Consider the following 52,348-nt stretch of genomic DNA (forward strand, 5'->3'; position numbering starts at 1 on the left):
GGCCAGGAGGGCGCAGCGCCAGGGGCGGGAACCTGGCGGCTGCGCTGGCGGGGTGGGTTTGTGCGGCGATCAGCGCCGTTGCAGGCTGTCCTGCAGGCGCTGGATGCCTTCTTCGAGCATGGCCCGCGGGCAGCCGAAGTTCAGGCGCACGAATTGCCCGCAGTCATCGCCAAACTCCAGCCCGGCGCTGAGGCCGACCTTGGCTTCCTTGAGGAAGTAGCCATGGGGATCGTCCAGCCCCAGCTCGCTGCAATCGAGCCAGGCCAGATACGTGCCCTGGGGCGCGTGCATGCGGATGCCCGGCAGGCGGGTCTGCACCGCGTGCAGCAGGTAGTCGCGGTTGGCTTGCAGGTAGCCGAGCAGCGCCTGCAGCCAGGGGCCGCCGTGGGTCAGGGCGGCCAGGGTCGCCTCCAGGCCCAGGGGGCTGACGCTGTCCACCATGCCGGTGCGGGCGTTGTTGAAGGCCAGGCGGGTGGCCGGGTCCTGGACGATGGCGAAGCAGGTCTTCATCCCGGCGATGTTGTAGGCCTTGCTCGCCGACATCAGGGTGATGGTGCGCCGGGCGATCTCTGGGCTCAGGGACGCGGTGGGAATGTGCCGGCGGCCGTCAAAGCACAGTTCGGCATGGATCTCGTCAGAAATGATCAGTGCGCCCTGATCCAGGCAGGCGTTCGCCACGGCTTGCAGTTCGTCCCGGGGGAAAACCTTGCCCAGCGGGTTGTGCGGGTTGCTCAGGAGCATCGCCCCGGCGCCTTGCAGGGCCTGGCGCAGTGCATCCATGGGGGTGACATAGGTGCCTTGCTCGGTGAGCTGGAACGGCACTTCGACCTTGTCCAGGCCCCAGTTGCCCGGGGCCAGGCGCAGCGGGCGATAGTTGGGGGTCTGCAGCACCACCGATTGCCCGGGTTTGACGAAGGCGTGCAAGGCCATGTTGAAGCCGGGCTCGACCCCGGGGAGGAAGATCAGTTCGTCGGGCTGCACGCGCCAGGCGTACTTGTCCCGGAGGTCGGCGACCACCGCGTCGCGCAATTCGTCGCGGGCCACGCTGTAGCCCAGCAGCGGGTGCTCCAGGCGCTGGCGCAGGGCCTGGAGGATGCCGTCGGCCACGGCGAAGTCCATGTCCGCCACCCACATCGGCAGGACATCTTCGGGGTAGCGGCTCCATTTGGTGCTGCCGGTGCCATGGCGGGGGTGCAGGGTGTCGAAATCGAAGCTCATGAACGGCTCTCGTCGCCTGGGAAAGGTAGCGCAGATTCTAGCGCTTGCGCGGGCATCCGGTAGGGAATAACGGGGTGGGCCGTTGGTCGGCGTGGCGGTCGCAAGCATTTGTGGCGAGCGCGGGGCGGTTTGAACGAGCCCTGACGCCTGTTTATTTAAATAGGGATATTTGGAGTGCCGAATGTTTCGCTTTGGGCGTTTTTTTCGAACCCTGTTTGCGCTGTTTTTTAAGGTATTTCTTAGGTCGGGTTTTTACTCGCTGTTATATGGTGTGGCGGTTGTTGCAGGTCTTGTGTGCCAAGCAAAACAGTGTGGGCTGCGAAAAAAACCAATAAAAAGGAGCAGGGCGATGAAACTTGAAAATGGAATTCGCTACCGTGATTTTTCCGTCCCCTATCTGGTGGATGAAACACTTAGGGAGGGGATTGAGCGCACAGCCTTTCCCATCACGGTGGACGCCAAGTTATCCATCCTCAAGTCCATGGTCGAGGCCGGACTACGGGATTTCGTGGTGGGCTGCGGACCGGAGGAACCACTGGTCTGGGACCGCCTGCATCGGGCACGGCAAGCCGGCGAATTGCCGGCCGATACCCAGGCCACGTTCATCGTCCTGTTGAACTGCTGGGAGACCGCCTTGGCTTATTTCAAGGCCCGGGCCCATCGACGGGAATGGATTGCCGACACCGTCTTCAGCTTCGGCATGATCACCTACAGGCAGAGCGACGGTGAATTCGAGCATGCAATCCGGGCGTTTCGCGAGCTCGGCGCCGTCAAGTTCAAGGCCAGCGTGCTCAACAATTTCCGCAATGGAGTGTGCGAGCAGCGTTATGCCGAGATCTGCCGGCAGATCGACTGGGCCGTCAACCTGGGCGTGGACATCATCCGCATCAACGACTCCGTGGGTTCGCTGCAACCCCATGTGACCCGCTGGCTGTGCTCCAAGCTGGTGGCGGATTACCCCCGCCTGGTGTTCTGCCTGCATGCCCATAACGACAACGGGTTGGCCCTGGCCAATACCATGCAGGCGATTCAATGCGGTTTTCAGATGGTTGAAGGGGCCCTGGCCGGATTTGGCAACCGCTCCGGAATTGCACCGCTGGAGCAAGTTGTGAAGTTGTGTCGGGACAACAATATACAGCTGGGCGCGCAGCCGCTGGATCTGGACAAGTTGATCGGCGCTGCTCGTTACTGTGAGGAAAAGTTGCTGCAGTTGCCCGGTGTCTATCGTCCGGTCAGTGGCAAGTTTGAAACACTTTCCAATTATGGCGTCTTGAATATTCCGGACTTTCTGGAAACTCAGGATGATAAGGCTTACTTCGTCAATTATGTGGGCTTGCATCCGCAGACCATCCGTCAGGCCCTGGCCGATTATTCATCGCTGAGCACCCAGGTGGCCGAGATTGCCGATGAGGAGCTGTGGCCCATCGTCGAGAGTCTGAAAGAGGAAATGCGGGCCTCGATGTCGGACATCGAGGTCCGTTATCAGCACGCGATGGCCGGGGTGATGGAGTTCTATCGCTCCTGCACCTACAGCCCGATGCACCTGGCCCGCTATGCCGAGCGTCAGCTTCTTCAGGAGCAACCGGCCCATGGATAAGGTCTTTACGGTGGTGATGCCGCTGTTTGCGATGATTTTCGCCGGCTACTGGATTGTGCGGCTGGAGGTGATCGGCAAGGAAACGGTCAAGGGCCTGGTGGGGGTGGTGTTCTGGTTGTTCCTGCCGTGCTTCATCTTCATCAAGACCCTCGGCACCCGGGATCATGGCGAGCTGGATTGGGCCTTGCTCGGCGCCTATTACCTGGCCTGCCTGGTGACCTTCATGATCGCCGCCGTGGGCGGGCGGCTGATCTGGGGCGGCAACGCGCGGGTGGCCGGCCTGCGCGGGCTGTCGTCCATCTCCGGGGTGGTGGGGTATATGGGGTTGCCCTTGATGGTCATGGCGTTCGGCGATGAAGCGGCGCTGCCCACGCTGATGATCACCATGGCCGACAACCTGGTGATCCTGGCGGGGGGCGCCCTGATCATGGAACTCACCGAGCCGCGCGAAGCCCGGGCCAAGCCGGATCTGGCCCGTGTGCTGCTGACCACCGGCAAGTCGATCATCAGCAACCCGCTGATTCTGGCGGTGGCCCTGGCGGCGCTGTGCATTGCCTTGCAGTGGCGGTTGCCCGGTCCGCTGCAGATCTTCGCCACGCAGATGACCAACGCCACCGGCCCCTTGGCGCTGGTGGCCCTGGGTGCTGCCTTTGCCGTGCACCGCCAGCAGAACCTGATCAAGGGCGACTCCCTGGCCCTGGCCCTGTTGAAGGTGGTGGTGTTGCCGGTGCTGGTGTTCGTGTCCGCCCGCTATGTGTTCGGCCTCGGCGATTTCCTGGTCAAGATCGCGGTGATCATGGCGGCGCTGCCAGTGGCGGTGAACGTCTTTATCCTGGCCTCGCGCTACAAGACCTACGAGATCGAGGTGTCCAGCAGCATGCTGCTCTCGGCGGTGATGGGCATCGGGGTGATCTCGGGGTTGCTGGTCGTGCTGGATTGAGCTGCGGCGCCCTTGACCCATGAGTTGTCAAAACGCCCCGCCCGGGTGATGCCCTGGCGGGGTTTCTGTTGTTGCTCCGGCGGACTTGCTTGTCCGTCCAGGCGCGCCGCTCGGTGTGCGCATTCCCTTCGTCGATCTCGGGCCGAGTCTGCCGTCTAGGCAGCTTTTCCCTTGCCTGTGCCTCAGAAAAACCTCGTTTCGCAATGCCTCGGGTTGGGCAAACAATAAACCCCTGCATACGCCTGCCCGACTGCCCGGGACGTTGTTGCGATGCACTGCCGATCGATTTGTTCTTCCTACAAAAACAACAGGGAGCAAGCGATGAACCGCCATTCGAGCAAGACCGCGTCCGCTCACTCCGGACCGGTTGCAAACACTCCAAGCGAACGGGGCCAAAGAGCCCGCAACGGTGACGATCCGGCTACCCGGCCTTTGCTGCCAGGTGCCTTGCACCGCTGACCAAGACTCGTAGTGCCTGGTGCAGTACCGCCCGTGAATACGGTCGCTTCCAGGCTCCTGCTGTGCAGGTTCGTGCGGGCGAGCCGGCTTTCTTGAGGATGGGTTTTATGTCCAACACCTTGCGTTGCGGCGTTGCATTGTCGTGGGTTCTGCTGTGCACCGGGGCTTGGGCCCAACCGCAGAACCTCACCGTCATTTCCTTTGGCGGAGCCACCAAACAGGCTCAGGAAAAAGCCTACTTCCAACCCTTCAACCAGAGCGGGGCAGCCCGGGTGGTGGCGGGGGAGTACAACGGTGAACTGTCGAAGATCAAGGCCATGGTCGATGTCGGCAAGACCAGCTGGGATGTGGTCGAAGTGGAGAGCCCGGAGCTGTTGCGCGGCTGTGACGAGGGCTTGTTCGAACCTTTGGACCTGGCCCGCTTTGGTGATCCGGCGCAGTTCGTCCCGGGCACCCTGAGCGAGTGCGGCGTGGCCACCTACGTCTGGTCGATGGTCATGGCCTTTGCCCCGCAGAAGCTGGCCAAGGCGCCCGGGTCCTGGGCCGACTTCTGGAACCTCAAGGACTTCCCCGGCAAGCGCGGTTTGCGCAAGAGCGCCAAGTACACCCTGGAAATCGCCCTGCTGGCGGACGGTGTGGCGCCGGCCCAGTTGTATCAGGTGCTCAACACCCCGCAAGGCGTGGCCCGGGCCTTCGCCAAGCTGGATCAGATCAAGCCCTACATCCAGTGGTGGGAAGCCGGGGCGCAACCTCCGCAATGGCTGGTGGCCGGTGACGTGGTCATGAGCGCGGCCTACAACGGACGCATTGCCATGGCCCAGAAGGAGGGCATGCAGTTGAGTATCCTCTGGCCCCAGAGCCTGTACGATCCGGAGTACTGGGCGGTAGTCAAAGGCTCGCCGAACAAGGCCCTGGCCGAAGATTTCATCCTGTTCGCCAGCCAGCCCCAGGCGCAGAAGGTGTTCTCGCAGAACATTCCCTATGGACCGGTGCATCGTCAGGCACTGCCCCTGTTGCCTGAGGCGGTGCAGCAGCAACTGCCGACCTACGAGGCCAACCTGCAAGGCGCGCGGGCGGTGGATGCGGCGTTCTGGGTCGACCATGGCGAGGAGCTGGAGCAGCGCTTCAACGCCTGGGCGGCCCGTTGAACGCCTCACTGATGCACTGAGGAAAAAAGGGCCTGCACAAGCTGTGCAGGCCCTGGTCCGATTGACGGGATCTGACGGCGTTGGTGCGGCGGCGAGCTGGACACACCCGTCGGCTCAATGGGCGGGGGCTTGAGGGCGCTGGGTCAGCCAGTCGATAAACAACGAAAACAGCTCCGCCTGAGAACTGATGGCCAGCTTGGTATAGAGATTCTTACGGTGCATGCGCACGGTTTCCGGAGAGATTTCCAACACCTTGGCCGTGGATTTCACCGAGTGACCGCGCAGGATCAGGTGGGCGATCTCCCGTTCACGCACCGTCAGTAGCGGAGTGCCGAAGCTCATGAAGGCGGCTTCGATCTGTTGGTTGAGGTCGGCCGGTGCCTGGGCCGGCAGCGAGCCCTGAGTCGCGTGCCGCACCAGTTGCTGCAGGCCGCCGGCAGTGCCGAAACGACGGATCAGTTCGCGCACCAGCGGCTCCACCGCCCGCAGTAGCGCCAAGGGTTCGCTGGCGAAGCGTGCACCACTCAAGCCCTGGAACATGCACAGGGAAATCTTGCTGTGTGGGTCGAGGTCGACGATGTAGTAACTGTCTTCGGCGCCCCCGGTCTTGAGGTAGTAGGTCTTGTAGTACTCGCTGGCGAAAAAGTCGTCCGGGGCGATTTCCGAGAGGTGGTAGAAACCTTCCGCCAGACCGTTTTCCACCGCCAGGCAAAAGGGATCGAGCAGGTAGCCGCGGGAGAAATAGCGGTTGATGATCTCGTCGCGGTACGCGCCGACAATGCCTTGCTCATGCAGCAACTGGGGTGGCAAGCCTTTGCGTTCCAGGCTGATCATCATGGATTCGATGGGGGTCAGGGCATTCAGCGCTGCCGCCAGATGGCTGAGGAAGGCCTCATCGTCCACGCTGTCGAATGCCTTGGCCAAGCCGGCATGCCAGGCCTGCAGGGCATGGAGGGAGAGGGGGGCGTTGGGGGGATTGGCAGATGCGCTCATGCCCGGCAGTTTAACTGCCGGGCGCAGGCCGGGTAAGACCCCGATTCGCAGTGCTGTCGGTGCCCGTTGTCGATTCATCAACCCAGGTACTGGCCGTCACGGCGCAGCTCGGCTGCAGCCTCGAGGATGCATTCGCGCAAGGTATCGACGATTTCGTCGATCTGCGCACGGGTGATGATCAACGGTGGCGACATGACGTTGAGATGGCCGATGGGGCGCACCAGCAAGCCCTTGGCCTGGGCTCGCAGGTGGATGCGTTCGGCAATGTTCAGGGCCTCCGGCAACAGGCTCTTGCTGTGCTTGTCGGCGACGAACTCGACGCAGGCCATCAGCCGCTTGCAGCGTACATTGCCGACCAGGGGCAACTGCGCCAGGGTCTGCAGGCGTTGCTCCATGTAGACCCCCACCTCTTCGACATGGGCCAGCAGGTTTTCCCGCTCGATGATCTCGATGTTCTTCAGCGCCGCGACGCAACTGACCGGGTGCCCACTGTAGGTGAAACCGTGGGTGAAGCAACGGCCCTTGCCCGGCTCGCCGATCACCTGCCAGATGCGTTCGGAGAAAATGCAGGCCCCCAGGGGCAGGTAGCCCGAAGTCAGGCCCTTGGCGGTGGTGATGATGTCCGGCTGCATGCCGAACACGTCCTGGGAGGCGAAAAAGGTGCCCAGGCGACCGAACGAGGTCACCACCTCATCGGCGACATACAGCAGGTCGTAGCGCTGGCAGATTTCCCACATGCGCCGGTGATAACCCTCGGGCGGAATGATCACTCCGCCTGAGCCCATGATGGGTTCGGCGAAGAAGGCGGCCACCTTGTCCGGGCCGATGGTGAGGATCTTGTCCTCGAACTCGGCCACCAGGAAATCGAGGAAATCCGCCTCGCTCATACCGGCCGGGGCGCGGTAGTAGTTGGGGCAGGAGATGTGGTGAAACAGGTCGCTCATGAAGTCGAATTCGGGAGCGCGGTCGGCGGCCTTGTTGCCGATGGACATGGTCAGGAAGGTCGAGCCGTGGTACGCATTGATCCGCGAGATCACATGCTTCTTCTCATGTTTGCCACGACTGTTCTGATAGAACTGCACCAGGCGGTAGGCGGTGTCCACCGCAGTGGAGCCGCCAGTGGTCAGGAACACGTGGTCCAGGTCCCCCGGTGCCAGGCTGGCGAGTTTTTCACAGAGCTGGATGGCGCTGACGTTGGCCATGTCGCAGAACGGATTGGAATAGGCCAACTGCCGTACCTGATCGGCAATCGCTTCAGCCATTTCCTCACGGCCCAGGCCGATGTTGGTGCACCACATGCCGCCGACCGCATCCAGGTAGCGCCGGCCGGCGGTGTCATAGATATAGGCACCGTCACCGGCAGCGATGTTCAGCGAGCCCTGCTCGCGGTGCTCGTCGAACATATGAAAGCCGTGCATGTAATGGGCCTTGTCGGCGGCCACCAGTTGTGGGTCGTCGAACTGTTGAAAAAAGGCTTCGGGTTGGATGGCCATGGGCTTCACCTCGGGTTGAACCATTGGACGCAACGTCCGTGGAATGGGTAGGCATGGATCACTTGCCGATCTTCACCATGTTCCAGGTGCGGGTGATCAGGCGGGTGCTGGCGGGGGACTGGATCTTCTGGGTGAACAGTCGCTCCCGGGTCTGGGCATCGGGGTAGATCGCCGGGTTGTCACGCACCTCGGTAGCGAGCAGCGGGATGGCCTTGAGGTTGGCATTGGCATAGCGGATGTAGTCGCTGACCTCGGCCATCACCTGCGGCTGCAACAGGTACTCGATAAAGGCATGGGCATTGGCCACATTCGGTGCATCGGCGGGAATGTAGAAGTTGTCGAACCAGATCAGCGAACCTTCTTTGGGAATGAAATAGTCGAGCTTGACCGGTGCCCCCGCTTCATTGGCCCGGGCCTGGGCGGTGGCGTAATCGCCGGACCAGGTCGCACTCAGGCACAGGTCGCCATTGGCCAGGCCATTGAGGTAGCTGGTGGAGTCGAACTTGCGGATATAGGGCCGTATGGCCATCAAGGCATCTTGCGCGGCCTTGAGGTCTGCGGGCTCGGCGCTGTTGGGATTGCGCCCCAGCCAGGCCAGCACCAGCGGCAGAATGTCCGTAGGCGAGTCCTGCAGCGTCACTCCGCAATCAGAAAAGCGCGACACCACCTTGGGATCGAACAGCATTGCCAGGGAGCCGATGGGCGCGTCCGGCATCCGCTCACGGATCTTGTCGACGTTATAGGTCACTCCATTGCTGCCCCAGGTATAGGGCGCCGAGTACTGCACCCCGGCGTCGTAGTTCTCCAGGCTTGTCAGCACCTGGGGATCGAGATTCTGCCAACTGGGCAACCACTGCTTGTTCAACGGCTGGAACACCCGCGCCTTGATCAAGGGCGGTACCAGCGCCGCGTTGAGTACCACCAGATCGTAGCCGGAGCGCCCGGGCAGCAACTTGCCCTGTACGGTTTCATAGGAATCGAAGGTGTCGTAGATCACCTTGATGCCGCTGGCCTTCTCGAAGCCGGCGAGGGTGTTCTCGCCGATATAGTCCGACCAGTTGTACAGCCGTAGCGTCTTGCTTGCGGGCTCCTCGGCCTGCACCCAGGCTGCCGCCACTATCAGAACCACGCCAAACACCGCAGGGAATGCTGTACGCATGCTGGAATTCCGCCTTGAGCCTGATGGGAGGAGCCCGGGTCGAGCCGTTGGCGCTACTGTCCGCGAGCGGCCGCACACACGCCATAACCCTATCGGGTAGGTGAGCGAGGAACAGGCAAGGGCGAGCTATCGGACTTGATTTATGCAATCATCCAGCCCCGTCGGTGACTTCGAGGCGTATTGGCCCACCCGGAAACCTGTAGAAACAGCCCGGCAGAAAAAATATCGAATAGGAGTTGCCAGGAATGGAAAACATGTCCATAATTGCGACCATTCCTCAGCGAGGAAACGGAAAAACTCTTTAGAAATCAAAGAGTTGCGAGATGAGGTTGATCTCGAAAACCGTTCTAGTTTGTATGTGTTCAGTGTTGTCATTCAGGCATTGGACATTTGGGGCCGAGTAGCAAAATGGTTATGCAGCGGATTGCAAATCCGCCTACGCCGGTTCGATTCCGACCTCGGCCTCCACCCTTGAAAACCCCGTAGATTAACGTCTACGGGGTTTTTTATTGCCCGCTTGAAAGTGCTGGCGTACCAAAACTTTCCTATTTCGTCGGGCTCGCGATGTCTCGGACGCGAACGTAAATCTTCTTCGTAGTCTCCTGTTTAGAGTGTCCGAGAAACCGGCTTGCATCGCCTAGGTCGAGAATTTTAAGCGCTTACGCAAACATCTCGACACATGCAAAGGCCCTGAAGGCATGAGAGTTTGTGGCTTGGCTGGTGCCGGCAGAGCCAGATGCCTGCGACCCTTATTCAGCCCCCCAAAAAAAACGAAGAAAGGTCGCATTGTGATCACTGTCGGCGGCGGTGCTTTCGGTGTTGGGAGGAGGCCGCAAGCAATAAATTAGTCAGTTTCCTATTTGCACTTCAATGCTGCAGGCGCCGCCCTCCGTGACCGGTGGTGGCAATTTGATTTGGGTTGGGGGATTACGGGAATCCGTCGATTTAGAGAACTCAAATTGTCGTAGGAGTCGGCTAGATCCGTTCTGCCGACTCCTGCTTTCGCAACGGGCTCCGCGCCCACCCTTGACCCTACAACGAGCCGCTCAGGCACAGAACGCGAGGCGCCGTCCTTTGGGTTGGGGAGTCCTCGCCTCTGATGGGTGAACACCGAGCGAAAGGCGCAATTATAGGTGGAAATCGCCCGCAGCCTCCGGCTGGTAAAGCACTTTCCTGATCTCAATACGGCGGGTCCGATCAGAAATCCGCCAGTCGATGGTGTCCCCCTCCTGATAGCCAAGGATGGCGGCGCCTATATCGGAATACACGGAATGCTTCCCTGCGTTGCTGTCCGCGTCTTCCGGGTAGACCAAGGCTACTTCGATCTCTTCGTCGTCCAGTTGCAGCAGGGCCCTGGAGTTCATCGTGACGACATTGCGCGCCACCTGCTGCGGCTTGACGACAATGGCTCGCTCAAGCTCATGTTCGAGTTCAAAAACGGCCGGGCCTTGTTCGAGCGCGATCAGGCTCTCGAGCCTGGCCTTGTCGATTTCGGTGATGTAGATCTCAGTGGAGTCGGCAAGGGTACCTTCGCGCAATAACTGGAGATAGCGCCCCGCCGTCATGGAAAATGATGTCAATGTCGGCGTTTCGCTTTCAAGCAGAAAGCCGCTGCGCTGAAAGGCTTTCAGCGAGCGCGTGTTATCCGGGTGAATCTTGGCGATGAGCTTCTCGGCCCGCATGTCGAGGAAGGCCAGTTTCATGCCTTCGCGGATGGTGCGAGCGCCAAGGTTTCGGCCCCATTTGTCGCTGTCTCCGATGACCAGAACTATCTCGCAATTGGAGCCGGTCTTGATCAGACGGACAAAGCCCACCGGCGCGTCATGCCGGTCATAGGCCATGAAGAATCGGCCGCCCCGGTTGAACAGATGGGTCAGGATCGGCAATTGAGTTCGATCGATGACTTGCTCGATGGAGCGAGAGACATCGCGTGAATCGCTCAGATAGCAGGTAACGCGCTCATCCTCCAACCAATCCATCAACGTCAGCGCGTGCGCCCGAGTAATTTCAGGGCACAGCGAAATGAAAGGCTTGTTCATCTTAACCACACTTATTTGTAAAGGATGGAAGCCCGCCATGGCTATGGTCATTACGGTTTGTCGGCAGCCGGCCATTTTAAGATATACCGCGAGTAATGGCGAACATCCCGGCGAGTTCGAGTAAATCATCGTTTTGCCGAGCACGAGCACGAGCACGAGCACGAACCAGTCAAGCGCTCAAGCCTCGATGAAGCCGACTACATTCAGAATGATCAGCGCTGTATCGTTCTGCCCCTTGATGCGGTACCACACCAGCCAAGACACCTTTCTGGTGCAAGTCGGCAAGAAAATGAAGTTCGGCGAAGAGAGGACTCGTCAGCTCTGGAAGGCCTGCATGGCTTGGATTGACGGTGTTCTGGAGGTTTGTCGAGAGGCCGCGTAGTTCCTTTCAATTATGATCTTTGAGTGGAGTTTTCTATCAAGGGAGGGAAGGGGAATGTCCAGCTCAGGAGGGTCATCAGCCAAGTATCGAAGGCAAACTTTTGGTGCAGCCTCGGTAGGCCGGGCCAAGCCACGAGCGGCAAAGCTCTTGGCTCCGTCACCATCACCCGCGGCGACGTTAGCCGCTATCAGTTCCGCCTGGCTGCGTTTCAGCGCAGCACCGCCGATGTGTGCCTGGAGATGCCCAGCCTGGCCGATCTATTCTTTGAACGTATGTTTCCTCTTGGCTGCAATAAAATCTTGAAAGCTTTTAATAAAGCCTTGTCTTATGTCGGGCAATTTTTTTTAGAATCAGAAAGTAAAGATAGATAGGTGTTGTGTCACCTGTGCCTGCCTCTATCCAGCGCTCTTCAGTTTCAAAGCAAAAAAGAACACAGCGTATGAGAAACGCAAAGTTTTCATCTGATTGACGGTGCTGTTTCTTTACCGCCCAGAGTTCTAGTGCAAGCTTTCTCCGGAGATCTCCATCGCTTTCTATACGCTCTCGCAGGATACTATCTTCGATATATGGAATCAGCACCTTCAACTTAGAATCAGAAATGGTAGCAAGTACACCACCGTCAATCAGACTGAGCAAATAGCGAGCGTACTGACGTGTCATTTCGCCGAAAGACACGCTCGCTTCAAGTAACGCCTCTTCAAGGCAATCAAACTCTTGAACCTCCAGGCTATCAATCATTATACAGCTCCAGCTTTTACTCTCATCGCGCAGCAGCAATCGGCCTAAAGCGGCCTGAGCAGATTCGGGAAGGGGTTCGAATCTCTATTTTCGCGACCCTGGTTGCATTTGGCGAACTGGTTGTTGGCTAGGGAGGTGAGGTTGTGGGGCAAAAATGGAGTAATCCATACGCCAAACTGAATCGCCCCTGCGTATCGTGCAGCTCGGGCAACGTCGATGTTGGTTAGAATGGCGCGTTGAAGTCTATTGCTCGCAAGGGAATCCAATGAGCACTGAAAAGCCAGAGCTTTTGTTCATCCTTCAAAGGTTTCTAGATAATGTTTATGAGAAGGCTTCGAAAAGCCAGAGTGTTTTACTCAAAAGGAATCATGGCCACTACACATACGCGGATGAAATACTCTTCGTCTACGTGACGATCTTCCCTAAAGAGGTTGAGCTTGTTTTTGAGAGCAAGCAGGTAAGTTGCGGAGTTTTTAGTATTGCTTTGGATATGTGCATGTCCAGTGGAGAAGTACTGGCTGGCGACCTGCTGTCTCTGAATGGGAGATGCGAGGAGATCAGCGCGGCATTGGCGTTGCAAGAAGACTGGGTGTTGGCCCTGTTGTTAAAGTGCTTGGGCAACTGAGTCTTTTTTCAGGAGCGTGGACAACGCAGGCGTTCCGGTTTACCGGTTCGCGAGCGCGGAGTTTATGCGGTGACCGCTACTGGCCCAGAGTATGTAAAAACCGCTTCCAAGACCGGCGGAGCATGTTTCAGGAGAGGAGTTGAAAACAGCCTGGAAACTCTTGGTATGGTGCGAGACGGTTTCCTCTTATTAGGACAAAAAAATGATTTCACATGTATTCATCGGAGTGAATGACTTCAATCGAGCACTTGTGTTTTACCAAGGGGTCATGCAGGTGCTCGGACTTGATCTCAAGTTCACAGACCTTGAACGCCCATGGGCGGGCTGGAAACACCCCGACACTGCACGCCCTCTTTTCGTGGTGGGCAAGCCGTTCGACGGCGAGTCTGCGGCGCTAGGCAATGGGCAAATGATTGCTCTGCTGGCACCTAATCGACAGCGCGTAGACAACGCCCATGCCCTGGCGTTGGCATTGGATGGAACATGTGAAGGCGCTCCGGGCTTGCGACCCGAATACCACCCGAATTTTTATGGGGCGTATTTTCGAGACCCTGAAGGAAACAAGCTATGCGTCTGTTGTCACGATCCGGAGTAGGTCAAGTGTGGGATCTATTCTTGGCCTGAAATCGTGAACAAAACATTGTCGAGAACCCCGGCGTCTGGAGCGAGAGGCTCAACGCAATTTCACCAGCGCCAAACTGAATCGGCGAATGGAAGAAATTGAATCGAGCATCAACCGTTACCTGACGGCACTTGATGCTGCCGATCGGCAAGAACCAACAGTCTCCGAGCCCAGCGCCGTGCGGCTGGAAGAGAAAATCGTCAAGTTGAAGACGCAAATGAAAGAGCTTCAAGCAATTGAAGTTCAGCTCAACGAATCGCCGGACCTGAAAGCAGCCGTTCATGACTGACCCCTTTTGAGCATTGGAAGCCCCTAAGAAATCAGTTCCGCAATCAAAATCCTGCCCCGCATACCCCCGGACTTGCCTTACTTGGACAGCGACAACGGCACCCCCCAGATGGGATCTTCCATGCCTTGTTTGCCCAGCGGCGTGATCTGCATGGGCTGGAGCTTGGACAGCAGTTGCCGGTGCTTCTCGCTCAGGTTGCGCTGCTCGATGAGGTGCTGCGAAAAGCTCATGGGTGCCGGCCAGGTGTAGACGGTCAGGTTGTCGAGCGGACACTCGATTTTTTTCGGATCGATCGCTCGGCACTTCGACTTCTGGTACTTGTAGCCAGGGGTCTTTAGATGCATGCGCGGGGCCAGCAGCAATTGCCCGCCCTGGATGGTGAAACTGGCGAGCGCCTTGTCGACCGGCAGGCGCGCCTGGACCTTGATCGCGGGAATGTCGCGAGAGTCGGTCTGTTGGTAATAACCGGCCGGGGAGCCCGCCGTCGTTTGGGTATATTGCTGTTCACCCCAGCTCACGCAGGCACCCGAGGCCCTGACTACAGCGGTACAGACACGCTCGGTCTTGGTCTCGCTGCCATAGGTAGCGTCCTTCCAGACCTCTTCCCTGTAGTACTCGCGATACAGTTCAGGGGACAGGTAGGCGGTCCCGTTGGCGCCACGGCCCGAACCGGGTGGACCGCTGCGGGCGTCGACCTGGTCAAGCAAACCGCGGAGCTGGTAGTCATCGCCGCCGGTCAGCAAGTATTTGCCGGGTGGCAGGATATGCACCTCGAAGGCCTTGAACAGGTAGGTTTCGCCAGGCGGTCTCTGCAGCGCGTTGGTCTGGAACTTGCGGCCGAAGGTCACCTTCGGATCTTTCTCGTATTCCCAGATCACCGTTGGCGTCCATTGCGTCATGGTTAGCGCATCGCTCAGCGACTTGTGCGGCATCACGTCCGCCACCAGCACTACCGCCATGTTTGCCTTGAGTGCTGCGTCCACTTGGTCCAACAGCTGTGCGTAGCGCGGATCGTCCATGCTGCCGTAGGCACCCGAATCGAGATCGGAGACGCAGCCGCAGAGACATAGGGAGAGAAGCAACGCCGTGGGAAGGGCAAAACGCAGTCGGAACAGTCTCATGTATCAGTCCTTGAACTATCTATGTCGGGCCAGCCACTAAGGCGCCAAGGCCACGCCCGTGCAGCGGCCACGAATGGAGAAGTCCTTGATCTGTCTGGCCTTGTCGACAGTCATGGAGAGGGTGCAGCCGCTCGTGTGAGTGACATCGTCCCAGTAGTTGGTGTGGACCATCACGCCGCCCTGCATCTCGCTGGAGCTGCCGACCACTTCCTTTTTCACGTAGGAAGTGTCGCGGTACCACTGCATTTGCACCTCGCTGCGGTCGGGCGAGGGCTGCATGCGTCCGGGCGGGCCGAAGAAGTCGATGGCTTCCTTGGCATCGCGTCCCTTCCATTGCTGGCCGGCCCTGTATTCCGGGAGGGTGGGAATGCAGCCGCTCAGCAAAGGCAACAGCAGGCCGAGGGCAAGTAGGTGCCGGGTCATGACGGCCTCCTTCATTGCGCGCTGTTGCCGAGCATTGCGTCCAGACTCTGCACGGCCTCGCTGTTGGCCTGGATGCCGTACAGTTGCTGGAACATGGCCTGGACGGTCTCGACCATGCGGCCGGCGGCCATTTTGCCCATTGGCAGCATCTGGTTGTTCTCGCGGTTGCCTGCTGCGCAGACGAAGGCGAAGGTGCGCTGCAGCCAGTAGTCTTTCGGGGCGATCCAGCCCTGGGCAGTGGTCACGTCCTTCATGGCGTGGTCGAAGCGGCGCATGGCGCGGGCGCTGTCGAAGCGCACTTTGCGCTCCTTGCACTTGTACTGGATCTCGTAGGCCGCCAGCACGGGCATCGCCGGGTCTTCGAAGATCTGCATGATCATGGCCGACTGCACCCCCTGGGGCTTTTGCAGGATGCCGGCGGCATCGGCGACGAATACCTCGTTGTGGTAACGCTCGCCCTTGCCGTAGACGATCCAGTATTCACCTTGAGGCGTGGCGAGTGCCGTGCCGCTGGTACACAGCAGGATGAGTGATAGCGGCAACCATCTGGCGCGGGGGAATGGAATCGCCATGATATTTCCTTCCTTGATGGGGCTTGTCCGTGGCCGCATGGGACCGTCCAGAAGAAGGAATATAGGTCTGGCCGGCAGTAGCGGTCGATTAGGGCGGATGTGCTAATGGCGCATTGCCGTTATCGATCGGGTCAACGAAACCTGTGAGTGGCGGTCGTCTGCATGATCAGAACCTTGGGCATGCACAGGTGCGGTGTTAAAGTGCCGCCACTGAAAAGGGAGAGCGGGATGCGGGGCCAGATACTGGATATCTCGACAGAGGTCGAATCGTTGCTCCTGCAGCTGGGGGCATCAGGCCGAGGTCTGCATGAAAAACTGAGTTCCATTGAGGGAATGATCAGCCCGCCAATGGCGAAAAAGATCCGCTGGATTGCGAGCGTGCGCAACAAGGCGGTTCATGAGCGTGTTGTCGAGGTGGATCTTGAAGACTTCAGCAAGGGCGGGGTGCAAGTAGTCGCTTATCTGAAGCAGCTTGTTGCTTCGATCACACCTAAGCAGACCAAGCACAAAGAACCGCAAGGTTCGCCTGAGCCAGGCAAGTCCTGGGCCGAGAAGGATGGTTGGGAGAAGACCAAGACGGTCGGTACCTACATGGCGGCCGGCGCAGCTGTGGTCGCTTGGTTGTTCATGTCCTCCAAATGAGTCTTCACGATTGCTTATGGCCCGGTTCTCTTGCCGGGCTTTTTCGTTTCCGGCGGCCTGATGCTGGAAACTGTGGTTCTGGAAAGACGCGGTATTGCTGAGTATTGGGCGTTGTGTCACTGAGTGCTGCGTTGCCTGGCAATCACATCTCAATAGTTGGCATGGTGCTTTTGCCGCAACTTATCAGTTGCCCCGCCGTGACCTGTAGTCCACTTGTTGGTTTTGCCGCGTACCCGGCAAAGAAGCCGACGGACACCAATGCAATGTAGAGGACGGTTTTTCTCAGGGCCATGCTGGCACTCGCTCACTGTTTGATAGGGAAATGTCCAGCACTGATCCTCATTGACGGAAAAGGTTCCAGGTGAACGATGTTGCGCGTGCTTCACTAGGGACGATGCAAGTTTGGCCATTGGCGGTGATTCGGCCCCGGGCTCAACTTGCCACGGGGTGGCAAGTTGCACTATTCAGCAAAGGCTATCGGCTGGAGAGGGTAGGGAAAGGGGTGGAAGGCCCACGTCGCGAATGGCCGCGGCGAGTTTGTCCTGATAGATCGTCAGAATGGAGTAATCCAGCTTTTGGGTGATGTTGGCGCCGTCTGCGCAATTGGCCAGGAGTTCATCCAGGGCGCCGGCCACCAGGTCTGCGGTGACTTGCAGGACATTCAATCCAAAGCGGTTATCGACAATGACCAGATTCGTTAAGTCGTACATACAGCCCCTATGGTCACTGTGCTTATGAGTAGTGGCTATGAGCCATGATTATTTTAACTAAACGGCAGGTGCGCTGTCATCGGGAGAAGATGGGCGGTGTCGCGGGCTGATAGGCGTTTGCGCTTCTGAATTTTCAGCACGCCTGTGGCAGCCCTGTGTACCATTGCTGCCCGCGAAAAAAGCACCAGAGGCAATCTGCATGCTGATATTGAAAAAGGGCGACAACCAGGGCTTGAGGGTAGGGCCGCGCTGGCCGTCCGCAAAGGTGTTGATGGAGCGCGAAGTCTTTGTGCAACTGCTCAAGGTCCAGTCCAGCCTGCCGCGTTCGGTGCAGTTGCTGGTAACCCGGGGCTACGAGCGCAAGAGCAGTTACCTGGGGTTTTTCAGGACGCTGTCACGCTGGCTGGGGATCAGGTTGTTCTGCCTGTGTTATCCAGGGCGTAAAGAGGAGCTGGAGGATATCTTCGGTTCCAATGGCCATGATGTGGATGGCACTCATATCGATGTGTCCATTGTCTTCAATGGCAAGCGCCTGCGCTTTTTGCCACTGGGGGTGTTTACCCCGCCGGCGCGCCAGCAACAGTTGCAAGGGCGGTACTCGGCTGTCGTTGATGAGGTCAAGAACCTGTTGAAGCGTCACGGTTTCGAGATTCATCGCAATCACACGGAAAGCCTGCAGATTCATTGCGACTACAAGGCCTGATAGCCAGGAACCGCCGTCCTGGGCTCGGCTGCCGAGTCCATAGCGCTCATGTCCTGAACGTAATAAGGAAGTTATGTGTTGCGAAGTCTGTTGTTGCTGGTGTTGAGCTTTGTCTTGAGTGGATGCACGGCCCTGATGACTCGCACTACTCCCATGAGTTGCCCCTATATCGGCGTGCGCATGGATTGGGCATTGGCTAAGGAGAACAACGGTGTGCTCTGGCCTTTTCTCGCGTTGGATGCTCCATTCTCCGGCGTGGTGGATACGCTGATGTTTCCCTTCGAGTATCAGTACAGCTGCACGCTTTGATCTTGAGCTGGCCGATGACCTGCCGCTCACTCATGGCGGCCTCTGTGTGTCTGACCTTCGATCACTGACAGAGACGAGCGTCTACAGTTAAGTGTGACCTTGGCTTCCCAAAGAGAACCGACATGCTCAAGTCTCGCTCGTTGATCGCTGTTCTTGCCGGCGTGCTCTTGGCTGGCGCTTCCCCTCTGGCGTTGGCCGACCCCGGAAATGGCAAGGGGCAGGGGCATTCCAAACACAGTTCTCAGGGTGACCAGGGGGGGCATGGCAAGGGGAAGAAGTCAGACGCCGATGACTGGAGTCATGGCCCCAGTGTCGATCGCGGCAGTGTCCTGGGCATATTGGGTGGGCACCGTGACTACTGGAGCCCGGGACCGGCGCTGCCTCCAGGCATTCAGAAAAACCTGGCTCGGGGCAAACCTCTGCCCCCGGGAATTGCCAAGAAGCTGGACCACCGGCTGTTGGGGCAGCTTCCTCGCTATGACGGTTATGAATGGCGGCAGGCCGGAACCGACCTGATTCTAGTGGCTATCGCCAGCGGGATCATCTACGAAGTGCTCAATGACGTCCTCAACTGATTGGCGGGCCTGTTGAGGTTTCAGCCTGTCGTGGCTGAAATCTCAACATCGAGTCCGTCTTCTCGAAGCGTTATTGCCAGCGCTTGAACAGCACGCTGGCATTGACCCCACCAAAGCCGAAACCATTGGACAGTGCGTATTCCATGGCCATTTTGCGTGCCTGGTTGCGCACCAGGTCAAGGCCCTCGGCGGTGCTGTCCGGGTTGTCCAGATTGAGGGTTGCGGGCGCGATCTGGTCACGCAGGGCGAGGATGGCAAAGATCGCCTCGATGCCGCCGGCGGCACCCAGCAGATGCCCGGTGGCGGACTTGGTGGCGCTGATGGCCAGGCCGCTGCCGGTGCCGAATACAGTCCTGATGGCAGCCAGTTCGCCCTTGTCGCCCACTGGCGTGGAGGTGGCATGGGCATTCAGGTGCTGGACCTGAGAGGCTTGCACGCCGGCCTGGCGCAAGGCTTGCTGCATGGCACGCCGGGCGCCGTCGCCATCTTCCGGCCCCGCGGTCATGTGGTAGGCGTCGGCGCTGGTGCCATAGCCCACCAGCTCCGCGATGGGCTGTGCGCCCCGAGCCAGGGCATGTTCCAGCTCTTCGATGACCAGCAGCCCGGCGCCTTCACCCATGACAAAGCCATCCCGTGCCTGATCGAAGGGGCGTGAAGCCCGTTCCGGGGTGTCGTTGTACTCGCTGGACAGCGCGCGGGCTGCGGCGAAGCCTCCCAGGCTGACCCGATGGATCGCCGCCTCAGCTCCACCACAGACGGCGATGTCGATTTCACCGGCGCGGATCATCCGCGCGGCGTCGCCAATGGCCTGGACTCCGGCAGCACAGGCAGTGACTGGCGCTCCCAATGGTCCCTTGAGGCCGTGGCGGATCGAAACGTGACCTGCCGCCATATTGCTCAGGAATGACGGAATGGTGAACGGCGACAGGCGCCGCGGGCCCTTGCTGTCGGTGGTTCGCACGGCATCGGCGATGGCCGGGAAGCCGCCTACACCAGAGGCAATGATGGTGGCTGTACGTTCCTGGGCCTGGGGACTATCGGGTTTCCAGTTGGCCTGGGCCAGGGCTTCTTCGGCCGCCGCCAGGGCGAAGAGGATGAAACGGTCCATCTTGCGCTGTTCCTTGGGGGCCAGCAGCCGATCCGGGTCGAAGCCGGCCTGGGGATCCTCGAGCGCGTCTGGCACCTGGCCGCCAATGGTGGTGGGCAGATCCTGGATAAACTCTTGCGGCAATTGACGGATTCCGGATTGTCCCGCCAGCAGGCGCTGCCAGACCTGCTCGACCCCACAACCCAGTGGAGTGATTGCGCCCATACCGGTGACTACGATGCGTTTACTCATGCGGGTCCTGCTCCTTAGTTGGTTTGCGTGGGGAACAACGAAACGTGGACGATACTATCATCATGAAAGTAACATCCGAATCCACAAATACTGAGGTGCATCGCAGGAGCCAGCCATGCAACGAAAAAGTCTGATCGACGCTGAATGTCCCATTGCCTGCAGCCTGGAGCGGGTCGGCGAATGGTGGAGCATCTTGATCATGCGCGACGCGCTGCATGGCCTGAGGCGCTTCGACGAATTCTCCCGCAGCCTGGAGATCGCCCCGAACATGCTGACCCGACGCTTGAACTCACTGGTGGAGGCGGGGCTGTTGGAGCGCCAGGCCTACAGCGAGCGCCCCTTGCGCTATCAATATGTGCCTACAGCCAAGGGCGAGGATTTCCGTGTCGTACTCATGGCCTTTGTAGCTTGGGGCAATCGCCACTACGCGCCCGAGGGCGAAAGCGTGCAACTGGTCGAGCGTGAGAGCGGACGACCTGTGCAGCCAGTGATGGTGGATGTTGCCGATGGTCATCTGGTGCCGTTGCAGGCGTGCACGGTACAGGCGGGACCTGCTGCCAGCGTCGGCATGCGTCAGCGACTGATGGCTATGGTGGAGTGAGTCCGGTTTGGGGCTGGCTCCGTGGAGCGGCTGCGCTGCCGGGCGGCTCGCTCTGGACGGTGGGCCCCGGGAGAAGGACGGAAGGATTGAGGTTACTGGGGATCAATTTGCCTACCACGTAGCCGCTGTGGCTGATCAGGGCCAGCAACAGCAGTGTGTTATGCAGTTTCGGCAACACCTCCAGCACCCAACTGCCTGAGCCCAGGCTATGGCCGACGGCGGCGCCATAGACAAACACCACCACCATGGTGATCAGCAGCATCTGCAGGCGTGGCAGGTCGACGATGACGCCATTGGTCACGTCCTCGCCGCGAATCAGGTCGGCCAATCGCGCATCCTTCGGGTCACTCTTCATCAGTACCTGGCCTTTGGCTGACGGCAGGGCGACCAGGCTCTGGCTGTCGAGCAACTGCTGGCCGGTGGTTGCCAGAGCGTTGGTGTCTGCAGGCTGCTCGGCCTTGCGGTTCAAGGCCATGGGGGCTGTGACGAAGCTGGCCAGGCTGAAGCCCATCAACGCGATCAGGTTGTAGTCCAGGTCCACCATCAGCGCCGTAGTGGCGTTTCCCCGGACAATGTTGCCGATGTACACCGTATACAGAGTGGCCAGTACCAGCAGTGTCCACAGGGTCATTTGCAGGCGTGACAGCGAATACCGGTTGCGCTCGTCAATCAGCACCCCAAGTACCCGTCCGCGAATTCGCAGACCGGCGAGGACGAACAAGACGAACAGGCCGGCCAGGCAACTGGCCCAGGCGCCCAGGCGTGGCCAATCGAATGCAGGTGCAACTGTCAGGTACGAGGGAGGGGTGGGGTGACTCAGAAGTAGGGCGGCGGGTGCGCCGGTCGCGAGCAACACGGCCAGCGTACGCAGCAGATAGCCATTGGTTTTCATCGTGGCAGGCCCTCTCCTTGTGTGGGCGGCTGTTTTTCCTTGGTCTGCGAGGCCGCTCTTGTCTCCAGGCTGCTTGACGTCGCGGGCGCCCTCCGGCTCATGGCCGCAGGGGCGCCTGCTGTTGGGTATAGCGAATCTTTTTCCTGGCCGTTTGCCGTTGGTCGGGTGTTGTGTAGGGGGGCGGCGGGTGTCAGCGAGCGCCAAGCCCGCGGCGCCAGGCCGGGTGGAAGTGTCGCCAGTGCGCGTCCTGTGCCGCCGCCAGGAGTTCGCGGTCACCCCGGGTATCGCCCCAGGCCCTGAGTCGATATTGGTTCAATGGGCCGTAGACACTTTCCAGGCGCAGTACCTTGTTTTCGCAACGGCAATTGTGGCCGGCGATGCGGCCGGTCAGCACGCCATCGACCACCTCCAGTTCGGTTCCGATCAGGCTGATGCCCAAGCGTGTGGCGAAAGGCTGCAGCACCAGGGCCGGCGACGCCGAGCACAGGGTCACCAGCGCTCCGGAACGCAGTTCCCCGGCTACGGCTTGCAGCCCACTCGGGCGCATCAGTCGGGTCCAGGATTTCAGGCAGAAGGCTTCGGCCTGTTGCTGGAGCCACGCCGCCTCGATGCCCTTGAGAAAGGTGCTGATCAATTGCGCCTTGAGTCGGTCGCGGTCAACGCGACGAGTCAGGTAACCCAGACTGGGTAGCGCCAGCTTGAGTATCCGTTGGTTGAACCCGCGTTGCCCGAAGGCAAACTTCAGAAAGGGCACAAAACTGTCGTGGCGAGTGAGGGTTCCGTCGAAGTCGAATACCGAAAGCACTGGGTTGGCATCGGCGTTGAGTCCAACGGTGTCCGGGGGTAGCGGCTGTGTTTCAGCCTCAGCGCTCAGGGGCGGCAGGGTCTTAGGGGGGGGCGACATAGCTGTTCTCGGTGGTTGCAGCCGCTTGATTCGCGGCCGGTATTGCCAGTAATGGATGCAGTTTACGCGCTCCAGCCTTTAGCCGCGGGCCGGATAGCCGGAGGATCAGAGGCGCAGCATGGGCAAAGGTTTCCAGGGGCGGATCAGCAGTTGCTTGAAAGACAGCTGAACCAGGCGCAGATGAAAGCCTGCATCAGGAAAGGCTGAAAATACCCGGCGGCGATCGTCTCGCGAGAGGCCGAAATTCAACATTCCCAGCGACACATCTATCCAGTCGGCTCGGCGAAAACGTTCCACCAGGCTGCCTGGGGGTGGGGCGGCGGTGATCTTGTGGTGCTGTTCGATCATTGCCAGCACTTCGGCTTTCCACTCGGACCTGTCTATTTCATCCAGGTGGTTTTCAGCCAGGCGCAGCGATGGCGGTAGGTAGTCGAACGTCTTGGCGGTCCAGATGCCCAGGTCGTGGAAGGCGCCAGCTATGGCCAGTTTCTGCAACTGCTGGGCATCGGCATTGATGAGCAGGTTGCAGAAGTTGATGACCCGGTACACGTGGTTGCGATAGCCGGTGAAGTCCTTGCCCAACTCTTGGCGATAGCGTTCCAGCAATTGATTCAGCGGTTCCAATCGTGTCAGCAACATTGCTTTTCCCTTGCAGGACTGGCGCTGGGGCCGGTCATTGATATCCGGGCAGTGGCTCATTGGGTTGCAGAGGTGCTGGCGCGTGCTCTTTCAACCATGGCCACGATGGTGGCGCAGAGTTCTTCCTGGGCTTGTGCGGGAGTGATTTCTCCCAGCGCCGCCGCGTGGGAAACCGCTTCGGCCGCACCCAGCATGGCGCGCAGCCCGGCCCTTGCGATCACGGCTCCGGTAGCGAAGGGTTCCAGAGCATGGCGGCATTTCTCTAGGAATATTGCCTGGTACTCGCGCTTGATGATCTCAAGCTCCGGCGAACTGGCCAGGGCGGCAATCACCCCGGGGATTTCGCGGCCCTGCAGTAGCACGCAGTCGACGTAGGACGTGGCAATGACTGCCGCGCGGGCGGCAAGGGTCGGTTCGCTGGTTTGCAGGGCCTGTTCCATCAGCAGCGTCTGGCGCTGGTCGAAGTCCTGATACAGCGCCGCCAGGAGCACCGCTCGAGTGCCGAAATGGTCGTAGACCACCGGCTTGGTGACGCCGGCCTGTTCCGCCAGATATCCCAGGGTGAGCGCCTCGGTGCCGTGCTCACGGACAATCTGCCAGGCTACGGCCATCAGTTGTTGCAGGCGTTGCTCCCGCGACAGGCGCCGTCGCGGCGATGAAGTGGAATCGGTTTTCTGACTGCTTGACATGGCTATATACCAAAAGTAACTTATCGGCAGTAACTTACTAAAAGTATATAAAGCTCAATCCCCCAGCGCAATCCGTCCGCAGGAGTACTCGCCATGCATGCACTTATTGTTGTCGCCCATCATGATCCCAAGTCTCTCACCCATAGCCTTGCGGCGCAGATTGCCGAGGGGCTGGGGGGCGGTTCCGGGCATTCATTCGAGATTGCCGATCTCTGGGCTGAAGGGTTCGAACCACGCTTCGGTGCTGCCGATATTGCTGTGCATCGTACCCAGGTGCTTCCTCCCGCCGATGTGCTCGCCGAACAGGCACGGATCGACCGCGCCGATGCTCTGGTGCTGGTCTATCCGGTTTATTGGTGGTCCATGCCGGCGCTGCTCAAGGGCTGGATTGATCGCGTGTTCTCCAATGGCTGGGCCTTCGATTTTCGCGCGGACGCCAAGCTGGAGAAGAAGCTAGGGCGTCTGAGCGTGCACCTGATAGGCGTTGCCGGGGCCGACGTTGGCACTTATGAGCGACATGGTTATCTCGGCGCGATGCAGACCCAGATCGACCATGGAATCTTCGACTACTGCGGCGCCAGGGTACTGACCTCGCAACTGATGTTTGACTCGGAGAGCGGCGATGTGGCGCCTTGCCTGGAACGGGCACGAGCGCTAGGGCAGGCACTGTTCAGTACCACCGCAGTCGTCGAGTCGGCGTGAGAAGAGGGCTGGAACCGTTTTCAACGCAGTATCACTTTCGTACAAAGCCTAGCCCCAGCAACACCAGGCAAAGGTGGACAGGCACAGCATCAGGGGCAGGGCGTCGAGAAAGTCATTCATACCCACACATTCCATTCAGGCAAGTGCCGGCAATTTAAGGTGAGCAACGTTGTCTGTCTGTTGCGATTCTGTGAATTTTCAGCGCATTTTCGTTTAACGGTGGACGGACTCTCGCACTGCGGTGATGGGCAATTCAGGCGCATCATCTTGGTGCCTAAAAAGGTGCGAGAAGGCGTGACATGAAACTAAAGTACTCAAAAAAAGTGTGGATATTTAATGACTTAGGTGATTTTATTTGCGTTTTTTTCTTCAAAATATCTTGTTACAGAATGTACTGTTCCGTTACTATAGCTCCGCGTTCACCTACCACGGTTTATGCATTTTTAGCCCCAAGTGTCCATCAGCTACTTGGGCTTTTTTTTGCCTGAAATTTGTCTCCGCCGCCTTTCTCGACGCACCCTTCCTACGCAAGCTTCAGAAGCCGGCCCGGCATTACGGGCGACAATCCCGCAATTCAATGCTCCAGGATGTGCAGTCCTTCTTCAGTCTGTGGAAGCTCGAAGTAACGGCAGATCAGCTCGAATTGTTCCTTGCTGGTACTAAAGGGGTGATCTCCCTGGCTGTTACGTTCCCGCAGTCTTCTCAGGCAGACATCCTCATCGACATTCAACAGGTGCAGTCGATGCTCGACCTGTGCTTGATCTGCCAAGGCTCGCAACCAGGCGCGTTGGGCCAAAGTATTGGCGGGGAAGTCCAGTACGACATTGTTGCCACCACGCAACAGACTGATCAGCAAAGGCTCCAGCGCGTTTTTCAGGCGCTGGGCATGCAGCGCATAGTCAGCAACTGAATGAATAAGGCCCGGATACAACTGCGCCAGCCATTGGTCCTCACAGATCAACACGCTGCCGGGAGCCTGGGCCAGTCGCTTGGCTAGTGTGGATTTACCCGAGGCGATCTTGCCGCACAGCAGGTGTAGAACAGCAGGGGGTGAGTGGCTCATGTTTGTCTCCTGGGGTTTGCGCTTCAGAAGACGGGTGATAAAACCTGCCTCCGAGGCGGGATGATTAGGGGTTGAACGACCGCTAGCCCACCTTGCTGATGCAGGCGGTCATAATCGCGGCGGGGCGGGACTGAAGATTCAGGTTCATAGGTTTGAAACTTACACAACTGACGGAAAAAAGCACAGCGCAGAATAACGCTGGAGAAGCAGGTAGACCCAGGCGATCAGTGCGTGGCCTGGCGCAGAATCTGCGCAGTAGAACTGAGAGGTAGTTAGCATTTGTTGTGTGTTTTTTCGATACAAAGGATCAGGCGCTGACCTATTCTGAATGGGAAAAATCCACAAAATTCCACACAGGCGATAAGCCATGCTCTCCACCAGCGAGCTTTGCCACATCTTGGAGTCCGGCTTTCTCCCGCTTTCCTGCGTCTGCAGCGTGCATCCCAGCGGCTCCCTGACGATCAAGATCTACGATGCCGATTCAGGCCGGGTGGATTTATTGTTAACCGGAGTCTCGACTGCCGAGCTCACCAGTGTGCGCGACATCTCCAACCTGATCGGCGAGTTGCGTACTGAGCTGCGGGCAGGGCGCAGAGGCTTTGCCGGTGGTTTTACCAACTACGCTGGTTAACACACCCCGGTTGTCATTGGTGACAGTTGAACATGTCATTCTGAACGCATAGTTTTGTGGCGTTCGCCCGGTATCTATGACTCTTTACCGGTTCATGGATGGCGAGGTCATGTGTACTGGGCGAACTCCGTTGGCTATCGATGTGCTTATATCCAGCCCAGGGCCTGTAGTATCCCATCGCAGCGTCAGTATCTGGTCAATGAACCGGGACGCGGCATGCCATGACTTTTGACTCTTCGATCTGTCCTTGCGGATTGACTCGATATCAAGGACGACCTCCATGAACATAGGCAATACGCCTCCCGCCAATTACACCTACGCACAACTGTCAAAGGTGCTGGAAAACAACCGCACAGCGACCCAGGTCAAGGGCCCCGAGGCGCCAGTGGAACAGGCGTTTTCGACTCACCTGGAAACCGAGTTGGCCGTCCCCCAGGACGACCCGCACAAACTCAAACTATCGTTGAATTTTCTGGCTGAGGCTTGAGACCTGCCAAGGGCCCGCTTCGCGCTGAACGCATTGCATGGTTTGACTGGCGCCCCTCTCGAATGAACTTGTGGCTGGTGATAAGTCTTTATAAATCAGTTGGTTGGATAAATTCTCCGTGTTAGTCTTGGCGCCGCTTAACAAGTCGACGCGATGTTTGATGAGCCTATCCAGGATGATCAGACCGCCGCTGTAGGCTGCTGATTTACTGTGTTTTTTTACACAGGGCTCAGAGTGAAGGGAGAGGTTTTTTTGCCTGCTTCGACCTTGCTTCACAAGGACTGGATGTATATATTCCACACCCTGCTTTAAGCACTGGCCGGCCTGATGCCGATTGACTGTTCCAGTGCCGCGTGATCGCGCTACCGCCCGAATGGCGAAACTGGTAGACGCATGGGACTTAAAATCCCCCGCTCGTAAGGGCGTGCCGGTTCGATTCCGGCTTCGGGCACCATATATATCAAGGGGTTAGGCTTCTTTCACTGCTCCTTAGACAGAAAGCAAATTGCCGCAATCCTACAATGTTGCCGCAATCTATTTTGTTGGCGAGACCTTCTTACCTATCCGATTGCGAATGTAGTGCTCGGTCATGACGACAGTTGTGTGCCCAAGCTGGTCGCGTGCCTGCAGAATATCTCCGCTAGCTTCGAACTTCTCCATGCCTGCTTTTGCGCGCAGATCCCTCATTTGAAAATCAGCCTTTTTAACCCCGGCCGCCTCTCGAGCAAGGTCGAATCTTCTTCGTAGCATTGCCACCGTCAATGGTGTGCCATCTTCCAAAACGATCAGCCGCGTCGAGCGGAATTGGTGGGAGTCCTTCCTCGCCATTATTCGATCAAGAACTATCTTCAGTTCGCCAGTGATTTCGATGCGGCGCTTTGCCTTGGTCTTTCCTTGTTGAACAGCTAAGCGGCCATCGCGGATATCCACGCCGCACGTAGCGGCAGAAGGTGGTTGCTCGGCCTGCAGCCGGTAGTAGGTGGTGCACCGGCACCTTGGACAGATCATGTCGCTGACGCCCGAGCCGTACTTCTTGGTTGGCACTTTTAGCCGCTCGCTTTCCATGTCCTTGTTCTTGCAGCGGCAGCACTGAACTTTTATGACGGACATGCGTGTCTCCCGCCCGCCATCGCCGGCAGGCTTTCCGATTGTTGAGGGTGTTGTTTCAGATGGTGCTGATTTGCCCTGGCGTTGCGCCTGGCTGTGGTTTGCAGCGTTCGCCCGGCCTAGTCCTTCATTTCAAGTCCAGGGCTCTCGGGTCTGGCGGACTCTTCTGGACCAGTCCTGTCGGAGTGTGACCCGTCCGCTGAGTTTTACGACTCAGCTGGCTTGGGCCGTGACGGTTTTGTTGAACTTAGGTAACTTGGCATTTTCCCTTCACGGATGACAGACTCATGCCAAGAACGAATCGTATTGCAAAAAATGCCCTGAGCATCTCGCTGCTGGGCCTACTAGTCACTAGCACATTGGCCTTGGCAGAAACTCAAAAGGTGACCGATCTGTTAAGCAGTGGCTATGAGATCAAAGCCGCCTACCAGTCGCCAGCAAGAGTCGGCACGGTTCACTTTCTAATCTTGCAAAAAGGCTCGTCTGCGTTCCAATGTATGAGCTACGGCTCCGAATTAAGGCCGAAATTCTTCGACTATTCCAACACCTACTCTTGCGCAAAAGTTCAGGATCTGATTCCGGTCCAGCCTAACCTCGGGCAATGAACCAAAAGTGCATTTACGGTTATGGGTAACGCTGGATTTGGTCTAGGCCGCGCAGGTTCGGCAACGTCATTCATGGCCTTGGTCCCGTGTAGATGTTCCAGGCGAGGTAGAGCAGGGCGGATCATGGCTGCACCTCCAGATCGCGGCGGACTTGGCTGTATTTCTCGACGTGCCCGCAAGGGTTGATCCAGCTGTGAACGACCAGCTGAAGGCTGAGTAGGGTTCGCCGTGCAGGCCGCCGCACCGCTGGCAAATCCGCGGGAGCGTCACGGTGATTGAGGCTTGGACCGCGTGCTGCTACCGGGCCGGGATGGTTACCGTTCTTTCTTCAGGCATGACTTCGTCCTTGGCCGCTATAACGGCTGAATTAAATGTGGGGGAGGGGTTACTGCTGGGGAGGGTTGGGCAGCCGCTGCTAAGGGGAATTAAGGGGGGGTGAAAGAGGGCATGCTTCGACAAGAATCCACCCTGGAACTACTGTGGTTGAAAGCGGCAAGGGTGGCCTCATCATGTTCAATCAATATCCAAATCAAAAATTTGCTCGGCGGTTGTTCTTTTCAGGGGGGCTATTGATGCTGGGCGTAGCGATCGCCGTCCTTGTTAGTACTGATTGGATTGGATTTTTATTGACTGTTGTGGTTTCGAGCATCTTTTTCATACCCGCGTTCATCCTTAGCGAAAAGGCCTTTGAACGCTTTGTAAAAGCGATGGGCAAGATCAGCTTTCTGGCTCCAGTCATTCGATTTTTCAGCGGCTGAATTAGATGAGAGTTCGATTTTTATGGGTGGAGTACAAATGTACTCCTGTCAGGATTTGGCTGGTTCAGCTTTCACGGCCAGGCCCTCTACCGCCTCGCTGTAGATGAACTTGATCTGGTCCCACGGGATGGTGTGTTTTTGCCCGTACTCGCCTTCAGCGTCGCAGATGTCGCAGCCCTCTGTGGGGTCCTCCAGCTCGCAGCATTCAGGGCATTCTGTGATAACTCGAAGCTTGAACTCCCCAAGTAGCAGGGTCTTGGCGCGGGCATGATGCGGTAGCCGTCGGGCACCACCGCAACCGGCGCGCTCGGCTCTGCGCTGTAGAGCGCGCCACACCTCACGCAGTCGCTACGAAGCGGAACGAACGCATGAGCTCCTTCTGCGCAGAGGTCGTTGATCGGCTCTACGCTGGCGGATAGTGCGGTGTGCGCAACCGTGCCATCTTCAATGAAATCGGGCTCATCGCCGCACCAAAGGATATTCAGCGGTTCTCCGCTTACTGTGTCCCAGTTCCCACTCTCAAAGTGGTAATGCTCCCGATCGGCGTAGAATTTCAGGGCCTTGCGCAGAGCCTCGACCTCCTTCTCCAGCCGCTTCGCTTCATCGAACCAACTCCGGCGCGATAGCTCGCGCTCGTTGTCGCTGAAGGTGAGAGCGCCTATCTGCTCGTCCTTGGTGTTTAGGTCGGACTGAAGGGCAGCTACTCGATGTTCCAGGTGTTGGGTTTCTACGGGCATGGGGCGTCCTATCCTGGGCTTGCCCGGGTGGTGTTGTGGGGGGACGGAAGGCCGGAACCAACTAATTGCGCATACGGACTTGCGTTTTTGAGATCAGAGATACCCTTACAAGTACGAGCGGTTTTTACCGGTTAGCTTAACGAGGGGCTCTATGGTGATTATTCGAATCTTTGAAGATTTGCTTAGCGGCTACATCGCTTCCGGTAAATGGGATGAGAAAGCTCATCAGAAAGCTGCAGCAGCTGCCGATGAAATGCTCAAAGAGTATGATCGTCGCGTAAGGCAAGCGGGCAGTTAAGTTTTCCTCGTAGCGACATAAGCACAGCCATCGTGCTGGGCTTTTTTACATCTGGAGCCACCATGGCCTTCTACGACGAAATGGCCGTGATGGCTCTGGAGATGATCACAGAGTTCGGCCAAACCGTGATCATCCGCGACATCAAGCCCGGCGAGTACGATCCTAATACAGACTCGGCCGGCCCTGACACGTGATATTGCCGCTCGACTCCACCTTGTCTGTGCCAGGAATGGCGCGCAAATCACGCATCTGGAAGTCAGGTTTTTCAACTCCTGCGGCCTCTCTGGTCATATCAAACGCGCCTGCGTAACATCGCCGCCGTCATGGCGTGTTAGCTTCTGCCACGGTCAGCTGCATCGAGTGGAGCTGGTGGGATTTCTTCCTTGCCATTATTCGATCAAGAACAATCTTCAGCTCGTCAGTGATTTCAACATGGCGTTTAGCCTTGGTCTTTCCTTGCTGAACAGTCTGACGGCCACGCACGACACCTTCAAAGTGGAGCATTCCCTTGAGCTGACGCTTGCTAAAGCCACGTAGCGCCGCGCCAGCGCGGCATACGCTCATTGTTACCCCAGACACGTCCATCGGCGGCGACCCAGCCGGTCACGGCCTAGATGCTCGCGGCTTCTGAGGATTGCTGCATCACGACTTTTTTCAGAAATGACTTCGTCCTTGGCCGCTATACCGTCTATGCAGTGGAGAAGGGAGGGAGGTATCGTGTCCTTGGGCAAACAGCAGCTGCGAGTTGGTTGTTATAACTTCGTCACTCAATATTAAGGATTGATCTTGTGCCGAACTCAGTGATTATCAAGAGGAAGGTATTGTTCGGCGACTGTGATCCGGAGGGGATTGTCTATACACCTAGGTTTTCGTACTTTGTGGTTGAGGCCGTTCATGATGCACTTACAGTTTGGCTGTCCGGACCCGGATTAAGAACGCTGCTAGGTTTTAATTTACTGCCTCCAGCAAGGGCCTTCTCGCTGGAGTTTCTTCATCCGGTTACTTGGGATGATGAGCTTTCAATTAAGGTAAGTGTTTCCAGTGTTGGGCTTCACTCGTTCACTTTTTTAGTCGAGGGCAGTTTGACGCCAGATGTTATTGCATTTACTTCTAGCCTTACACACGTTTGCGTCTCACCGATTACCAGAGAAGTTATTGAGGTTCCTTTGCAACTGCGGGCGTTACTCCAGCCATGAGCGTTATAGTTGATTGGACGAGACAGAGTGGGCGTGGCGCGTGCGGGCTTAACCTTTTTCCAGCTCACCCAGTTTCCTGGCGTGCGGTGCGTCACCGCTGAATTGCGTGCTGCTGATGACGTCGGCCAGTTCTAGAGGAACGCTTCTTTCCTTTTTGACTGGTGACGACCCAGGCGGATGCGTCGATCCTTTAGTGATGCACTGAGCCTCGGGTACACTGCGCAGGTCGATTGGGCTGGCCAGTCATATCCACAGATTTGGAATTATGGACACAAGTACGCTTCAAGTAAGGAACGCTTCACGCCCGGCACCGGTCATCTTCGGAGTGGCCTACTGTCTGCTCCTGACGTTCAAAATTGCTTATTGGCTGGTCAATGAAGGCTGGGACTTAGCCAGGACAGGAGATATCGCGCTGATCATGCTGCTACCCCCTGTACTGACTTGCTTACTGCTGGCTACGGGCGGCCTGTTGTTTTGGGTGCGTAGCGCAAAATCCTCGTGGTGCCTTATGGGGGCACTGCTTTTGGGGCTGACGCTGATACCGCTTATGTTGCCGGAAATTTTCGTAGTACCGGCCAGCATGTACGCGCAGGTTGCCTGGCATGTGTTGCCGTCCACTCTGCAAGCAATCCTGCTGATTGCCGTTTGGGTCTACAGCCTGCAGCTGCGCCGAACCGGTTACTTCAAATAGATTGTCAGGTTCTAAGCCCAACCTCTCGTTGGGCTTTTTAGTTTCCAGCCTCTGGATGCTATCGTCTTCCGATCTCACAAGAAGCTGAAAGCATGCGAATTTTGATTGCGGAGTTGGGACTGGCTGGTGACTTACTCCTCGAACATGATCAACGGTCAACAAGCACAGGCGGCAGCAAAAACTGAGACGTATGCATTTCAGGGAAGGCCTGCCAGTGCCTGGGCGTAGTAACGGTGGTAAGGGATGGTGGCTTACTTATCGGCGCCGCATAACTTGAGATGCGGTTTCCATCGCGTCAATGAGCTGCGCTATCGTAAGACTGCCTTCCTCCTGATATCGCATTCGCGCGATTCTCATTAAGTCCCTAGCTTCCGTATATGCTTTTCGCCTTGATGCTGGCGATAGAAAAGTCAGCACTGCCGTTACTATCCCAGACAGCATCGCCATCGTACTGGCGTCGTCTGCGTTGAGCTTTGCAGTGTGGGCTGCCAGGAAAGCAAATGCCCCTGCTGATACCCCAAGCGTGTAGTGAATAATCGACCAGGCCAGTTCTTTTCGTTTATAAAATTTCTGCTGTTTAATGTACTTTTTAGGTATTTCACGACCCATGACAGACTCCTTGTAGTCATGCGACTCGCAGGCTGCGAGCTAAAACATACCAAGCTTAGTAAAAAATGATCATGGCTGGACGTAGGCTTTCAAGGTACTGCGCAACTGTATGACAGCAGATCTGCGTGCGAGTGAAAGGCAGGTCAATGAAAGGCTTTTTGGGGCCGCCTTCATCCAGTCGCTCGAACCAACTATCGATCGGGCACAGAGCCCGGTGTGGCCAGGTTTGCCGGAAGAAAGCAACGCGGGTGACCTTCTTTACGCGTGCACAGCCTTGAGATTGTTCATTAGCCTTTCTGGACGATCATTGCACGCAAGAGCGTCTCGAAGGAGAATGGCGAGCTTCTAATCACCGTCATTAGGATTGTTCTGTTAAATCAACGAGCTGATATCAGGCTAGTGGTCGGGCATGTCAAACGAAATACCCTTTGGTCTGAAGTTTACTTCTCGGGGGGGGAAGCATCTTGCTAATGAATGATCTCGGTCTAGATGTTCTCGAGAGAGTTGAATGTTGTAGAGGTATGACCGGGGTTTTCCTTCGATTCAGATCTGGTTTTTCCAATAAGGCCACATAAAAAATGAAAGCAAAAGTATTACTCATCGTTTCGCTAGGGGTTATGTCGTTGATTCAAGCATCCCTATCTTTCGCGGATAATGCCAATGGAAAAAATCTCTATTTACAGCGATGCGCTATGTGTCACGGAGCAGATATCAAGGGGACGGGGCCGTTGGCAAATAAAAGCAATCCGCCCACGCCTGATCTAACGACATCCGCATTTAAAAAGCGCCTAAATGATTATCCAGGCGTTATTGTTTCATCAGTCATACTGCGACCCAATGGCGACTTGATTCCAAGAACTTTACGGGAGAATGGTGTAAAGCTATCGCCATTCTCTTGGCGGGTTAACGATTTTCGCGATTTAAATCAATATATGAGTGGTGTGATTTTAAAAAGCCGATGATTTTTAGAGGAGGCGCGGGTACAGAGCTTTAAGGGGGCGTGGCATCCTTCATTGCCAGTGACTGATCATGTACAAGTGCATGAGATACTCGGGTGTGCAAGGCTCACAGATCTATGGTGAGCGCTCTGCTGGAGTCAAGGGCTCACGAGCAACCGAGATTGATTTGCGAGAAATCAAGGTTCGCGGTGAGCTTGAAATAGACAGGAAGTGTATTGGTGGTACATAGCTGAATGCTCCTGTCTGTGAAATGCAAAGCCCGGCCAAATGCCGGGCTTTTGTATTAATCAAGGCGACTCGGCTTCTCTATTTTGTAGAGCAGGTACTCTTGAGTGCGATCAGTGAGTTGTCTGATGGCGCGATGGGAGAAGTGCCCGCCGATTTTTTCCATGGCGCGTTGAGAGCGAACGTTCTGGCTGTCAACGTGAAACCAAACAGTGTCCACCCATTGAAATGCATGGGTCAGCATTAAATGTTTCAACTCTCTATTGGTTCCGCCTCCCCAACGATCACGAGCCAGGAAGGTGTACCCGATCGTCACTTCTCGTTTCTTCTCATCGAACTCGTAATAACGAGAGGAGCCGATCACTTGGTTATGGCTGCGATCGATAACGATAAGCGCGCCTTTTGAAGCAAGTGCCTCGTTAAACCAATGGTGAAATACGTGCTCCTGATAGCGCGTTGGACTTGGATGTTGAGCCCAGATCAGAGGGTCGGATGCCACACGGTACAGCGCTTCGAAGTCATCATTTTCCAGTGGGCGCAGTTCAAGCGTTTCACCAATAGTTGAGGGGGCGAGTGGCAGTGGTTGCATCATTCTTTCCTTTGGGCTCAGGAGTGGGCTTGTCTGTTCACTGTCACGTAGGTGGCGCTATCGATTGGACTACCTTCGAAAGGTCTTAGCCTATCCGATAGGAGTGATGACTGCGGGGCCGCTTCGTCTCTGGCGCGACAATGCACCACACTGGCGCAACCGACGTGACTGGTCTTTTCTGTTTCGGGTCCTTTGGCGTGCTCGCTGACCGTTCTGGTGGCAGGCGCGTGAGGGACGGGTGTTTGGGGCCCGGTTCTTGAACCTACGGTTTGCGAGTGCCCCTAAGTGTTTGCTCGTGCCCTCGATAGTGGGCATGGATTGCTCGTCTACTGACCAGGAGGTTACAAATGAAGAAAGTCATGTTGGCTGTGCTGCTGCTCTGTGGTTTTTCCCTGACTGCCCAGGCTGCGTGCCCGGTATTTGGCCCATCCAAGGACCCGTGCAGCGGTCCGGTGTTTGGTCCTTCTACTTGCGAATGCCCTTAGTGCAGGTCATCTGGCAGGTCCGGTTGAATCCGGACCTGCTTTTTGAAGTTGGCACTGTCCGCTCTCAAGCAGGCTATTAAGCGTGCCCCCTTGGAACCCGCCCTGAGCGGGTTCTTTATTGCCTTGAGAAAAGATCGGCAGGGGAGCCAACCGAGTACGGTAGACGGTATGTGCTGTTTACCGCACTCAAACGGCGCGGTTCTGATTAAATGAGGCTGGTTTTTACAGGAGCTTCTTTGTTATGGAAAATCTGTTCAGGCAACCATTGTTCGTAGTTGGCATGACCCTGCTCGCTGTGGGAATGGGCACCTCTAACCCCGGTTTTTGGATACCCGGGAGCGTTTTTATGATGATCGGTTGGTCGCAACGGCGAAAGGGTTGAGGCGGCTGTTCTCATAGTGCAAAGACAGTGATGCGCGAGTCCGAGTCCATCAGTTAGCTGTTGCCGGTCACCGGTCCTGCTTTTTTCTGAACCTCATTCACGGAGCAAAACATGAGTGCTATCAACCAAGCGGTCCTGGACGATCTGGCACCGCAAGGCGTGCTGCGGGCCGCGATTAATTTTGGCAACCCAGTCCTGGCGCAAAAAGGTAGTGATGGTTCGCCGCAAGGTGTGTCGGTCGCCTTGGCAGGCGCTCTGGCTGAAGAGCTCGGCGTAAGTTTGCAGATGGCCACTTTCGATGCTGCCGGCAAGGTCTTTGCGGCGTTGGAGGAGGGCATCTGGGATGTCGCTTTTCTGGCTATCGAGCCAGTGCGTGAGGAGCAGATCGCCTTCAGCGAGCCTTACGTCATCATTGAGGGCACCTATCTGGTGGCGGCGGATTCACCTTTCCAGGCGGTCGAGGATCTCGACCAGCCAGGCCTGCGGTTGGCAGTGGGCAAAGGTGCGGCCTACGACCTGTTTCTGTCTCGTACGTTGAAACATGCTCAGCTTGAACGGGCGGAAACCTCGGCGGGTGCGGTCGAGCTTTATCTTCAACAGCATCTGGATGCGGCGGCCGGCGTGCGCCAACCCCTGGAGCAGATGGCGGCCAACACTCCGGGTTATCGTGTACTGGAGGGTGCGTTTACGGCTATTCGTCAGGCCATGGCAGTGCCGCGGCAGCGGGAAGCAGGCGCGACCTATGTCAGGGACTTCATCAAGCGCAAGAAGGCCGAAGGATTCGTCAAGGCCGCACTGGCCCGGAGCGGGCAGACCGATGTGACTGTCGCGCCTCTTCAATAGCGAAGTATTGGTCATATCAGGTCCATGTCGACGGCAGGTGCGTTTCTCTTGAAGGACCTGTGGGGGAGGGGAGTGACTGTTGGAGACGTCCTCCCAATCAGGATTTCAAGAGCGTTCAACCTTCTTCGCAACTCAGGTTTTTTTGCGTGAAGGCAGCAGCATGCCAACCTGCTGTTTATAAGCCAGGTATTGCTTGCCAAAGACTCTGGCCATGTCTTTCTCTTCGAGATGGGTTCCCACGAATATGTAAGCGGTGCAGGTCAGTGCGAACACGAGGTGTCCGACAGTCATCTCAGGCGTTGCCCAGAAGGTTATGAGAAAGCCCAGGTACATGGGGTGGCGAACAACCTTGTAGAGAAAGGGCGTGATGAAGTTGAGGGGCTCCGGCTGGGTTTTGTAGATGCCACGGTAAGCCTGTTTCAAACCAAATAACTCAAGATGGCTGATCAGAAAGGTTGCCATTAGCGCAAGCCCCCATCCCGCCCAGTACAAGCCGTTCAGCAACCCTCTGAAACCCTCGGCCTGAACGGTCCAGACCACGGCCGGGATGGGTTGCCACAGGATGAACAAGAGGATCAGCATCAGGCTGCTGCATAGAACATAAGTCGCTCGCTCTATGGGGGCGGGAATGATCCTGGTTATTTTTTTCTTGAAGCCTTCGCGGGCCATGACGCTGTGCTGGACCGCGAACAGGGTGATAAGGGCGATATCTATAACTGTTGCAACCAGCCCATGGCGATATACCCCTGAGTCAATGTTTTTTGGTACCAACAACGAACCGAGAAAACCAATCAAGTAGAGAAAGGTCAGGAGAAAAATCACGTAGCTGCAGAGGCTGTAGAGCAGATAAAGCAGGTTTTTGGCAGTGTTTCCGGTTGTTTTTTTCAGTTTGTAGTCCGCGTTCATGAACGATTCCTTTCGGTCATGGCGGAGACTGCAAACTTGCGCCCAGAGTGGAAACTCAATTAATCGACGCTTAAACCTAGCACTGATTGTCGCTTGCTGTTCCTTGGCTGTTTCAGCGTTGTCCCGGATCCGGCTGCACTAGATGCCGCCAGGGAAATACTTGCCGGGCAAAATGCTTTACGTAGCCGCCGCCAGTGGCCTGGATCACCATGAACTGCAATGCAGGGCGCAGTTGTTGCAGGCTCTCGAGCTGTTCCAGGCTCAGGCAGGTGTTGCGCAGGCGCAGCGCCCTCAAAGGGTCGCAGGCAGTACTGGCGAATAGTTGTTCATAGTTGGCGAAGGAGGTGACGGACTGATCTTCGCGCTGATCCGCCCAGTTGTTCTGCAGCGCGCTGGATTCGGTGAAGTCCAGGTTGCTCAGCCGCGGCAGATTGTCCGAGCTGGCCAGGTTGGCAATGAAGTGCTGGGTGTCCCAATGGCCGCCAATACGCAGGTGGGTAAGGTGCGGCAGATGGACCTGGAAGAAGCTCGAGTCGGGGGCATTGGGCAGGGTCAATTCGCTCAGATGCGGCGCCTTGGCGACAAAGCGGGCGATCTCTCCTGCTTCCTCCATCAGCATGCCGGCTTTCTGGATCAGCGAGGCATTGTGATCCTGGGGCTCGCTGGGGCGAACCGACAGCGACCTGAGAATGGGAAAGTTCACGTCGCTGTCCAACAAGGGCGTGAACTCCCATTCGCGGGTGCCGTTTGACCCTTGGTCCGGGCCAGAAAAGGCCAGGGAACTGAGGGTGTCGGCCACTGCCTGGTCGGCGAGGCATTCCAGGGTCCAGGCAAAGGGCTCTTCCCACAGGTCGCCATGAAACTCCAGATGCAGGCCACCACGCATTGGGGCCAGGGCCAGGTAGTTGTAGTCACTGACCCACAGCGGCCCCGTCAGGTCTTCGGGGTGGTCGTCGCGCTCGGCTGCCTGGTCCCGGGTGAAGCCATGGATGCGTTGCTGCAGGTCCAGCAGGCGCTGGTAACCCGGCGAGGACAAAGGGGTAGGCATGGCTGGAATCCGCTGTTGGGTGGGGCCGGGCTGAGCCGCTGGCGAGGGGCGTCGATAATAAGTCCTGTCGCCTACCTGAGTCTTGGTCCGGCACAGTGCCCTACACATTTTTCAACAAATTGACCATGTCCCCGGGGGGGGCAGGGAGCACTAGGATCGCCCTTTCATGCACGGGTCCTGTGGACCTTTAGAAGTGTTACCCCGTGCCACAAGGGCTATTGCCTCATTCAACCACTGGATTGCTGGCCAGCTCGCTGCAGGGCCGGGGCGTTGCCCGGCAGTTGCACCGCGAGCTTGAAGACTGGGCGGCCGGGCAGGGCGCGCGCTGGCTGCGGTTGAGCGTGGTGTTCGAGAACGTCCGGGCCGAGGGTTTCTGGAGAGCCTGTGGCTATGTCGAGGCCCGTACCCGTGACGGGATAGAGCTGGGCCAGTTACGGCACAGGGTGCGCATCATGATCAAGCCGCTGTCCTCGGACTCCCTTGAAGACTACTTGACCCTGATGCCCCGCGATCGGGTCGAGCCCCCGGTATCGGTCTGATAAAAATGGTTGGAAACAGTGTGACCCCCATGACATTGAAACTGCCTGAGGCCATCGCGCGCTTCATTGGTGATGCGCAGCTAGTCCCGGACACCGTGGGTGAGTCGCCTTGCCGTGTGTATAGCTTCCTTCGCGGCAACGAGCGCTTCTTCCTCAAGTTCTCGGCGGCTCTCTATGCCCCCACCACCTACAGCGTCTTGCGGGAGGCTCGTCTACTTGATTGGCTGGACGGGCGCCTCAAGGTTTCCGAACTGGTGCTGGTGGAGTCGGGGGGTGAAGGCGAGTTTATGATTACCCGCTCTGTGCCGGGTGTTCCATTGTCCTCTTGCATAGCCGCCGGCCAACCGGCACTGCCGCTGTTTCGCGAGGCGCTGCATCAAATGCAGTCAGTGGCGGTGGACGAGTGTCCATTCGATGCCGGAGTCTCGATGCGCCTCGCCGAGCTGGATTACCTGATGGCCCAGGGACTGTGCGCTGCGGAATATGACCTGGCCCAATGGCCTGGGTTGGCCGGCCCCGAGGCCCTGCGGACGCATCTGCAGCGTACCCGGCCCATTGAAGACCTGGTTTTTTCCCATGGTAATCTGGGGGACAGCAACATCTTCATCGATGGTCGCGATGAGCTGTATTTCATCGATCTGGGGCGGGGCGGGTTGGCCGACCGCTGGCTGGACATCGCCTTTATCCAGCGCGATCTCCGCGAAGTGCTTTGCGAGGCGGACGCGGCTGAGTTTCTCCAAGGCTTGGGACTCCCGGACAATCCTTCAAGGCGGATCTTCTTTGAACAGTTGGACGAGCTGTTCTAGCTGATGGGATCAGGCACCTGTAACGGCGACGTGCAGGGTGGGACGATGCATCAATATCTGGTTCCGCAAGCTTCAGCCCTGCACACGAGCCCTCTGCTCTGGAGCGGTCGGCAGGACCGGACGAAGGCCTCTCGGGCATGAACTAAAATCGCTATCACCAGTCCCATGGGGCATCTTTGACCATTCGGGGGAAATACCGTGAAAACTCGTCTCGCAACGCTCTGCGCCGCAGCTCTGGCTTCGGCCCTGCCGATTTTGACCGAGGCTGCCCAGGCGCAGGCGCCCGCCCCTGAGCCGACCTATCAGAGCCAGGTGGCGCGCTATCAGTGCGAGGGTAATGTCCGCATCGATGCGGCCTACCTGAACATCGACAATGGCACCTCGTTTGCCACGCTCTACTACAAGGAGCAATTGATTCCCATGCACATTGCTCGCTCGGCTTCCGGCGCGCTGTATGTGGCAGACGACGAACAGAACAGCTTTCGCTGGCACACCAAGGGCAAGCTGGGCGTGTTGTCGTTCCTGGAGGCAGATCACACCGCCAAGGAGCAGCAACTGCTCAAGGACTGCCAGGAGATTGATCCGCAGTAACAGCTCCCCCGCAGAGGGGCTTGAGGCAAAAAAAGCCCGCGCGAGCGCGCGGGCGAACTGTAGTTGCTTGAATGAGCGAAGCAACTATACACAGACGGAGTTAGCGTCTGGGTGAAAGAAGTTTCATCTTGCTCAGGGTGTGTTTTGTCGGCAAAAACGAGCCATTGCCGGATCTGTTCTAACCTGAAATGGCGAGTTAAAAATCCCTTCAGGAAGAGAGGTGGGCATGGCAACACAACAGCAACGCCCTTATGAGCAGGAGCGCAGTGACGAGGCGGCGCAGTACCAGGTCGAGCACAAGGAGCCGCCACCGCAAACCTGGAAACACCCGGACGATGGCAAGAGCCTGTCGGAACTGGACGAAGAACGTCCCTTGAAGCCCTGATCCCAAGCCCCGCTCCAGAGCGGGGCTGTTGTGTGTGGCGACGCCATTGTTGCCCATGACCGACCCTCACCGTCGCTCTGATACCATCGCCAGCCTTAATGTCCCGGGAGCTCGGGACGGAATGTCTGTTCAAGGGAGAAATACATGATTGTCACCACCACCGCCCATATCGAAGGTCGGGAAATTGCCGCGTATCTGGACATCGTCAGTGCTGAATCCGTCCAGGGTATCAACGTGGTCCGCGATCTCTTTGCCGGCATGCGCGACTTCTTTGGTGGTCGCTCTCAGACCTTGGAGCGCGCCTTGAAGGAAGCGCGGATCCAGGCCACCAGTGAAATCAAGGAGCGGGCCCGTCAGTTCAATGCCGACGCAGTGGTCGGCGTGGATTTCGAGATCAGCATGCCTTCTGGGCGTGGCGGCATGGTGGTGGTGTTTGCCACCGGGACCGCCGTCAAGCTCAAGTAACGTTCTGCCCGACTTCCTCCCGCACTCCCTGGACTCAAGCACCCACTGGGGTGCAGAGCTCCACCAGGGTGCCATCCGGACAACGCACGTAGGACACCGTCTGCCCCCAGGGTTTGCTGCTGGGGGCCGCAAGTTCCTGGGCGCCCTGTTCCAGGGCTCGGGCATGGGCTGCATGGACGTCGTCGGTCACCAGTCCCAGTTCCATGCCCAGAGGGTGCGGCGAGGAATGGGCGGCGACGTGGCCAGCCTTGAAGTTCAGTTCTGCCAGGTCGTGATCGGCGAAGGCCAGGGTGGTGCTACCGGTTTCCAGTTCGCCGTAGGTGCCGGACTCATGGAGAAACCGCCGCTTGAAGCCGAAGGCCTGCTCGAAGAAGGCCAGGGAATCTTCAACCTTGGGCACATAGATGATGGTGTAGCCGAACTGCATGGCGTGACGCTCCTTGTCTATGGATAAGAGGACGCGAATCTAGCATGGGCACGCGCCTGTCCGCGGTTTTTTGCGATAAGGCACTGTGTTATTGGCGACGCTCCAGTAACTCCCAGCCCCGTGGGGACCATTGCAGCTCATGGGTCGGTGCCAGGGCCTGGAGGAAGTCCTGATCGTGGGACGCCACTACCAGTGCCCCGGGGTAGTCCCGCAGGGCTTGTTCAAAGGCCTGTACCGATTCCAGGTCCAGGTGATTGGTTGGCTCGTCGAGCAGCAGCAAGCGCGCCGGGCTGCCCCCCCACAATGCCAGCGCCAACGCCGCTTTCAGCCGCTCTCCGCCGCTCAACAGGGCGCAGGGTTGCTGCACCCGCCGAGCATCCAGTTGCAGGCGTGCCAGGCAGGTGCGCAAGGCACTTTCCTCCAGTGGTGTAGCGGCATTGGCCAGTTGCTCCAGCAATGAGGTGCCGGGGGCCAGTTGCAGCAGGTGCTGGTCCAGATAGGCGCTGTTCACCGTCACCCGGCAGTCGCCGCTCAGGGGTTGCAATTGACCGGCGAGCATCTTCAGCAATGTGGATTTACCGCAACCGTTGGGGCCGATCAGGGCAATGCGTGCCGGGCCGCTGATGTTGCAGGTGAGATAGGACGCCGGCGACCGGCGGTCCAGCCAGGGCAATTGCGCCTGCTGCAGGTTGAGCACTGGCTGGCCTGCCTGCAGGGTGGTATCGGGCAGGGTCAGCAGGGTCGGTTGTTGCGCGGTAACCCGGGCATAGGCACTGCGTACTTGCTCATCAAGGGCGCTCTTGTGCCCCTGATGGCTGTGACGCACCTGACCCATGATGTCCCGGGCGGCGCCGAGTATCTTGGCTCGCTCGAAGCTGGAGATGTTGGCGGTCTTGGCGTATTTACGCGATGTAGCGGCGTGGCGCTGGATGGTGTCGTGCTCGCGTTGCAGACGCTTGTGTTCACGGCTGCGCTGGGTGCGGGCATGTTCCAGTGCCGCCTGGGCGGCATCGTCATGGGCCTGACGCTGAGCCTGGTACAGCGCGTAGTTGCCGCCGTAGACCTGGGCTCCCTGGGGACTGAGCTCAACGATGCGTTGTACCTGCATCAGCAACTGGCGGTCATGGCTGACCAGGATCAAGCCGCCGCGCCAGTGGCGCAGTTGCGCCATCAGCCAGCAGCGTCCGGCACGGTCCAGGTGGTTGCTGGGCTCGTCGAGCAACAGCAGGTCGGCGTCGCTGAGCAGAGCACCGACCAGCACCACTCGGGCCAGTTGCCCGCCGCTCAGGCTCGCCGCCGGATGATCCGGTTCCAGGTGTTGCAAGCCGGCCTCATCCAGAGCCTGACGCAGGCGCTCGGCCAGGTCCCAGCGGTCATCCACCCGCAGCAGGTCTTCCGGGTCGGCGTTACCGGCTGCCAGGCGCTGCAGGGCCCTCAGGGCATCAGCGACGCCTGCGACCTGGGCCACCGTCTGCTGCGGAGCAGGCAGCGGGTCCTGGGGGACATAGGCGAGGCTGGCGGCGCAATTGAGGCTGCCGGAAGAGGGCTGCAGTTCTCCGGCGATCAGGCGCAGCAACAGGGATTTACCCATGCCATTACGCCCGACTATGGCCGTGGGCAGGCGATCGAAGCTGAGGGTCAGGGCATCGAGCAAGGTTTCGCCATTGGCGAATTGATAAGTCAGCTGGTTCAGTGAAACCAGCGCAGGCAGCCGGGTGACGTGAGTCATCAGCACCTCCGGAAAATGTGTTAGCAGGCCAATGAGCACTTGCAGGGCTCATTGCGAAGACATTTTGGGAAGGCTTAGTTGTTCACGTCGGCAATCGTCCAGGGACGGGAAAGAAGGTGCGTAGCCTAACCGCGGAATTATCTGGCTGACAAGCCCGCTGATTCGCCGACGGGAACTTTGATATGGATTGCGCCGTTTGCTCCAGGTCCCGCAGAAGGCTCCTCAGCCCTGGAGCGAGACTGGGAATTATCAATGTGAAAGTTTTTTTATTCTTTGTTGTTATTGTTTTAATTGCGGTTTTTTGATCTTTGGATTGTTTGGGTTCTGTTGGGTTGACTCAGTTTGAGGTGCGAACTTTAATCCAGGTGGTGGATCTCCGGAATTTATTGTTCGAGGTGGCTGATATGCAAAACAACGTTACTAATAATTGTGAAGAATGCTCATCCAGTAGTAGACGTACGGTGTTGAAAACAGCGCTGGGTTTGACTGCTGTCAGTATTGTCGCAGGGGTGGGGTTGGGTATATCAAGTTTTTCCTATGCCGCGTCCTTGAGCAAGGAACAGCGCGATAACATGACGCCGGATCAAGTCATTGCCGGTATGAAGGAAGGCAATCTGCGCTTTCGCAACGGAAAAATGGATCAACACGACTATCTGGCACAGAAAAGAGCCAGTGCGAGCGGGCAGTTTCCGGCGGCGGTGATCCTCAGTTGCATTGATTCACGAGCGCCGGCGGAGATCATTCTGGATGCCGGGATTGGCGATACCTTCAATGCCCGTATCGCCGGGAATGTCGCCAACAGTGACCTGATCGGCAGTCTGGAGTTCGCCTGTGCGGCCGCCGGGGCCAAAGTCATTCTGGTGATGGGGCATACTGCATGTGGTGCCATCAAAGGTGCTATCGACAATGTCGAATTGGGTAGCCTGACCGGGCTGCTGAACAAGATCAAACCGGCCATTGGTGCAACTAAGTACGCTGGAGAACGCAGCAGTAAGAACGATGAGTTTGTGGATGCAGTGGCCAAGACCAACGTGCAGAACACCATCAATGAAATTCGCCAGGAAAGTTCCACACTGAGCCAGTTGGAAAAAGAAGGAAAAATAAAAATAGTCGGTGCCATGTATCACTTGAACGGCGGAGTGGTTGAATTTACTACCTGAACTATTTCCCTCTGAAATAGTGTTGTCATTTGTCGTAGTTGCTCGATGGATCGAGACTCCCGGGCAACTACGATGAAGTAATCGAACCCGTTCTAGTGTAGAGACCTCTTTTTTATATCCAGGCGCGTTTCAACGTGAAGTTCAGGCGATCGGTACCGGTTCGGCGCGCATGCCAGAGGGCTGGCTTGCCCGGTGTCATGCCAGTACCGCCACCGCCTTGATCTGCGCCCAGAGTTGTTGACCGGGGTGCAGGTCGAGCTGATCCCGGGAGTAGCGGGTGATGCGGGCCAGCAGCGGGGTGCCGGCCGCGTCCAGGCGTACCAGGACGTGGGCGGCGTTATCTGCGGGAATCTCGTCGCTGACGGTCACCGGCAGGCGATTGAGAATGCTGCTGTGTTCGCTGGCCTGCAGGCTCAGGCTGACGTCCCGAGCCTGGACCTTGAAACGCAGGGACTTGCCCAGCGCCAGGGGCTGGTGGGCCACGCGCACCCGTAATTGACTGTCGGGCAGTTGCAGGGTCAGCAGTTGGTAGGTCGCGTCATAGTCGCTGACCCGGCCTTCCACCACGACCCCGGCGTCATCCCCCAGAGCCAGGGGCAGATCCAGTCGTGCCAGGGTTTGCCCGATGGGACCGCTGGCCAGTGCGCGGCCGTCACTGAGCAGCACGATATGGTCGGCCAGCCGCGCCACTTCATCCTGGGAGTGGCTGACGTACAGCACCGGGATATCCAGCTCGTCGTGCAGCCGCTCCAGATAGGGCAGGATTTCACCTTTGCGTTTCGAGTCCAGGGCCGCCAGGGGTTCGTCCATCAGCAGCAGCCGTGGGCTGGTGAGCAGGGCTCGAGCGATGCCGATGCGCTGGCGTTCGCCGCCCGAGAGGTTCTGCGGGTGGCGCTGGAGCAGATGGCCGATGCCCAGCAACTCGGTGGCCTGGGCCATGTCCACCCGGCGCTGCTGCCGGGGAATGCGGCGCAGGCCGAACTCCAGGTTGGCCTGGACCGACAGGTGGGGAAACAGGCTGGCCTCCTGGAATACATAACCCAAGGAGCGCTTGTGGGGCGGGATGAACAGCTTGCGCTGGCTGTCCTGCCAGATTTCATCGTTGATCCGGATCCGCCCACGTCCGGCCTTTTCCAGGCCGGCAATGCAGCGCAGGCAAGTGGTCTTGCCCGAGCCCGAATGGCCATAGAGCGCGGTGACGCCGCGCCCCGGCAGTTGCAGGTCGAGGTCCAGGGCAAAGTCGTGGTAGTCCAGGTTCAGCTTGACGTGAATGCTCATCGACTCAGCTCCAGCCAGCACGGGTCTTGCGGCTGGAGTACAGCGCCAGCAGCACCAGGAACGAGAACACCAGCATGGCGCCGGCCAGCCAGTGGGCCTGGGCGTACTCCATGGCCTCGACGTGATCGTAGATCTGCACCGAGACCACCCGGGTCTTGTCAGGGATGTTGCCGCCGATCATCAGCACCACGCCGAACTCGCCGACGGTGTGGGCAAAGCCGAGAATCGAGGCGGTGATGAAGCCCGGCCGGGCCAGAGGCAGGATCACCGAGAAGAAAGTGTCCCAGGGATTGGCGCGCAGGGTTGCGGCCACTTCCAGAGGGCGGCTGCCAATGGCAGAAAAGGCGTTTTGCAGCGGTTGCACCACAAAGGGCATGGAATAGATCACCGAGCCCAGCACCAGGCCGCTGAAACTGAAGGTCAGGGTGCCCAGCCCCAAGGACTGGGTGAACTGGCCGAAGAAGCCGTTGGGCCCGAGGGCCAGCAGCAGATAGAAACCTATCACCGTGGGTGGCAACACCAGGGGCAATGCCACCACGGCGCCGATCGGCCCGCGCAACCAGGAGCGGGTGCGCGACAGCCATAACGCAATCGGAGTACCGATGACCAGCAGGATGAGGGTCGTCAGGGACGCCAGTTTAAGGGTCAGCCAGATGGCGGAAAAATCGGCACTCGAAAGGCTCATTTACAGTTGATAACCGTAGGATTTGATGACGGCGGCGGCTTTGGGCCCCTTGAGGTAGTCAACCAGCGCCTTGGCGGCCGGGTTGTCCTTGCCCTTGTTGAGGATCACCGCATCCTGCTTGATTGGATCATGCATCTGGGCCGGGACTATCCAGGCTGAGCCGCTGGTGACTTTGCCGTCTTTATAGATCTGCGACAAGGCGACAAAACCCAGTTCGGCGTTGCCGGTGGAGACGAACTGATAGGCCTGGGTGATGTTCTGGCCCTCGACGATCTTGGCCTTGACCTTGTCGGTCAGGCCCAGCTTGGCCAGCACCTGGGTCGCGGCCAGGCCGTAAGGCGCCGCCTTGGGGTTGGCAATGGACAGGTGCTGGTACTGATTGTCCTTGAGCACCTGGCCTTGGCTGTCGACGTAGCCGTCCTTGGCCGACCACAGGGCCAGGGTGCCGATGGCGTAGGTGAAGCGCGAGCCCTTGACGATGTCGCCCTCGCTTTCGAGTTTCTGCGGGGTGCTGTCGTCGGCAGAGAGGAAGACCTCGAAAGGCGCGCCGTTCTTGATCTGGGCATAGAACTGCCCGGTGGCACCGTAGGCGGCCACCAGCTTGTGGCCTGTGTCTTTTTCGAAGTCGGCGGCGATGGCCTGGATCGGTGCGGTGAAGTTGGCAGCGACCGCCACCTGGACTTCAGCGGCCTGGGCCGAGCCGAAGGCGAAGAGGGCGAGCAGGCTAGCGAGGCAAGTCGGGGCAAAACCTGAGGCACTAAGGTTCATCGAACAGCTCCATTGGAGAGAAGGGCGCGTTGGGCAGCGAATGCTCGGAGGGAATCTGCACCCAGGGCAGCGAGTGTCGCTGTATAGCGAAATATATAGCGAATTCTCGATCAGCGGAACTGTGCCGCAGGCCTCGCTGGCAAAGGGCTGCAACCGGCACATCAACCGGTGCGGCAACCAGCACCGCGACCGTGGTCGCGGCGCCGGCCGGTCAGCGCCGCTTGAGCTGCGCCAGGGCCTGTTCGGCCAGACGCAGGGTCAGCTCGTAGGCAGGCAGCTCCACTCCCAGGCGCAGGGCCTGGCCGGACCAGAGATTGGCGAAGTCGGCATCGTCCTTGGCCTTCAGCGGCAGCAAGGCTCCGCCAGCGCGGGGAAACGCTGGCGCCAGGGAACTGATGGGGCCGATTTCGCGCATCACCCGGTTGACGATGCCTCTAGCGGGGCGACCGGTGAACAGGTTGGTCAGTGCGGTCTGGCTTTCCTTGGCGGTACGCAGGGCCCGGTGATGGGCGGCGCTGATGTTGGCTTCTGGAGTGAACAGGTAGGCAGTGCCCAGCTGGACTGCCGAGGCGCCCAGAGCCATTGCCGCGACAATGCCCCGGGCGTCGCCGATGCCACCGGCGGCGATCACCGGCACCTTCAGTGCATCGACGATCTGCGGCACCAGGGCCATGGTGCCCACCTGGGTGTTGAGGTCGTCGCTGAGGAAGATTGCCCGGTGGCCACCAGCTTCGTAGCCCATGGCAATCACCGCGTCGCAGCCGCGCGCTTCGAGCCATAGGGCTTCGTCCACGGTGCTGGCCGAAGAGAGCACCTTGGCCCCGGTGGCCTTGACCCGGGCCAGCAGCGTCGGCTCTGGCAATCCGAAGTGAAAACTCACCACCTCGGGCCGCAGCTCTTCCACCAACTGGCAACCCGCTTCGTCGAAGGGCGCCCGATTGCTGACCGGCGTCGGTGCATCGAAGTCGGCGCCCAGTTCGCGGTAGTAGGGTTGCAGGGCGTTCTTCCAGCGGCTCTCCTGCGCGCTGTCCACGGCCTGTACCTGATGGCAGAAGAAGTTCAGGTTCAGCGGCTGCCGAGTGGCTGAGCGAATGACCTGCACTTCCTGGCGGATCTGTTCCGGGGTGAGCATGGCGCATGGCAACGAGCCCAGACCGCCGGCCCGGGACACGGCAATCACCATGGCGGAGCCGTTGGCGCCCGCCATGGGGGCTTGAATGATGGGCAGGTCGATGCCCAGCAGATCGAGGAGGCGACTATCGGTCCATTGGCTCATGTGCATGGTTCTCCGGCGGCAGGATTGGACGAGGCAGCCGGTGGTTTTTAGCAGGAGAGGGGCGTCCTCGGCCAGCTGACTTTTCCCGGGGGTGCTCAAGATCGGGCATTTGCCACGGACTTTGAGGTCTATACCAGCGCCGATTCGCTGGCGATCTACATCGGGATTCAGGCCTCGGACAGCGTTTCGCGTTCCAGCAACTGACGCTTGCGCTCCACGCCCCAGCGGTAGCCGGAAAGACTGCCGTCGCTACGCACCACCCGGTGGCAGGGGATCGCCACCGCCAGGGTGTTGGCCGCGCAGGCCTGGGCCACTGCGCGCATGGCCTTGGGGGCACCGATACGCTGGGCGATCTCGGCGTAGCTGGCGGTGCTGCCGACGGGAATGCTTTGCAGGGCCTGCCACACTCGTTCCTGGAATGCGGTGCCGCGCAGGTCCAGGGGCAGGTCCAGGCCGATGGCCGGCGCCTCGACAAAGCCCACGACCTGGGCGACCAGGCGTTCGAAATCTGCGTCGGCACCGATCAGGTTGGCGCGGGGAAACTTGTCCTGCAGTTCCTCCACCAACGGGGTGGGGTCGTCTCCGAGGAGGATGGCGCAGACGCCCCGGTGACTCTGGGCCACCAGGATCGCGCCCAGGGAGCACTGGCCCACGGCGAAGCGGATATCGGTGTTGGGCCCGCCGGCGCGGTAGTCACTGGGTTTCATGCCCAGCAACTGATCTGCAGCTTCATAGAAACGGCTGTTGGAGTTGAAGCCGGCGTCGTACAGGGCGGTGGTCACCGTGTGCCCGCTTTGCAGATGGCTGCGGACTTTGCGCGAGCGTTGCGCATTGGCGTAGCCCCGCGGTGTTAGTCCGGTGGCGGCCTTGAATACCCGGTGAAAGTGGTAGCTGCTGACGCCCGCATGCTGCGCCAGTTGCTCCAGGCTGGGGGCCGACTCGGCGGCCTCGATCTGCCGACAAGCCGCGGCCACCAGTGCCGCGTGGTGCGCGGCCACCTGGGTCTGGTCGCTGGCCTGACGCTTGCTCGGACGATAACCCGCCGCCTCGGCCTCTTGGGCGCTGTCGAAGAACTCGACGTTTTCCGCCTTTGGCAGGCGCGACAGGCTGCTGGGGCGGCAGTACACCCCGGTGGTCCGGACGGCATAGACGAACGTCGCATCGGCGCGGGCGTCGCGTTTGAGCACGGCTTGCCAGCGTGGGTCCTGTTCAATCTGTTGTTTGCGTGTCAGGGCATTCATGGTCGGTGCTCGGCGCGGAGTGGCGGCCAGATTAACGGCCCGGTGCCTGATCGGCACTCCGGGGCTTGCGGTTGAACTCTACCTCTGAGCCGGCACGGCGAAAGGTCAGGTTGATCCGTTGCTGGCCGAGCAGGGGATGGCTGCCGTCCTTGAGGGGCAGCACCCCGTGATAGCGCAGGCGATCGACGCCGCCCCAGACCACCACGTCGCCGTGCAGCAATGGCACCCGCTGGCTTTTGTCGCCGCGCTGCTGGCCGCCGAAAAGGAACATTGCCGGCAGACCCAGGGACAGGGAGACGATGGGGGCGCTGAAGTCGCGCTCGTTCTTGTCCTGGTGCAGGGACATCTTCGCGCCGGGCCGGTAGCAGTTGATCAGGCACGAGTCGGGGTTGAAGCCTTTGAAGCCGGCGGTTTCGGCTGCCGTCTGCGCCAACTGGCGGAACACCTCGGGCATTGCCGGCCAGGGACGCAGGCTTTGCGGATCAATAGGGCTGTAGCGATAGCCTTTGCTGTCGCTGGTCCAGCCCAACTGGCCGCAACTGCTCAAGCCGACGGACATGGTAAAGCCGCCGGGCGTGATCATGTGGCGAAACGGCGCCGCGGCCAGCACTTCCTCAAGTTGTGGCAGTAGCCCTTCGATCCACGGCAGGGCGAAGCCGCGCAGGACGCGGGACTGGGGGCCAAGCACCTCGATGCGTGCCGGCTGTTGCAGATCGCTTTCATCGAAAAGCCCGAGGCTGCCGGGCGGCTCATGGCTACAAGGCATCGTGAAAAATCACTCCAAGGGTGTGGCGCTGTCCGCTGTGTACGCGACTGACGCCATGGCGCAGGGTGACTCGATAGTACCCGCGGGAACCTTTTACCGGCCGATGATGCACGGCGAATATCACCCCATCACCTTGCTTCAGACCAATGACCTGTGGCCGTGACTGCATACGCGGACGCTGCTCGGTGAGCACCAGTTCGCCGCCAGTGAACTCCGTTCCAGGCTGGGACAGGAGGAAGGCCGCTTGCAAGGGAAATACGTGCTCGCCATACAGATCCTGATGCAGGCAGTTGTAGTCCTCGGGGCCGTACTGCAGTAACAGCACAGTGGGGCGCTGCTGTCCCGCGCTCTGGCAACGCTGGATGAATGCCGAATGTTCTGCCGGGTAGCGGATGTCGATATTCAGGCTCTGGTTCCAACGATTGGCCTGGTCCACCAGATACGGATACAACTGCTGGCGCAACTCGGCGACCGGTTCCGGCAAGGGGTAACGGAAGTACTGGTACTGGCCACGGCCGAATCCATGGCGGGCCATTATCACTTTCGAGCGAAACAGCGCAGGGTGTTTGTACAGATCCCTCAGGGACTGGCATTGGCCGGCACTCAGCAGGCCTTCGAGGCGGGCGCAGCCGTCTTGGTCGAGGGCCTGCTCAATACGGGCCCAGTCCAGTTGTTGCAGGCGATCCTGGAGCGAGGAAACAGGCATGGCGGGAGTGTCCTGGGTGCAAGAGATTTCCTCCAGTCTGGGGCTCAGGCACCCCATGCACACTCCGCTGCTTGCGCTTGAATCGGTCTTGGGCAAAGACGGCCTACAAGGCCTTGCTGACACTGACGTCGCTGATGACGTCGTCGGACTGGCCATGCAGGGCTTCCAGGGCGGCCCGGGCTTCTTCCTGGGTACCGTTTTCAAGCTGGGCAAATTCGAAGCGGCGCTCACCATTGAGCTTGTATTTGATGACGTATTTGGTGGTCTGAGGCACGGGGTTACCTGTTGTCGCGAGGAGGTTGGGGCTTAGCGCAGTTTCGAGCTGGAGCGACGAATGATGCGGATCGAGTGAGTCAGGTTCGGCTTGCGGGTCACGCTGATGGGGCGCCGGTTGACGGTGTCGATGGTGATGTTCCAGAAGCCGGTGCTGGGGGCGGTGATCTTGGCGGGGAACTTGTCGAAGGCTCCGCCGTGATAGGTGTGACGACCGCCATTCTTGAAGCTGCGGAAGTTGGCGTCGCTCATCAGGCGAATGTTGCAGACCTGGGAGCATTCGATGACGACGATATCGTCTTCGTTCAGGTGCTCGCGCTGGTGGATGAATTTCATGGGCGCCTCCAGAAGGGCTATATCTACAAAAACAAAACGTTGGCGTGGGCGATGGCGCAGTTTATCAGGCCCAAAGGGTTATTATTCGGCCCCGGCCTCGGGCTTTGACAATTTAAAACAGTTATTTGGATTTTTATCGGCGATAAAGCCGTGCCTCTGGAGAAAAGCAGCGCCTGTGCTGTCGGATGGATTTTTATTGGAGATTTTATATGAAGCGCTGGGTGTGGGTTCTGGCCATGGCCATCAGCGGTTGTGCCTCCGTCTCGGATATCAACCAGACGCCGCCGACCCTGAGTGTCATCTCTGGCAAGAAGCCCCAGGAGTACGCCAATTGCCTGTCCGGGAAGCTTTCCGGCAGCCGTGGCGCACTGCAGGTTGAGCCGCGCAAGGAAGGTTACCGGGTGATCGTCCCGCAGAGCCTGTCGGCGGCTCCGGCGGCGGTGTTCTACATCGATGAGCGCTCCGGCGGCAGCAGCATCAAGCTGCATGAGCAAATGTCCAACAACCCCCTGCGGCCACAGGACGTGCGCAAGGCGGGGGAGGCCTGCATCTCCGGCTGAATCCAAGCCCAGGGCCGCGCCAGGGCCCGAAACGGCTCTCGTGAGCAGCATCAGATACCCGCACCAATTTCGCATTGTCGCTATGGATCGATTGCCCTACTATTTGTGTGCTTATGCCCGCTGGGTCTAAGCATATAACTAGAATAATGGAGTCCATATGATCCCACTGGATCGAATGCTATTGAGTGGCCTGATGCTACTGATTGCGCAATCTG

General features: G+C 58.5%; 63 protein-coding genes, 2 tRNA genes and 5 pseudogenes (1 of these 70 cut by a window edge). 35 read left to right on the forward strand and 35 right to left on the reverse strand.

The features are described 5' to 3' along the window. Positions 1-69: 69 nt before the first annotated feature. Positions 70-1,218, reverse strand: a complete 1,149-nt coding sequence (locus tag J5M73_RS24110; protein WP_102863132.1) for a PatB family C-S lyase — start codon at positions 1,216-1,218, stop codon at positions 70-72. Between the two features lie 349 nt (positions 1,219-1,567). Between J5M73_RS24110 and J5M73_RS24115 the strand changes: the two genes are divergently transcribed. The 3 genes from J5M73_RS24115 (at position 1,568) to J5M73_RS24125 (ending at position 5,362) form a co-directional block, all read left to right on the forward strand. Beyond that, on the forward strand, positions 1,568-2,815 hold the full coding sequence (locus tag J5M73_RS24115) for a pyruvate carboxyltransferase (RefSeq protein ID WP_102863133.1): 1,248 nt from the start codon (positions 1,568-1,570) through the stop codon (positions 2,813-2,815). Continuing rightward, positions 2,808-3,755 (forward strand): AEC family transporter, encoded by a 948-nt coding sequence (locus J5M73_RS24120; RefSeq protein ID WP_102863134.1) that lies wholly within the window; start codon positions 2,808-2,810, stop codon positions 3,753-3,755. The genes J5M73_RS24115 and J5M73_RS24120 overlap by 8 nt, the downstream gene beginning before the upstream one ends. Before the next feature lie 566 nt (positions 3,756-4,321). Continuing rightward, positions 4,322-5,362: an ABC transporter substrate-binding protein gene (locus J5M73_RS24125; RefSeq protein WP_102863135.1), complete on the forward strand. Its 1,041-nt coding sequence runs from the start codon at positions 4,322-4,324 to the stop codon at positions 5,360-5,362. A 114-nt stretch (positions 5,363-5,476) separates the two neighbouring features. On the opposite strand, the gene J5M73_RS24130 is transcribed toward J5M73_RS24125, so the two are convergent. The 3 genes from J5M73_RS24130 to J5M73_RS24140 all read right to left on the reverse strand — a co-directional run bounded on the left by J5M73_RS24130 (position 5,477) and on the right by J5M73_RS24140 (position 9,007). Further along, positions 5,477-6,355 carry a LuxR C-terminal-related transcriptional regulator gene (locus J5M73_RS24130; protein ID WP_102863136.1) on the reverse strand — a complete coding sequence of 293 codons (879 nt, stop codon included), beginning with the start codon at positions 6,353-6,355 and terminating at the stop codon, positions 5,477-5,479. Positions 6,356-6,432: 77 nt separating this feature from the next. Further along, a complete protein-coding gene (locus tag J5M73_RS24135; RefSeq protein WP_102863568.1) occupies positions 6,433-7,848 on the reverse strand; it encodes an aminotransferase in 1,416 nt (471 codons plus the stop codon). A gap of 58 nt (positions 7,849-7,906) precedes the next feature. Continuing rightward, on the reverse strand, positions 7,907-9,007 hold the full coding sequence (locus J5M73_RS24140; protein ID WP_102863137.1) for a polyamine ABC transporter substrate-binding protein: 1,101 nt from the start codon (positions 9,005-9,007) through the stop codon (positions 7,907-7,909). A 394-nt stretch (positions 9,008-9,401) separates the two neighbouring features. On the opposite strand from J5M73_RS24140, the gene J5M73_RS24145 reads away from it, so the two are divergent. Beyond that, a tRNA-Cys gene (locus J5M73_RS24145) sits at positions 9,402-9,475 on the forward strand. A gap of 659 nt (positions 9,476-10,134) precedes the next feature. Here J5M73_RS24145 and J5M73_RS24150 read toward each other — a convergent pair. Further along, positions 10,135-11,097, reverse strand: a complete 963-nt coding sequence (locus J5M73_RS24150; RefSeq protein ID WP_102863569.1) for a bifunctional GNAT family N-acetyltransferase/nucleoside diphosphate kinase regulator — start codon at positions 11,095-11,097, stop codon at positions 10,135-10,137. Between the two features lie 419 nt (positions 11,098-11,516). Between J5M73_RS24150 and J5M73_RS31925 the strand changes: the two are divergent. After that, positions 11,517-11,703, forward strand: a pseudogene (locus J5M73_RS31925) (hypothetical protein); the annotation flags it as partial. Between the two features lie 34 nt (positions 11,704-11,737). Here J5M73_RS31925 and J5M73_RS24155 read toward each other — a convergent pair. Beyond that, positions 11,738-12,166: a hypothetical protein gene (locus J5M73_RS24155; protein WP_243433918.1), complete on the reverse strand. Its 429-nt coding sequence runs from the start codon at positions 12,164-12,166 to the stop codon at positions 11,738-11,740. 265 nt (positions 12,167-12,431) lie between these two features. Between J5M73_RS24155 and J5M73_RS24160 the strand changes: the two genes are divergently transcribed. From J5M73_RS24160 to J5M73_RS24170, 3 genes and pseudogenes are all read left to right on the forward strand, one after another. Continuing rightward, entirely contained in the window at positions 12,432-12,791 is a 360-nt protein-coding gene (locus J5M73_RS24160) for a hypothetical protein (RefSeq protein ID WP_102863139.1), read from the forward strand. A 202-nt stretch (positions 12,792-12,993) separates the two neighbouring features. Beyond that, the gene (locus J5M73_RS24165) at positions 12,994-13,386 is read left to right on the forward strand and encodes a VOC family protein (RefSeq protein WP_102863140.1); all 393 of its coding nucleotides are present in this window, start codon (positions 12,994-12,996) and stop codon (positions 13,384-13,386) included. A gap of 82 nt (positions 13,387-13,468) precedes the next feature. Then, positions 13,469-13,699: pseudogene (locus tag J5M73_RS24170) on the forward strand (IS5/IS1182 family transposase); the annotation flags it as partial. Between the two features lie 80 nt (positions 13,700-13,779). On the opposite strand, the gene J5M73_RS24175 reads toward J5M73_RS24170, so the two are convergent. The 3 genes from J5M73_RS24175 to J5M73_RS24185 are packed head-to-tail and all read right to left on the reverse strand — an operon-like array spanning position 13,780 to position 15,818. Beyond that, positions 13,780-14,823: a hypothetical protein gene (locus J5M73_RS24175; protein ID WP_102863141.1), complete on the reverse strand. Its 1,044-nt coding sequence runs from the start codon at positions 14,821-14,823 to the stop codon at positions 13,780-13,782. Positions 14,824-14,859: 36 nt separating this feature from the next. Further along, the gene (locus tag J5M73_RS24180; protein WP_102863142.1) at positions 14,860-15,246 is read right to left on the reverse strand and encodes a hypothetical protein; all 387 of its coding nucleotides are present in this window, start codon (positions 15,244-15,246) and stop codon (positions 14,860-14,862) included. Positions 15,247-15,257: 11 nt separating this feature from the next. Continuing rightward, positions 15,258-15,818, reverse strand: a complete 561-nt coding sequence (locus tag J5M73_RS24185) for a hypothetical protein (RefSeq protein ID WP_102863143.1) — start codon at positions 15,816-15,818, stop codon at positions 15,258-15,260. A 162-nt stretch (positions 15,819-15,980) separates the two neighbouring features. Between J5M73_RS24185 and J5M73_RS24190 the strand changes: the two genes are divergently transcribed. Continuing rightward, the gene (locus J5M73_RS24190; protein WP_146036404.1) at positions 15,981-16,460 is read left to right on the forward strand and encodes a hypothetical protein; all 480 of its coding nucleotides are present in this window, start codon (positions 15,981-15,983) and stop codon (positions 16,458-16,460) included. Between the two features lie 464 nt (positions 16,461-16,924). Here the strand turns inward: J5M73_RS24190 and J5M73_RS24195 are convergent, their stop codons facing one another. Next, positions 16,925-17,170 carry a hypothetical protein gene (locus tag J5M73_RS24195; protein WP_102863145.1) on the reverse strand — a complete coding sequence of 82 codons (246 nt, stop codon included), beginning with the start codon at positions 17,168-17,170 and terminating at the stop codon, positions 16,925-16,927. Between the two features lie 199 nt (positions 17,171-17,369). Here J5M73_RS24195 and J5M73_RS24200 point away from each other — a divergent pair, with 199 nt between their 5' ends. From J5M73_RS24200 to J5M73_RS24210, 3 genes are all read left to right on the forward strand, one after another. Then, positions 17,370-17,873 (forward strand): hypothetical protein, encoded by a 504-nt coding sequence (locus J5M73_RS24200; RefSeq protein WP_102863146.1) that lies wholly within the window; start codon positions 17,370-17,372, stop codon positions 17,871-17,873. A gap of 75 nt (positions 17,874-17,948) precedes the next feature. Beyond that, positions 17,949-18,182 (forward strand): YceK/YidQ family lipoprotein, encoded by a 234-nt coding sequence (locus J5M73_RS24205; protein ID WP_102863147.1) that lies wholly within the window; start codon positions 17,949-17,951, stop codon positions 18,180-18,182. A 122-nt stretch (positions 18,183-18,304) separates the two neighbouring features. Beyond that, positions 18,305-18,757: an anti-virulence regulator CigR family protein gene (locus tag J5M73_RS24210; RefSeq protein ID WP_102863148.1), complete on the forward strand. Its 453-nt coding sequence runs from the start codon at positions 18,305-18,307 to the stop codon at positions 18,755-18,757. A gap of 70 nt (positions 18,758-18,827) precedes the next feature. Here J5M73_RS24210 and fabF read toward each other — a convergent pair whose 3' ends face one another. Then, positions 18,828-20,096 carry a beta-ketoacyl-ACP synthase II gene (gene fabF / locus J5M73_RS24215; protein WP_207816293.1) on the reverse strand — a complete coding sequence of 423 codons (1,269 nt, stop codon included), beginning with the start codon at positions 20,094-20,096 and terminating at the stop codon, positions 18,828-18,830. Positions 20,097-20,211: 115 nt separating this feature from the next. On the opposite strand from fabF, the gene J5M73_RS24220 reads away from it, so the two are divergent. Beyond that, the gene (locus tag J5M73_RS24220; protein ID WP_102863150.1) at positions 20,212-20,697 is read left to right on the forward strand and encodes a helix-turn-helix domain-containing protein; all 486 of its coding nucleotides are present in this window, start codon (positions 20,212-20,214) and stop codon (positions 20,695-20,697) included. Here the strand turns inward: J5M73_RS24220 and J5M73_RS24225 are convergent. The 4 genes from J5M73_RS24225 to J5M73_RS24240 form a co-directional block, all read right to left on the reverse strand. Next, positions 20,684-21,589, reverse strand: coding sequence for a hypothetical protein (locus J5M73_RS24225; protein ID WP_102863151.1), 906 nt, complete (start codon positions 21,587-21,589; stop codon positions 20,684-20,686). The genes J5M73_RS24220 and J5M73_RS24225 overlap by 14 nt on opposite strands. A 190-nt stretch (positions 21,590-21,779) precedes the next feature. Continuing rightward, on the reverse strand, positions 21,780-22,493 hold the full coding sequence (locus tag J5M73_RS24230) for an HAD family hydrolase (RefSeq protein WP_102863152.1): 714 nt from the start codon (positions 22,491-22,493) through the stop codon (positions 21,780-21,782). Between the two features lie 105 nt (positions 22,494-22,598). Beyond that, positions 22,599-23,132 carry a hypothetical protein gene (locus J5M73_RS24235; RefSeq protein ID WP_207816295.1) on the reverse strand — a complete coding sequence of 178 codons (534 nt, stop codon included), beginning with the start codon at positions 23,130-23,132 and terminating at the stop codon, positions 22,599-22,601. 56 nt (positions 23,133-23,188) lie between these two features. Further along, complete coding sequence (locus J5M73_RS24240; protein WP_102863154.1) at positions 23,189-23,821, reverse strand: TetR/AcrR family transcriptional regulator; 633 nt, start codon at positions 23,819-23,821, stop codon at positions 23,189-23,191. A 93-nt stretch (positions 23,822-23,914) separates the two neighbouring features. On the opposite strand from J5M73_RS24240, the gene J5M73_RS24245 reads away from it, so the two are divergent. After that, positions 23,915-24,523 carry an NAD(P)H-dependent oxidoreductase gene (locus J5M73_RS24245; protein ID WP_102863155.1) on the forward strand — a complete coding sequence of 203 codons (609 nt, stop codon included), beginning with the start codon at positions 23,915-23,917 and terminating at the stop codon, positions 24,521-24,523. 574 nt (positions 24,524-25,097) lie between these two features. Here J5M73_RS24245 and J5M73_RS24250 read toward each other — a convergent pair. After that, entirely contained in the window at positions 25,098-25,586 is a 489-nt protein-coding gene (locus tag J5M73_RS24250; protein WP_102863156.1) for an ATP-binding protein, read from the reverse strand. Between the two features lie 367 nt (positions 25,587-25,953). Between J5M73_RS24250 and J5M73_RS24255 the strand changes: the two genes are divergently transcribed. From J5M73_RS24255 to J5M73_RS24265, 3 genes are all read left to right on the forward strand, one after another. Continuing rightward, positions 25,954-26,217, forward strand: coding sequence for a DUF1652 domain-containing protein (locus tag J5M73_RS24255; RefSeq protein ID WP_102863157.1), 264 nt, complete (start codon positions 25,954-25,956; stop codon positions 26,215-26,217). A 280-nt stretch (positions 26,218-26,497) separates the two neighbouring features. After that, on the forward strand, positions 26,498-26,704 hold the full coding sequence (locus tag J5M73_RS24260; RefSeq protein WP_102863158.1) for a hypothetical protein: 207 nt from the start codon (positions 26,498-26,500) through the stop codon (positions 26,702-26,704). Positions 26,705-27,071: 367 nt separating this feature from the next. After that, positions 27,072-27,158: transfer RNA gene (locus tag J5M73_RS24265), tRNA-Leu, on the forward strand. A gap of 80 nt (positions 27,159-27,238) precedes the next feature. On the opposite strand, the pseudogene J5M73_RS24270 reads toward J5M73_RS24265, so the two are convergent. Beyond that, positions 27,239-27,631 (reverse strand): annotated as a pseudogene (locus J5M73_RS24270) (tyrosine-type recombinase/integrase); the annotation flags it as partial. A gap of 467 nt (positions 27,632-28,098) precedes the next feature. On the opposite strand from J5M73_RS24270, the gene J5M73_RS24275 reads away from it, so the two are divergent. Then, positions 28,099-28,416: a hypothetical protein gene (locus tag J5M73_RS24275; protein WP_102863229.1), complete on the forward strand. Its 318-nt coding sequence runs from the start codon at positions 28,099-28,101 to the stop codon at positions 28,414-28,416. 479 nt (positions 28,417-28,895) lie between these two features. Beyond that, entirely contained in the window at positions 28,896-29,174 is a 279-nt protein-coding gene (locus J5M73_RS24280) for a hypothetical protein (protein ID WP_102863230.1), read from the forward strand. An 86-nt stretch (positions 29,175-29,260) separates the two neighbouring features. Here J5M73_RS24280 and J5M73_RS24285 read toward each other — a convergent pair whose 3' ends face one another. Further along, a complete protein-coding gene (locus J5M73_RS24285) occupies positions 29,261-29,911 on the reverse strand; it encodes a hypothetical protein (protein ID WP_102863231.1) in 651 nt (216 codons plus the stop codon). A 151-nt stretch (positions 29,912-30,062) separates the two neighbouring features. On the opposite strand from J5M73_RS24285, the gene J5M73_RS24290 reads away from it, so the two are divergent. Continuing rightward, on the forward strand, positions 30,063-30,209 hold the full coding sequence (locus tag J5M73_RS24290) for a hypothetical protein (RefSeq protein WP_180988569.1): 147 nt from the start codon (positions 30,063-30,065) through the stop codon (positions 30,207-30,209). A gap of 62 nt (positions 30,210-30,271) precedes the next feature. Then, the gene (locus J5M73_RS32110) at positions 30,272-30,403 is read left to right on the forward strand and encodes a hypothetical protein (RefSeq protein WP_258009275.1); all 132 of its coding nucleotides are present in this window, start codon (positions 30,272-30,274) and stop codon (positions 30,401-30,403) included. Positions 30,404-30,530: 127 nt separating this feature from the next. On the opposite strand, the gene J5M73_RS24295 is transcribed toward J5M73_RS32110, so the two are convergent. Next, positions 30,531-30,773, reverse strand: a complete 243-nt coding sequence (locus tag J5M73_RS24295; RefSeq protein ID WP_102863232.1) for a hypothetical protein — start codon at positions 30,771-30,773, stop codon at positions 30,531-30,533. A 224-nt stretch (positions 30,774-30,997) separates the two neighbouring features. Between J5M73_RS24295 and J5M73_RS24300 the strand changes: the two genes are divergently transcribed. Further along, positions 30,998-31,405, forward strand: coding sequence for a thioesterase family protein (locus J5M73_RS24300; protein ID WP_102863233.1), 408 nt, complete (start codon positions 30,998-31,000; stop codon positions 31,403-31,405). A gap of 265 nt (positions 31,406-31,670) precedes the next feature. Beyond that, positions 31,671-32,096: a hypothetical protein gene (locus J5M73_RS24305; RefSeq protein ID WP_146036411.1), complete on the forward strand. Its 426-nt coding sequence runs from the start codon at positions 31,671-31,673 to the stop codon at positions 32,094-32,096. Between the two features lie 255 nt (positions 32,097-32,351). Here J5M73_RS24305 and J5M73_RS24310 read toward each other — a convergent pair whose 3' ends face one another. Together J5M73_RS24310 and J5M73_RS31930 are read right to left on the reverse strand one after the other, a co-directional pair. Continuing rightward, entirely contained in the window at positions 32,352-32,705 is a 354-nt protein-coding gene (locus J5M73_RS24310; protein WP_102863235.1) for a hypothetical protein, read from the reverse strand. Between the two features lie 145 nt (positions 32,706-32,850). Then, positions 32,851-32,943, reverse strand: a pseudogene (locus tag J5M73_RS31930) (DUF159 family protein); the annotation flags it as partial. A gap of 340 nt (positions 32,944-33,283) precedes the next feature. Between J5M73_RS31930 and J5M73_RS24315 the strand changes: the two are divergent. Beyond that, entirely contained in the window at positions 33,284-33,667 is a 384-nt protein-coding gene (locus J5M73_RS24315) for a c-type cytochrome (protein WP_102863236.1), read from the forward strand. A gap of 280 nt (positions 33,668-33,947) precedes the next feature. On the opposite strand, the gene J5M73_RS24320 is transcribed toward J5M73_RS24315, so the two are convergent. Continuing rightward, positions 33,948-34,478: a GNAT family N-acetyltransferase gene (locus tag J5M73_RS24320; protein WP_102863237.1), complete on the reverse strand. Its 531-nt coding sequence runs from the start codon at positions 34,476-34,478 to the stop codon at positions 33,948-33,950. Positions 34,479-34,825: 347 nt separating this feature from the next. Between J5M73_RS24320 and J5M73_RS31935 the strand changes: the two genes are divergently transcribed. Both J5M73_RS31935 and J5M73_RS24325 read left to right on the forward strand, forming a co-directional pair. Next, positions 34,826-34,963, forward strand: a complete 138-nt coding sequence (locus J5M73_RS31935; RefSeq protein WP_240322014.1) for a hypothetical protein — start codon at positions 34,826-34,828, stop codon at positions 34,961-34,963. Between the two features lie 493 nt (positions 34,964-35,456). Next, entirely contained in the window at positions 35,457-36,188 is a 732-nt protein-coding gene (locus J5M73_RS24325; RefSeq protein WP_102863238.1) for an ABC transporter substrate-binding protein, read from the forward strand. 132 nt (positions 36,189-36,320) lie between these two features. On the opposite strand, the gene mddA is transcribed toward J5M73_RS24325, so the two are convergent. Together mddA and J5M73_RS24335 are read right to left on the reverse strand one after the other, a co-directional pair. Next, positions 36,321-37,094 (reverse strand): methanethiol S-methyltransferase, encoded by a 774-nt coding sequence (gene mddA, locus J5M73_RS24330; RefSeq protein WP_102863239.1) that lies wholly within the window; start codon positions 37,092-37,094, stop codon positions 36,321-36,323. 112 nt (positions 37,095-37,206) lie between these two features. Then, a complete protein-coding gene (locus J5M73_RS24335) occupies positions 37,207-38,142 on the reverse strand; it encodes a hypothetical protein (RefSeq protein WP_102863240.1) in 936 nt (311 codons plus the stop codon). A gap of 218 nt (positions 38,143-38,360) precedes the next feature. Here J5M73_RS24335 and J5M73_RS24340 point away from each other — a divergent pair, with 218 nt between their 5' ends. The 5 genes from J5M73_RS24340 to J5M73_RS24360 all read left to right on the forward strand — a co-directional run bounded on the left by J5M73_RS24340 (position 38,361) and on the right by J5M73_RS24360 (position 40,928). Continuing rightward, on the forward strand, positions 38,361-38,681 hold the full coding sequence (locus J5M73_RS24340; RefSeq protein ID WP_243433920.1) for a GNAT family N-acetyltransferase: 321 nt from the start codon (positions 38,361-38,363) through the stop codon (positions 38,679-38,681). A 29-nt stretch (positions 38,682-38,710) separates the two neighbouring features. Further along, complete coding sequence (locus J5M73_RS24345; RefSeq protein ID WP_102863242.1) at positions 38,711-39,487, forward strand: aminoglycoside 3'-phosphotransferase; 777 nt, start codon at positions 38,711-38,713, stop codon at positions 39,485-39,487. Positions 39,488-39,685: 198 nt separating this feature from the next. After that, positions 39,686-40,078, forward strand: coding sequence for an MliC family protein (locus J5M73_RS24350; protein ID WP_102863243.1), 393 nt, complete (start codon positions 39,686-39,688; stop codon positions 40,076-40,078). A 226-nt stretch (positions 40,079-40,304) separates the two neighbouring features. Beyond that, entirely contained in the window at positions 40,305-40,463 is a 159-nt protein-coding gene (locus J5M73_RS24355) for a hypothetical protein (RefSeq protein ID WP_162884058.1), read from the forward strand. 144 nt (positions 40,464-40,607) lie between these two features. Beyond that, positions 40,608-40,928 (forward strand): YbjQ family protein, encoded by a 321-nt coding sequence (locus tag J5M73_RS24360; protein WP_102863244.1) that lies wholly within the window; start codon positions 40,608-40,610, stop codon positions 40,926-40,928. Between the two features lie 34 nt (positions 40,929-40,962). Here J5M73_RS24360 and J5M73_RS24365 read toward each other — a convergent pair whose 3' ends face one another. Further along, the gene (locus J5M73_RS24365; RefSeq protein WP_102863245.1) at positions 40,963-41,355 is read right to left on the reverse strand and encodes a VOC family protein; all 393 of its coding nucleotides are present in this window, start codon (positions 41,353-41,355) and stop codon (positions 40,963-40,965) included. A gap of 88 nt (positions 41,356-41,443) precedes the next feature. Beyond that, positions 41,444-43,084 carry an ATP-binding cassette domain-containing protein gene (locus J5M73_RS24370; protein WP_102863574.1) on the reverse strand — a complete coding sequence of 547 codons (1,641 nt, stop codon included), beginning with the start codon at positions 43,082-43,084 and terminating at the stop codon, positions 41,444-41,446. A 404-nt stretch (positions 43,085-43,488) separates the two neighbouring features. On the opposite strand from J5M73_RS24370, the gene J5M73_RS24375 reads away from it, so the two are divergent. Next, complete coding sequence (locus J5M73_RS24375) at positions 43,489-44,244, forward strand: carbonic anhydrase (RefSeq protein WP_102863575.1); 756 nt, start codon at positions 43,489-43,491, stop codon at positions 44,242-44,244. Positions 44,245-44,439: 195 nt separating this feature from the next. Here J5M73_RS24375 and modC read toward each other — a convergent pair whose 3' ends face one another. From modC to J5M73_RS24395, 4 genes are all read right to left on the reverse strand, one after another. Beyond that, complete coding sequence (gene modC / locus J5M73_RS24380) at positions 44,440-45,522, reverse strand: molybdenum ABC transporter ATP-binding protein (RefSeq protein ID WP_102863246.1); 1,083 nt, start codon at positions 45,520-45,522, stop codon at positions 44,440-44,442. Between the two features lie 4 nt (positions 45,523-45,526). Next, a complete protein-coding gene (modB, locus tag J5M73_RS24385; RefSeq protein WP_102863247.1) occupies positions 45,527-46,207 on the reverse strand; it encodes a molybdate ABC transporter permease subunit in 681 nt (226 codons plus the stop codon). Then, on the reverse strand, positions 46,208-46,975 hold the full coding sequence (modA, locus tag J5M73_RS24390; protein ID WP_102863248.1) for a molybdate ABC transporter substrate-binding protein: 768 nt from the start codon (positions 46,973-46,975) through the stop codon (positions 46,208-46,210). Between the two features lie 211 nt (positions 46,976-47,186). Continuing rightward, entirely contained in the window at positions 47,187-48,251 is a 1,065-nt protein-coding gene (locus tag J5M73_RS24395; RefSeq protein WP_102863249.1) for a nitronate monooxygenase, read from the reverse strand. Positions 48,252-48,353: 102 nt separating this feature from the next. Here J5M73_RS24395 and J5M73_RS32185 point away from each other — a divergent pair. Continuing rightward, a pseudogene (locus J5M73_RS32185) lies at positions 48,354-48,455 on the forward strand (AraC family transcriptional regulator); the annotation flags it as partial. Here the strand turns inward: J5M73_RS32185 and ada are convergent. From ada to J5M73_RS24420, 5 genes are all read right to left on the reverse strand, one after another. Next, positions 48,419-49,492, reverse strand: a complete 1,074-nt coding sequence (ada, locus tag J5M73_RS24400; protein WP_102863250.1) for a bifunctional DNA-binding transcriptional regulator/O6-methylguanine-DNA methyltransferase Ada — start codon at positions 49,490-49,492, stop codon at positions 48,419-48,421. The pseudogene J5M73_RS32185 and the gene ada overlap by 37 nt on opposite strands. A 31-nt stretch (positions 49,493-49,523) precedes the next feature. Next, positions 49,524-50,258 carry a DNA oxidative demethylase AlkB gene (gene alkB, locus J5M73_RS24405; protein WP_102863251.1) on the reverse strand — a complete coding sequence of 245 codons (735 nt, stop codon included), beginning with the start codon at positions 50,256-50,258 and terminating at the stop codon, positions 49,524-49,526. Further along, on the reverse strand, positions 50,248-50,964 hold the full coding sequence (locus J5M73_RS24410; RefSeq protein ID WP_102863252.1) for a 2OG-Fe(II) oxygenase: 717 nt from the start codon (positions 50,962-50,964) through the stop codon (positions 50,248-50,250). The genes alkB and J5M73_RS24410 overlap by 11 nt, the downstream gene beginning before the upstream one ends. A gap of 103 nt (positions 50,965-51,067) precedes the next feature. Beyond that, positions 51,068-51,238, reverse strand: coding sequence for a hypothetical protein (locus J5M73_RS24415; RefSeq protein WP_162884057.1), 171 nt, complete (start codon positions 51,236-51,238; stop codon positions 51,068-51,070). Between the two features lie 32 nt (positions 51,239-51,270). Beyond that, positions 51,271-51,573: a DUF1883 domain-containing protein gene (locus J5M73_RS24420; RefSeq protein WP_011061687.1), complete on the reverse strand. Its 303-nt coding sequence runs from the start codon at positions 51,571-51,573 to the stop codon at positions 51,271-51,273. Between the two features lie 209 nt (positions 51,574-51,782). On the opposite strand from J5M73_RS24420, the gene J5M73_RS24425 reads away from it, so the two are divergent. After that, positions 51,783-52,133: a hypothetical protein gene (locus J5M73_RS24425; protein ID WP_102863253.1), complete on the forward strand. Its 351-nt coding sequence runs from the start codon at positions 51,783-51,785 to the stop codon at positions 52,131-52,133. Positions 52,134-52,290: 157 nt separating this feature from the next. After that, positions 52,291-52,348 carry the start of a c-type cytochrome gene (locus J5M73_RS24430; protein WP_102863254.1) on the forward strand. The gene runs 593 nt beyond the window's last position, so only the first 58 of its 651 coding nucleotides appear in the window; it begins with the start codon at positions 52,291-52,293; its stop codon lies off the right edge, out of view.

The sequence above is a fragment of the Pseudomonas sp. 50_B genome (assembly GCF_017491625.1).
GTDB lineage: Bacteria > Pseudomonadota > Gammaproteobacteria > Pseudomonadales > Pseudomonadaceae > Aquipseudomonas > Aquipseudomonas danubii.

Excerpts from the sequence above, each read along its gene's own strand:
- J5M73_RS24180 (WP_102863142.1), bottom strand. The coding sequence starts at position 15,246 with ATGACCCGGCACCTACTTGCCCTCGGCCTGCTGTTGCCTTTGCTGAGC.
- J5M73_RS24175 (WP_102863141.1), bottom strand. The coding sequence starts at position 14,823 with ATGAGACTGTTCCGACTGCGTTTTGCCCTTCCCACGGCGTTGCTTCTC.
- J5M73_RS31935 (WP_240322014.1), top strand. The coding sequence starts at position 34,826 with ATGAAGAAAGTCATGTTGGCTGTGCTGCTGCTCTGTGGTTTTTCCCTG.
- alkB (WP_102863251.1), bottom strand. The coding sequence starts at position 50,258 with ATGCCTTGTAGCCATGAGCCGCCCGGCAGCCTCGGGCTTTTCGATGAA.
- modC (WP_102863246.1), bottom strand. The coding sequence starts at position 45,522 with ATGAGCATTCACGTCAAGCTGAACCTGGACTACCACGACTTTGCCCTG.
- J5M73_RS24240 (WP_102863154.1), bottom strand. The coding sequence starts at position 23,821 with ATGTCAAGCAGTCAGAAAACCGATTCCACTTCATCGCCGCGACGGCGC.
- J5M73_RS24370 (WP_102863574.1), bottom strand. The coding sequence starts at position 43,084 with ATGACTCACGTCACCCGGCTGCCTGCGCTGGTTTCACTGAACCAGCTG.
- J5M73_RS24220 (WP_102863150.1), top strand. The coding sequence starts at position 20,212 with ATGCAACGAAAAAGTCTGATCGACGCTGAATGTCCCATTGCCTGCAGC.
- J5M73_RS24335 (WP_102863240.1), bottom strand. The coding sequence starts at position 38,142 with ATGCCTACCCCTTTGTCCTCGCCGGGTTACCAGCGCCTGCTGGACCTG.
- J5M73_RS24250 (WP_102863156.1), bottom strand. The coding sequence starts at position 25,586 with ATGAGCCACTCACCCCCTGCTGTTCTACACCTGCTGTGCGGCAAGATC.
- J5M73_RS24150 (WP_102863569.1), bottom strand. The coding sequence starts at position 11,097 with ATGACCATAGCCATGGCGGGCTTCCATCCTTTACAAATAAGTGTGGTT.
- J5M73_RS24295 (WP_102863232.1), bottom strand. The coding sequence starts at position 30,773 with ATGAGCGTATGCCGCGCTGGCGCGGCGCTACGTGGCTTTAGCAAGCGT.
- J5M73_RS24420 (WP_011061687.1), bottom strand. The coding sequence starts at position 51,573 with ATGAAATTCATCCACCAGCGCGAGCACCTGAACGAAGACGATATCGTC.
- J5M73_RS24290 (WP_180988569.1), top strand. The coding sequence starts at position 30,063 with ATGGTGATTATTCGAATCTTTGAAGATTTGCTTAGCGGCTACATCGCT.
- J5M73_RS24155 (WP_243433918.1), bottom strand. The coding sequence starts at position 12,166 with ATGATTGATAGCCTGGAGGTTCAAGAGTTTGATTGCCTTGAAGAGGCG.
- J5M73_RS24285 (WP_102863231.1), bottom strand. The coding sequence starts at position 29,911 with ATGCCCGTAGAAACCCAACACCTGGAACATCGAGTAGCTGCCCTTCAG.
- J5M73_RS24140 (WP_102863137.1), bottom strand. The coding sequence starts at position 9,007 with ATGCGTACAGCATTCCCTGCGGTGTTTGGCGTGGTTCTGATAGTGGCG.
- J5M73_RS24260 (WP_102863158.1), top strand. The coding sequence starts at position 26,498 with ATGAACATAGGCAATACGCCTCCCGCCAATTACACCTACGCACAACTG.
- J5M73_RS32110 (WP_258009275.1), top strand. The coding sequence starts at position 30,272 with ATGGCCTTCTACGACGAAATGGCCGTGATGGCTCTGGAGATGATCACA.
- J5M73_RS24235 (WP_207816295.1), bottom strand. The coding sequence starts at position 23,132 with ATGTTGCTGACACGATTGGAACCGCTGAATCAATTGCTGGAACGCTAT.
- modA (WP_102863248.1), bottom strand. The coding sequence starts at position 46,975 with ATGAACCTTAGTGCCTCAGGTTTTGCCCCGACTTGCCTCGCTAGCCTG.
- J5M73_RS24185 (WP_102863143.1), bottom strand. The coding sequence starts at position 15,818 with ATGGCGATTCCATTCCCCCGCGCCAGATGGTTGCCGCTATCACTCATC.
- J5M73_RS24320 (WP_102863237.1), bottom strand. The coding sequence starts at position 34,478 with ATGCAACCACTGCCACTCGCCCCCTCAACTATTGGTGAAACGCTTGAA.
- J5M73_RS24190 (WP_146036404.1), top strand. The coding sequence starts at position 15,981 with ATGATCAGAACCTTGGGCATGCACAGGTGCGGTGTTAAAGTGCCGCCA.
- J5M73_RS24395 (WP_102863249.1), bottom strand. The coding sequence starts at position 48,251 with ATGAGCCAATGGACCGATAGTCGCCTCCTCGATCTGCTGGGCATCGAC.
- J5M73_RS24230 (WP_102863152.1), bottom strand. The coding sequence starts at position 22,493 with ATGTCGCCCCCCCCTAAGACCCTGCCGCCCCTGAGCGCTGAGGCTGAA.
- J5M73_RS24375 (WP_102863575.1), top strand. The coding sequence starts at position 43,489 with ATGCAAAACAACGTTACTAATAATTGTGAAGAATGCTCATCCAGTAGT.
- J5M73_RS24225 (WP_102863151.1), bottom strand. The coding sequence starts at position 21,589 with ATGAAAACCAATGGCTATCTGCTGCGTACGCTGGCCGTGTTGCTCGCG.
- J5M73_RS24125 (WP_102863135.1), top strand. The coding sequence starts at position 4,322 with ATGTCCAACACCTTGCGTTGCGGCGTTGCATTGTCGTGGGTTCTGCTG.
- J5M73_RS24195 (WP_102863145.1), bottom strand. The coding sequence starts at position 17,170 with ATGTACGACTTAACGAATCTGGTCATTGTCGATAACCGCTTTGGATTG.
- J5M73_RS24355 (WP_162884058.1), top strand. The coding sequence starts at position 40,305 with ATGGCAACACAACAGCAACGCCCTTATGAGCAGGAGCGCAGTGACGAG.
- J5M73_RS24165 (WP_102863140.1), top strand. The coding sequence starts at position 12,994 with ATGATTTCACATGTATTCATCGGAGTGAATGACTTCAATCGAGCACTT.
- J5M73_RS24325 (WP_102863238.1), top strand. The coding sequence starts at position 35,457 with ATGAGTGCTATCAACCAAGCGGTCCTGGACGATCTGGCACCGCAAGGC.
- J5M73_RS24255 (WP_102863157.1), top strand. The coding sequence starts at position 25,954 with ATGCTCTCCACCAGCGAGCTTTGCCACATCTTGGAGTCCGGCTTTCTC.
- J5M73_RS24425 (WP_102863253.1), top strand. The coding sequence starts at position 51,783 with ATGAAGCGCTGGGTGTGGGTTCTGGCCATGGCCATCAGCGGTTGTGCC.
- J5M73_RS24135 (WP_102863568.1), bottom strand. The coding sequence starts at position 7,848 with ATGGCCATCCAACCCGAAGCCTTTTTTCAACAGTTCGACGACCCACAA.
- J5M73_RS24130 (WP_102863136.1), bottom strand. The coding sequence starts at position 6,355 with ATGAGCGCATCTGCCAATCCCCCCAACGCCCCCCTCTCCCTCCATGCC.
- J5M73_RS24305 (WP_146036411.1), top strand. The coding sequence starts at position 31,671 with ATGGACACAAGTACGCTTCAAGTAAGGAACGCTTCACGCCCGGCACCG.
- J5M73_RS24410 (WP_102863252.1), bottom strand. The coding sequence starts at position 50,964 with ATGCCTGTTTCCTCGCTCCAGGATCGCCTGCAACAACTGGACTGGGCC.
- ada (WP_102863250.1), bottom strand. The coding sequence starts at position 49,492 with ATGAATGCCCTGACACGCAAACAACAGATTGAACAGGACCCACGCTGG.
- J5M73_RS24120 (WP_102863134.1), top strand. The coding sequence starts at position 2,808 with ATGGATAAGGTCTTTACGGTGGTGATGCCGCTGTTTGCGATGATTTTC.
- J5M73_RS24115 (WP_102863133.1), top strand. The coding sequence starts at position 1,568 with ATGAAACTTGAAAATGGAATTCGCTACCGTGATTTTTCCGTCCCCTAT.
- J5M73_RS24345 (WP_102863242.1), top strand. The coding sequence starts at position 38,711 with ATGACATTGAAACTGCCTGAGGCCATCGCGCGCTTCATTGGTGATGCG.
- J5M73_RS24110 (WP_102863132.1), bottom strand. The coding sequence starts at position 1,218 with ATGAGCTTCGATTTCGACACCCTGCACCCCCGCCATGGCACCGGCAGC.
- J5M73_RS24365 (WP_102863245.1), bottom strand. The coding sequence starts at position 41,355 with ATGCAGTTCGGCTACACCATCATCTATGTGCCCAAGGTTGAAGATTCC.
- J5M73_RS24160 (WP_102863139.1), top strand. The coding sequence starts at position 12,432 with ATGAGCACTGAAAAGCCAGAGCTTTTGTTCATCCTTCAAAGGTTTCTA.
- mddA (WP_102863239.1), bottom strand. The coding sequence starts at position 37,094 with ATGAACGCGGACTACAAACTGAAAAAAACAACCGGAAACACTGCCAAA.
- J5M73_RS24200 (WP_102863146.1), top strand. The coding sequence starts at position 17,370 with ATGCTGATATTGAAAAAGGGCGACAACCAGGGCTTGAGGGTAGGGCCG.
- J5M73_RS24245 (WP_102863155.1), top strand. The coding sequence starts at position 23,915 with ATGCATGCACTTATTGTTGTCGCCCATCATGATCCCAAGTCTCTCACC.
- J5M73_RS24210 (WP_102863148.1), top strand. The coding sequence starts at position 18,305 with ATGCTCAAGTCTCGCTCGTTGATCGCTGTTCTTGCCGGCGTGCTCTTG.
- modB (WP_102863247.1), bottom strand. The coding sequence starts at position 46,207 with ATGAGCCTTTCGAGTGCCGATTTTTCCGCCATCTGGCTGACCCTTAAA.
- J5M73_RS24310 (WP_102863235.1), bottom strand. The coding sequence starts at position 32,705 with ATGGGTCGTGAAATACCTAAAAAGTACATTAAACAGCAGAAATTTTAT.
- J5M73_RS24360 (WP_102863244.1), top strand. The coding sequence starts at position 40,608 with ATGATTGTCACCACCACCGCCCATATCGAAGGTCGGGAAATTGCCGCG.
- fabF (WP_207816293.1), bottom strand. The coding sequence starts at position 20,096 with ATGAGTAAACGCATCGTAGTCACCGGTATGGGCGCAATCACTCCACTG.
- J5M73_RS24315 (WP_102863236.1), top strand. The coding sequence starts at position 33,284 with ATGAAAGCAAAAGTATTACTCATCGTTTCGCTAGGGGTTATGTCGTTG.
- J5M73_RS24275 (WP_102863229.1), top strand. The coding sequence starts at position 28,099 with ATGCCAAGAACGAATCGTATTGCAAAAAATGCCCTGAGCATCTCGCTG.